Origin of the sequence: Ralstonia sp. 22086, assembly GCF_052045975.1 — a bacterium.
In the GTDB taxonomy this organism is placed as follows: Bacteria; Pseudomonadota; Gammaproteobacteria; order Burkholderiales; family Burkholderiaceae; genus Ralstonia; species Ralstonia wenshanensis.
Genome location: NZ_JBQEPZ010000001.1, coordinates 965,170 through 1,021,396, shown reverse-complemented (window position 1 = coordinate 1,021,396; position 56,227 = coordinate 965,170). Strand labels below are relative to the sequence as shown.

Below are 56,227 nucleotides of genomic sequence, written 5' to 3'. Positions count from 1 at the left end.
AACCGGAGCAGACGGATGAATCCCGCTTGATCGATGCTTCGCTCAAATTACGCGAGGCGGCGGTGTTGGTGCCGCTGGTGCAGCGCGAGGCAGGTCTGACGGTGCTGCTGACCCAACGCAATGCGTCGCTTAGCCAACATGCCGGCCAGGTCAGCTTTCCGGGCGGGGGGCGGGAAGACTTTGACCTCGACATGGTCGACACGGCGCTGCGCGAGACGATGGAAGAGGTCGGCATCAGTGCAAATTACATTGAGGTGATCGGTCGCCTGCCTGACTACATCACCGGGACGGGTTTCCACGTGAGCCCGATTGTCGGATTGCTGGCGCCCGATTTCACCCTCCAACCCGACCCCAGCGAAGTGGCCGAGGTGTTTGAGGTGCCGCTGGCCTTCTTGATGGACCCGGCCAACCACGAAGTGCGCGAGCTGCGGTGGGAAGACCGTGTGCGTCGTTTCTATGCGATGCCTTATCGACGATCTGGGCGATCTGACCAAGTGCCAGATGCTGGTTATCACTTCATCTGGGGTGCGACGGCCGGCATGCTGCGCAACCTGTATCACCTGCTGGCAGCGTAGCGTCGGCGCGAATATGGGCCCCGAGGTGCGCTGTTGCGCGCACGCTGTGTGCTATCGTCTTGCACATCGCATTCACGGCGTGATCCACGCCCTCGCAACGCCCTTCCAATGACTTTTTTCTCCGTACTCTGCGCGCTGATTCTTGAACAGTTCCGTGCGCTCAGCCGGGACAACCCGATCTACGACGTCGTGCGCGCACTGGCCGCGCGGGCAGAAGAATGGTTCGACACGGGCCATCGTCGCGATGCCGTGCTCGCCTGGTGCGTGGTTACGCTGCCGGCCGTGGTGGTCGTGGCGCTGGTGCACTACCTCCTGTCGTCGATCAGCCTTGGGCTGGCGTTCCTGTGGAATGTCCTGATGGTGTACCTGACGCTTGGCTTCCGCCAGTTCAGCCACTACTTCACCGATATCCACGAGGCGCTGCGCAGCGATGACGTTGTCACTGCGCGCCTGCTGCTCAACGAATGGTCGGGGCAGGACACGACCGACATGCCGGTCAACGAGATCGTCCGCCATACGCTCGAATGCGCGATCGTGGCGGCGCATCGCCACGTGTTTGGCGTGTTCTTCTGGTTCCTGGTTCCGATCGGTCCCGCCGGCGTAGTGTTGTACCGCGGCGCTGAATACCTCGCTCGCCACTGGAGCGATACGTCGATGGAGCGTAGCCCAGCGCTCGGTCTCTTTGCCCGTCAGGCATTCTTTGTCATCGATTACATCCCTGCGCGCCTGACTGCGATCGGCTTCTCCATCGTCGGCAACTTTGAAGATGCCGTGTACGCATGGCGCAACCGCGCTGCCAAGTGGAACGACGAAGTGAATGGCATCCTGCTGGCGGCCGGGGGCGGCGCACTCGGCGTGCGTCTTGGGACGCCCATTGCGCAACGTGATTCGGTCGACAGCATTGCCGACGAAGACGGCGCCTATCCGATGGAAGTGGGGCAGGAGCCGAATGTCCGCACGCTGCAGTCAGCTGTGGGATTGGTGTGGCGCGCGGTGGTGCTGTGGATGCTGCTGCTGGCGATGCTGTCGATTGCCGTCTGGCTGGGCTGATGCGGCACCACGATGCCTAGCCGCTGAACGATCAATCAGGCCGCATCCTCGCGGTCTTTGCCGCAGCGCCAGCACTGGGCGAACTGCGGCTCGTGACTTTCTGCGCAATGCGCGCAGCGCCAGGCTGGGCCGGTGGGCGGATGCCGTGCCTGATCGAGTAGCGCTTGCGCCTGCGCTTCCTGCGCCGGGTCCACCAGCCAGACTTGCGCCGCGCAATCCTGCGGCGGAATATCACCCGCCACGCTGCTCAGGTAGATGTTGCGCAGCTCGGTGCGGATGCCGGCGGCAGACAGCACGTTCTGCCAGTGTGCCGCCATGCCGAGCGATGAACTGCTGATCAGCAACTTCATCTCAGCCTCCCCGAACGTGTTACGAAGCCGTTACCAAGGCTTCTGTTGCTCCGATTCGTGCAACAGTTGCGCGTAAAGCTGGTGCCGCCGTGGATCGATCTTGCCTTCGGCCATCGCACCCAGAATGCCACAGCCAGGTTCCTGCAGGTGCCGGCAGTTATAAAAGCGGCACTCGGTCAGGCGCGAGCGGAATTCAGGGAAGGCGCGTTCCAGCATGCCCTCGCTCAGGTGATGCAGGCCGAATTCCTGGAAGCCCGGCGAGTCAATCAGCACGCCGCCCTTGCCCCATTCCGCGGGTAAGTGATAGAGCCGTGTGAACGTGGTTGTGTGCTTGCCGGAATCGAGCTTTTCGGAGATCTCGCGCGTTTGCGCATCCACGCCCGGAATCAGCAGATTCAGCAGTGACGACTTGCCCATGCCCGACTGCCCGATCAGGATCGAGGCGCGCCCAGCCACGTGAGGTTCAAGCGCTGCGTGCGCGGCGTCCGGTGCACCATGTACGGTCAGTTCGACGATGGCGTAACCCAGCTCCCGGTAGAGCGCCAGGCGTGAGCGAGCCGTCTCCAACCGGGCGGTCAAGTCGATCTTGTTGAGCAGGATCAGCGGGGTGATGCCGAGGGACTCTGCCGCGACAAGCGCGCGGCCAAGCAGGTCTTCCGAAAAGCTCGGCTCGGTGCCGAGCATGATGATGACCTGATCCAGGTTCGCGGCCAGCACCTTCGATTTGAACTGATCGGAGCGGTAGAGCAGGTTGCGGCGCTCGTCAACGCGTACGACGACGCCTTGGTCGACGGCAGTGGCTTCATAGACCACGCGATCGCCGACAGCGCATTCGCTGCGCTTGCCGCGCGGGAAACATTGCAGGAAGCCGCCGCCCTCGCGTTCTACCAGGTAATGTCGCCCGTGCGCGGCGATGACAAGCCCGTGTTCGCCGGTGGCTGTCTGCTTATGGGCGCGGCTCGGTTTGCCGCGCGTCATGCCGTGCGAGCCTGCACAAGGCGCTCCACGCGCTGCGATGCAGTCGGGTGCGAATAATAGAACGTTGAGTAGACCGGGTCCGGGGTGAGTGTCGATGCGTTGTCCTGGAACAGCTTGACCAGCGCCGAGACGAGTTGATTTGCGTCGGCGTGCTCGGCGGCAAAAGCATCCGCTTCGTACTCGTCCTTGCGCGACGACAGACTTGCCAGCGGCGAGACGAAGAACGTGAACACCGGCAACACCAGGAAAAACAGCATCAGCGCCAGCGCGTGGTTGTCGGAGAACAGGTTGGGCGCGACGCCAAGGCCCAGGTAGAACCATGTGCGCGTCATAAGCCAGCCAAGGAGCGCCAGCGCACCCAGGCTCAGCACGAACGTCACGGCAATGCGCTTGGTGATGTGATGGCGCTTGAAATGCCCAAGTTCATGGGCGAGCACGGCTTCCATCTCGGACGGATTAAGCCGGGCGAGCAGCGTGTCGAAGAAGACGATGCGCTTGGTTGCGCCAAAGCCGCTGAAGTAGGCGTTGCCGTGGGCGCTGCGTCGGCTGCCGTCCATCACGAACAGGCCCTTGCTGGCAAAGCCGCAGCGCTTGAGCAAGCTTTCGATGCGCGAGCGCATTTCCTCGTCCTGCAGCGGGGTGAACTTGTTGTAGAGCGGTGCGATGACGTTCGGGTAGATCGCCTGAACAAACAGCATGAACGCCATCCAGACGATCCAGGTGTAGAGCCACCAGTACGTGCCCATCTTGTCCATCAGCCAAAGCACCGCCAGTAGGAGCGGCAGACCCAGCACGGTGCCGATGGCCAAGCCCTTGAGGTTGTCGGCCAACCATAGCTTGAACGTCATGCGGTTGAAGCCGAATCGCTCTTCCACGACAAACTGCCCATACAGCGAAAACGGCAACTCGATCACGCTGCTGATCGCGATGACCGACGCGGTCAGCGCCACGCCATACGCATAACCGGGGCCGAACACGCCCAGCCATGCCTGGTTGATCCAGTTCAGTCCACCCAGCAGCGTCAACGCAATCAGAAGGGCCGCCTGAACCGGTACTTCGAGCATCGCCAGACGGGTTCGGGCGATGGTGTAGTCGGCGGCCTTGCGGTGCATGTCCAGCGTGATGGACTCGGCAAACTGCGCCGGCACGGCATCGCGGTGACGCGCCACGTGACGGACTTGCCGCGCGGCCAGCCACAGGCGCGTGGCGGACATCAATGCAAGGGCGACCAGGAAGACAGCAGTAAAGGCGGGCATGTGGGGAAACACCTATCAGATATGCGAAAATTATAGCCTTCAGTCATTTTCTCAAGGCCCTTGAGTGAGCACCCCAGTGAGTCCCCCCGTTTCCCCGTCCGCCACATCCACCTCGACCTCCAACCGCGTTGCCGCTAAAAGCGATAACAACCTCGTTTGGCTAGACATGGAGATGACCGGCCTGAGCCCCGAAAACGACCGCATCATCGAAGTGGCCGTGGTGGTGACGGATTCGGAGTTGAACATCCTCGCTGAAGGCCCTGTGCTGGTGATTCATCAGTCCGACGAGTTGCTCGACGGCATGGACGCCTGGAACAAGGGCACGCACGGCCGGTCGGGCCTGATCGACAAGGTCAAGGCGTCGACCACGACCGAAGCGGAAGCGGAAGCTGAACTGCTGGCCTTCCTCAAGAAGTGGGTGCCGAAGAGCAAGTCGCCGATGTGCGGCAACTCCATCTGCCAGGACCGCCGTTTCATGGCGCGCTACATGCCCAAGCTCGAGGAGTACTTCCATTACCGCAACCTGGACGTCTCGACGCTCAAGGAGCTTTGCAAGCGCTGGCAGCCGGCCATTGCCAAGGGCTTTACGAAGCACCAGCGGCACACGGCATTCGCAGACATCATCGAGTCGATCGAAGAGCTGCGCTATTACCGCGAGCACTTCATCCGCGATGTACCGCAAACGCCGGATGCTGAAGCGCTGGCGTCTTCGGTCGCCCCGTAAGCGTTAAGCCTGCAGCGGTTTTGCGCGCACAGCGTGCTTGGGTCGCCAGGCCTTGACCACGCTGTCGTGCGTGTCGATATACGGGCCGCCGATCAAATCGATGCAGTAGGGCACGGCCGCAAAGATGCCCGGGACCGTGGCGCGGCCCTCCACATCCTTCAAGCCCTCCAGCGTTTCCCTGATGGCACGCGGTTGACCGGGCAGGTTGATGATCAGCGTCGCGCGCGACGGCGTCTCGCGGATTACCGCCACCTGACGCGACAGAATGGCCGTCGGCACGAAATGCAGGCTGATCTGGCGCATCTGCTCGCCGAAACCTGGCATTTCCTTGGTGGCGACGGCCAGCGTGGCCTCGGGCGTTACATCGCGGCGCGTGGGGCCGGTGCCGCCCGTGGTGAGCACCAAATCGCACCCGGCATGGTCGACGAGGTCGATCAGCGTTTCGGCAATCGCCGCTTGATCGTCCGGAATCAGCCGCTCCACCCCTTGCCACGGCGATGAGAGCGCGGTGCCAAACCAGTCCCGCAGCGCGGGAATCCCTTCATCCTGATACGTGCCGGCCGATGCGCGATCCGAAATCGACACAAAACCGACGACCAGTTCGTCGGCGTGGCGACGGGTGATCGGCGCGGAGGGGGTAGGGGCTGTCATGCTTCGTCGTCTTCAGCTTCGGGTAGATCGGCGTCGTCTTCATCGCGGTCGTTGCCCGACAGGGCCTGCTTGACCATCTGGAACAGCTCGCGCGACGACTTGGGCGGCTTGGCCAACTGCGCCTCCTTGCGTGCATTGCGTACCAGCGTACGTAGCGCCTGCACGTCGGAATCGGGGTGCGCTGCAATGAACTCGGTGATGGCGTCGTCGCTGGCGATCAGGCGGTCGCGCCAACGCTCGATGGCATGCAGGCGCGCAGTTTCTGCCTTGGAGGCGCCTACGAAGGTGGCCAGGACGCGGCGGATGGCCTCCACTTCCTCGTCGGTCAGGGCGCGCATCAGCTTGCCGATGTACTGCATCTGGCGGCGCTTGCCTTCGTGGGCGGTGGTGCGTTTGGCCTCGCGCAGGGCGTCAACCAGCTTTTCGGGCAGCGGCACCTTGGCGAGTTTGTCCTTGGGCAGCGCTTCCAGGGCCGTGCCCAGGTCTTGCAAGGCGTTCACCTCGCGCTTGCGCTGCGATTTGCTCTTGGGCGTATCCGGATCGTCCTCGTCACCGATGTCGGTGCGCACGACGGGTTGGAGATACGTGGGGTTGTGTCGGGATGCTCGGCTCATGGCGCGCATTGTATCTTGCTATGATGGGCACTTTCGCCAGTTCTTGCCCGCTTTTGGCAAAATCGCGGCACCCGTTTCTCCCCTCCATTGCCTATGTCTCAAACGCTCGATTCCAAGACCGCCCCTGTGTTTGCCTACCGCCGCGAACAGCTCGAGGAGATGGCCACCGATGTGCTGCGCATTGCACGCGAACTCGGTGCTTCCGATGCCGCAACGGAAATCTCCGAAGGCCAGGGCCTGTCGGTCACGGTCCGCAAGGGCGAGATCGAGACCATCGAGCAGAACCGCGACAAGATTGTTGGCGTGACAGTCATGCTCGGCAAGAAGCGCGGCAACGCCAGCACGTCGGACTTTTCGCCGGCGGCACTGCGGTCCACCGTCGAGGCCGCCTACAACATTGCGCGCTTCACGGCCGACGATGATTGCGCCGGCTTGGCAGAAGAAGAACTGCTGGAGAAGCACCCGCAAGACCTGCAGCTCTATCACCCCTGGATGATCGACGCCGAAGCGGCCGTGGAGATCGCACGCGCCGCGGAAGCCGCTGCCTTTGCCGTGAGCCCGAAAATCCGCAACAGCGATGGCTCCAGCATCTCGGCACAGCATTCGCACTTCGTACTGGCCACGTCGCGCGGTTTCATGGGCGGCTACCCATATTCGCGTCACTTCATTTCGGCCGCGCCCATCGCTGGTTCGGGTGCGCACATGCAGCGTGACGATTGGTATTCGTCCAAGCGCTCGCCGGATGATCTGGCTGCGCCCGAAGCGATCGGCAAATACGCGGCGGAACGTGCGTTGGCGCGTCTAGGCGCGCGCCGCCTGACGACGCGCAAGTGCCCGGTGTTGTTCGAAGCGCCGCTCGCTGCGGGTTTGCTGGGCGCGTTCGTGCAGGCGGTATCGGGCGGCGCGTTGTATCGCAAGTCGACTTTCCTGCTCGATACGCTGGGCAAGGAAGTTTTCGCGCCGCACGTGCAGATCACGGAAGACCCGCACGTCCTCAACGGCATGGGCAGCGCGCCGTTCGACGAGGAAGGCGTGCGCACGCAGCGCCGCGATGTCGTAGAGAACGGCGTGGTGGAGGGCTACTTCCTGTCGACGTATTCCGCGCGCAAGCTCGGCATGCAAACCACAGGCAATGCCGGCGGCTCGCACAACCTGACGCTGTTCTCAGACAAGACCACGCCAGAGGACGACTTTGCTGGCATGCTGCGCCGCATGGGTACGGGCCTGCTGGTGACCGAACTGATGGGCCAGGGCGTGAACTACGTAACCGGGGACTACTCGCGCGGCGCATCGGGCTACTGGGTCGAGAACGGCGTGATCCAGTATCCGGTGGAAGAGATCACGATCGCCGGTAATCTGGGCGAGATGTTCCGCCAGATCGTCGCCATCGGTGCCGACGCGCTGGTGCGCGGTACGAAGGAAACCGGCTCCATTCTGATCGAACAGATGACGATTGCCGGCGAATAAATTGCCGTAGTCAAAATGAAAAACGCGCTCGAAACTGAGCGCGTTTTTTTTGCCTGCTGTGGTTACTGCTCGTTCGATGGCGGACGTTCGTATGTAACGAACGCGTAGTCGAAATCGTTGGGCGCGGCCGCGTGGTGCGTCTCGCGTGCAACCTCGTGCCAGAGCTTTGGGTCCGGCGCGGGAAAGTGTGCATCGCCTTCGAAATCGGCGTCGATCTCCGTGACGATCAAGCGGTCTGCGCTCGGGAGGGCATCCGCATACAGTTGCGCGCCGCCGATCAGGAAGATCTGCTCGGCGCCCACGCACAAGCGCTGGGCGTCTTCCATCGAATAGGCGATCTCACAGCCCGGCAGCTCAAGCTTGGCATTGCGCGTGACGACAATGTTGCGCCGGCCCGGCAGCGGGCGGCCGATCGAATCGTACGTCTTGCGGCCCATCACGATGGGCGCACCCATGGTCGTGCGCTTGAAGTGCGCGAGATCTTCCGGCAGGCGCCAGGGCAGGGTGTTGTTGCGTCCAATCACGCCATTGCGGGCGCGGGCGACGATGAGCGTCAGGATGGTCATACGGTTACACGGCCACCGGTGCTTTGATCGCAGGGTGGCTCTGGTACCCGACGATTTCAAAGTCTTCGTACTGGTAGTCGAAGATGCTGTCGGGCTTGCGCTTGATGACCAGTTTCGGCAACGGCAGCGGTTCACGCGCGAGTTGCGTCTCCACCTGTTCAAAGTGGTTGTTGTAGAGGTGGCAGTCGCCGCCGGTCCAGACGAAATCGCCCACATCGAGGCCGGTCTGTTGCGCAACCATGTGCACGAGCAGCGCGTAGCTCGCAATGTTGAACGGCACGCCGAGGAAGATGTCGGCGCTGCGCTGGTAGAGCTGGCATGACAGCTTGCCGTCGGCCACGTAGAACTGGAAGAACGCGTGGCAGGGCGGCAGCTTCATGCGCGGGATGTCCGCCACGTTCCAGGCCGAGACGATCAGCCGGCGCGAATCGGGGTTGCCCTTGATCTGTGCGATCAGCTCGGCGATCTGGTCAATGTGTTCGCCGTTAGGCGTCGGCCACGAACGCCATTGGGAGCCGTAGACGGGGCCCAGTTCGCCGTCGGCGTCGGCCCATTCGTCCCAGATCGTCACGCCGTTGTCTTGCAGCCACCGCACGTTAGTCGAGCCCTGGAGGAACCACAGCAGCTCATAGACGATGGATTTGATGTGGACCTTCTTGGTGGTCACCAGCGGAAAGCCGTCCTGCAGGTTGAAGCGCATCTGGTGGCCGAACACCGAGCGCGTGCCGGTGCCGGTGCGATCGGCTTTGTCGGTGCCATGTTCGTAGACATGGCGCATCAGGTCGAGATAAGGCTTCATGCGAGCGCGGGCGAAGAGGCGGGGCGTCGGGAAATCGAGTGAGCCGCATTGTAACGTGAGCGGCCCGGCGTCGACTGTACCGGCAGTGTCCGGAAACTGGCCCGTTCAGATGACCAGAACGGCTGGACCGGCAAAACGCAGGATTGTCGATGTTGTAAGGGGCGGCGGGGCTGGCAGGATGGCGCTATCGTTTCAACTGTCTGACGGAGAAAGATCATGTCGACCATTGTTACCTCCGCATCGCTGGACCGTGCCAATGAACTGCGCCATCTGCGCGCAGCGGCCAGCGTTGTCCATGCGGCGATTGCGCCGACCCCGGAATACTGCTGGCCGTTGCTCTCGCAAGCCATGGGTACCGAGGCGTGGGTAAAGCATGAGAACCACACCGAAGTGGGCGCGTTCAAGCTTCGGGGCGGGCTGACTTACCTGCATGCCTTGCGCCAGCGCGAGCCCCAGGTGCGCGGTGTGATCGCCGCCACGCGTGGCAATCATGGCCAGTCGATTGCATTGGCAGCGCGCCGCAACGGTATCGCCGTCACCATCGTCGTGCCACATGGCAATAGCGTGGAGAAAAATGCCGCCATGCGTGCACTTGGCGCAGAGCTTATTGAAGCGGGCGATGACTTCCAGGCAAGCCGCGAGTTCGCCGATCAACTGGCCGGTGAACGTGGCTTGCACTTTGTGCCCTCGTATCACGACGATCTGGTCGTCGGGGTGGCGAGCTACTGGCTGGAGTTTCTGGAGGCCACGCCTTTGGATGTGGTCTATGTGCCCATCGGCATGGGTTCCGGGATTTGCGCGGCTGTACGGGCGCGCGATGCGTTGGGACTGTCGACACGCATTGTCGGCGTGGTGTCGGCCCATGCTCGATGCTACGAGCAGTCGTTCGCAAGCGGTGCCGTGGTGTCGGCGCCGGTGTCGACGCTGCTGGCCGACGGGCTTGCGTGTCGCACACCTGACGCCAAGGCACTTGAGGTGATCCGCGCCGGCGTCGACGAGATCATTGCGGTGACGGATGACGAGGTGGCGGAGGCCATTCGTCTGTATTTCTCCACGACGCACAACGTGGCCGAGGGCGCTGCCGCTGCGGCCCTGGCGGGGGCGTGGCAGCAGCGCGAGCAGATTGCCGGCCAGCGCGTCGGCCTGCCGCTGACCGGCGGCAACATCGATCGCGCCAAGCTGGCGCGCGTGCTCGCCGGCCAGCCGATCCTGGCTTAGGCGAGTTGCTGGCGGCGGCGTTGCACCAGCCAACCGCCGCCCAGCACGACCACGAACACCACCACATACACTGCCCACTTGAGCGGCGGCTGCGCAGCAAAGAACGCCTTGAGAACCGGTTCGGCCACGATCATGTGGGCGGCCGTATAAGCCAGCACCGCGGCGCCGCCGTAGATGATGATCGGGAAGCGTTCGATCAGGCGCAGTACCACGCCGCTGCCCCACACGACGACCGGCACGCTGATCAGCAGGCCCAGCACCACCAGAAGGAAGCTGCCGTGCGATGCGCCGGCAATGGCGAGAACGTTGTCGATGCCCATCACCGCATCGGCGATGATGATGGTTTTCATGGCGCCCATCAGCGTGGTGCTGCCCGCGCCGTGTTCATCGCCGCCCTGGCCGTCGTCAGCCAGAAGCTTCCATGCGATCCACACCAGCGCCAGGCCGCCCACCAGCATCAGGCCCGGAATCTTCAGCAGCCACACCACCGCCAGCGTCATTAGCGCACGTACGACGATGGCGCCCGCGGCGCCCCACATGATCGCTTTCTTCTGTAGCTCGGGCGGCAGGTTGCGCGCAGCCAGCGCGATGAGGATGGCGTTATCGCCCGCAAGCACGAGGTCGATCACGATGATCGATGCCAGCGCGGCAGCAAACTGCATGGTGAAAATGTCAGACAACCATTCCATGGTGGCTCCAAGTCAAACAACAATAAAAATCGGTTGACCGGACTGCATGGAGTGCAGGGGCGAGACGCTTTGCAGACCATGAAATCCGGTTGCAAAGGTCTTGCTCGACACGAACAGGTTGGGAACCTGCTGGTGCCGGCACGACCGGAAGCGTGGGCTTCGTCATGACGATCGTGCCTGGGGCTGAAGAACCCCCGAGCTACTCCCCTTTGAGGAAGTCCGCATTATATCGCAGCAGGTCGATTGTGCGCTGCAAAAACGCAACATTGGCCTTGCAGCAAGGTGTGCGTGATTTTTTCAGCGGCGCAGGTGATTTTTACGATTGGCGCGATGCCTTGTTGTGACGGCCTCCGGCGAAAGAACGGTGGCGCTGTCACAAAGCGGCGTCTACGCTGCAATTTCATCCGCGCGCCACGGGCCTGCGGTGATGGCATGGGCGCGATGGCACATTTCTCGCTGTCGACAGCCCTCATGACCATGCAGCACCGTGCCGTTCCACCCACAACGGGAGACACCATGCAGGCCGCCAAGCCGTCCGCCGATGCCTATGCCCGCCGCGCGCTGGCTCGACTGATCCAGCCCCAGCCCACGGTCGACGCCGTTGGCGCAGGCCTGACTTTCTACCAGCTCTTTACGGAAGACGACGCTGCGCTGCGTGCCGAGGCCGAAGCCGGCCTACTCGCACCCGCAGCCAGCATCAGCCCGAAGTTCTTCTACGACGCCCTTGGTTCGCGCCTGTTCGAAGCGATTACCGATCTGCCCGAGTACTACCCGACGCGCACCGAAGCCGCCATCTTCAGTCTGCACGCCGCCGAGATCGCGATGCGCGTGGGGCGCGGCGCCACGTTGATCGACTTGGGGGCCGGCAACTGCGAAAAGGCCGCACGGCTGTTCCGCACGCTCGCGCCGTCGCGTTATGTGGCGATCGATATCTCGGCGGATTTTCTACGCGATACGCTCCGTGGGCTTGCGCGTCAGCATCCCCAATTGCCGATGGTCGGCATCGGCGCCGATCTATGTGCACCGCTGGTGTTGCCTGATGCCGTGGGCGATGGGCGCCGCGTGTGGTTCTATCCCGGTTCGAGCCTGGGCAACTTCACACCGGAAGAGGCGGGCGCATTTCTCTCGCGCCTGCGCGAAGCTTCCGCCCCGGGCGACAGCGTGCTGATCGGTATCGACCTCATCAAAGAGGCCGAACGCCTCGAGGCCGCTTACGACGATCCGCTCGGCGTGACGGCAGCGTTCAACCTGAACGTACTGCGCAACCTGAATCGCCTCTTGGGCGCAAATTTCGACGTGCGGGACTGGCGCCATGTCGCGTTGTACCGCTCAGAAGCCCATCGCGTTGAGATGCACCTAGAAGCTCGTCGCGACGTGACAGTGCGATGGGGCAAGCACGACCGCGCCTTTGCTGCCGGCGAACGCATGCACACCGAGAACTCCGTCAAATATGACCTGCCGAGCCTGCAAGCGATGTTTGCCGATGCCGGCTTCGAAGACCTGCATGCCTGGACCGACGCCAGCAGCGACTTTGCCGTCTGCCACGCGAGCGTAGGCCGTTAGGACGGGCGGCAGAACACCCGGCAGGCCGGTGCGATAATGGATCGATTCCCGCCCGAGGTTTGCCGCGATGGCTGAATTCTTCATGCTCCCCGATCCGACCTTCATCGGATCGCTTCCCGACTGGACCGACGGCCGTCGCCTGCCGCGCCAGGGCATCGCGCACAGCCTCGTCGATGCACGCAATCGCACGCTCGCGTTGTTGTCGGCGTTTGGCGATACGCAGCGCGGCTGGCAGATTGAACGCGTGGAGCATCACGCGCCGCCCCTCTGGACGCTGGGCCAATTGGCCTGGTTTGCCGAGTTCTGGTGCCTGCGCGAGCCGCGTCGCAACGGCAGCGACACCATCGAAGACGGCGCCGGCACGGAGTGGGACCTGGCGCGATGGCAAGCCACGCTGCCGGCCGCACTCGACGGCGCTGACACGTTCTTCGACATGGACCGCATGCCGCCAGAGGCATGCTGGGACCTGACGCTGCCCGGCATTGCCGCGATCAAGCACTACGCGCATGACGTGCTCGACCGCGTGCTGCGTAAGCTCGCCACGCTTGGTACCGACCACGATGCGGCGCTGGAGCCGTTTCGCTGGGCGGTATTCCACGAAGACCTGCGCGCCGAACATCTGCACGGCCTGCTGCAGGTACTGGGCCTGCAACCCGCTGGACAGCCTCCGCTGGCCGCCGTGGCCGTGCCGGCTGCCCAGACATTGGCGTTGTCCGGCGGCCGCTTCCAGATGGGCTGGCCCGATGCTGATGGCTTCTTCTTTGACAACGAGTGTCCGCCGTACCGCACGTATGTCCCCGCGTTTGAGATCGATGCGCAGCCGGTCACGAATGGCCAATACCTGGAGTTCATCGAAGACCGCGGCTACGACCATCCGCAGTGGTGGTCGCCGGCCGGCATGGAGTGGCTGATGATGCAGGAGCGTTCGGCGCCGTTGGGTTGGCAGCGCGATCCCGCCACGCGCACCTGGCAGGCACTGCGCTACGGTCAGGCGCGTACGATCAACCGGGATGAAGCCGTGCGTCATGTGAGCCTGTACGAAGCCCAGGCTTGGTGCCGCTGGGCCGGCCGTCGCCTACCGACCGAAGACGAATGGGAGATGGCCGCAGTGCAGGGCCGGGCCGGCTTTCATTGGGGGCAGGTGTGGGAGTGGACGTCGTCGCCGTTCGAGCCGTATCCGGATTTTGTGCCGGGCATGCCGCGGGGCCGTGTGGCGAGCCTCTCGGCGCCGCACTTCGTGACGATGCAGGCGGTGAGGGGCGCCGCTGCACATACGCCGCAACGCACCCGTCACCCGCGTTTCCGGGGCTTCCTGCTGCCGGAGCGCGACGACATCTTTGTCGGCTTCCGAACCTGTGCGCTTTGACGGAAGCCGGTCGGGACAGGACCGGCAAGTAGCAAAAAACCCCACGCTGTTAGACGTGGGGTTTTTTGTTGGCTGTCTGCTAAGGCCATCCGGAACAGATGGCCCCTCATCGATCAACGATCGAAGTCGCGCGAACGGCCCTTGCTGCCGTAGCTGTCGCGGTTGCCGTCGCGATTGCCATAGCTGCGACGCTGCGCGCCGTTGCCACCGTCGCCAAAGCGGCTACCGCCGTTGTTGTCGCCAAAGCGACGCGGGGCGCTCTCACGGTTGCCATAGCTCTCGCGATTGCCGTCACGATTGCCATAACCGCCACCGTTGCTGTTGCCGGCGCTGTTGCCATAGCCACGGTTGCCGTCTTGCGTGCCTTGCGTACGTGCCGGGCGTTGTTGCCAGTCGCCACGGTTTTGCTGGCCTTGGCCATACGACTGACGCGGGGCGCGGTCGTCGCGGTTCCATTCGCGTTGGGCGCCTTGGTAGCCGCCGCCGTTGCTGTTGCTATTGCCGTTGCGATCGTCGCGGCGCGGAGCAAAGCCGTCGCGGTCGCCGCCAAAGCTGCGTTGGAAGCGGCCTTCGCTGTTACCGCCATTGCCACCGTTGCTGCCTTGGCGTGCGCCGTAGCCTTCACGCTGGCCGCGATAACCGCCGCCATTGCCACCGTTTCCGCGGTAGCCGCCCCGGTCGCCGCCGGCACGCGGGCCACCAGTGCGGGGCTTGGCCGAGCGCTTCGGCTCAAGGCCCTCGACAACCGATGCGTCGATGCGGCGATCAACGAAGCGCTCGATACGGCGCCATTGGAACGTGTCGTTGTGGTTCACCAGGTTGATGGCGATCCCGCTGCGGCCGGCACGGCCCGTACGGCCGATGCGGTGCACGTAGTCTTCGGCCTGCTTGGGCAGGTCGAAGTTGACCACGTGCGTGATGTCCGGCACGTCAATGCCGCGGGCGGCCACGTCGGTGGCCACCAGCACGCGCAACTGACCGCGGCGCAGTGCCGTCAGCGTACGGTTACGCGCGCCCTGGTGCATGTCGCCATGCAAGGCGCCGGCGGAGAAACCGTGCTCGGTCAGGCGCTCGGCCAGCGAGTCGGCATCACGCTTGGTCGCCGTGAAGACGATGGCTTGCTTGAGCGACGCGTCGCGCAGCAGGTGATCCAGCAACTGCTGCTTGTGCGACATGTCGTCGGTGAAGTGCAGGCGCTCTTCGATGTTGCTTTGGTCGATCTTCGCGGCGGCGATTTCGATACGCTGCGGCTCGCGCATCATGCGCTCGGCCAGTTGTTCGATGCGGCGGTCCATGGTGGCCGAGAACATCAGCATCTGGCGCGTCGCCGGCGTGGCACCGACGATGGCTTCGATGTCATCCGAGAAGCCCATATCCAGCATGCGGTCTGCTTCGTCAAAGACGAGCATGTCGAGTGCCGACAGGTCGATGCGGCCCGAATCGATGTGGTCGAGCAGGCGGCCCGGCGTGGCGATGATGATGTCCGGCATGCGTGCCAGCATGTCGAGCTGCTTCGGGTAGGGCATGCCGCCCAGGATGCTCGCGCAGACGATGCGGCGCAGATGGCGGCCGTACTGTGCGGTAGCGGTGGTCACTTGCAGGGCCAGTTCACGCGTGGGCGTGAGCACCAGCAGCGACGGCTTGGCCGGTGCCGGGCGGGGGCGGCGCCCCTTCATGCGTTGCGGCGGGCCGTCCATGCGCGGGCGCTGCGGCTCGGGTTGCTCGCTGATGCGCTGGATGGCCGGCAGGATGAACGCGGCGGTCTTGCCCGAACCAGTCTGGCTCGTGACCAGCAGGTCGCGGCCCGACAGGCAAGCCGGAATGGCTTGCGCTTGAACCGGCGTCGGGGTGATGTAGTTCACTTCGCCCAGCGCACGGACGATGCGGTCGTCCAGGCCCAGCGCAGCAAAGGCGCTGGCACGGGTCGCGGCTTCGGCGATCAGGTTTTCGGTATTGGTGTTGCTGGCTTCAGCGTGCGCAATAGCGCCGCTGCCGTCTTGAGGCTGCGTCATGTCGAATAGGTAGTAAGGCTGCCGCGCCGCCGCATCAACGGATGCAGACGACGGAAATGGGATACGGCGACCGGTTAATCACGGGCGTCGGCGCCAATCGGATAAGGCCGGTTCGACAGACGGGCTGCAGAACGGACAGGCGGGGGAGTGGGCCGGCCTCAAGCTGAACAGGTCAGCGAGGTGGGGCGGCGGTCCCTTCGGCGTGATGCGGAATCCACGCGGGAGATCGGAGACGATGCCAAGCACAATGGCAATCGGCTGCGCATGCATGCAACGGACGGGGATTTAGGCGATGCGCGCCGGTTTGAACCGGCACATCGGCCAACCGCGGACCGAAAAATACGGCAGTAAGCAGCCAAGCCACGAACTATAGCATGAATTTTTGCACTGCGCAAAAATGCCAACGGTGCGGAGCAGTTGCCCGTGTCACCGCTTGCTGGATCGAACCTGCGGCCTATACTGAAAAAGGCCGGCTATGCTCACAGCCGGAAAGGGGCGGATGATGGAATTCCCGATGGCCTTCTCCAACCTGTATCTGTTGCTCGCCGTCTGTGTTGCGGGCGTGATCGGACTGGCCTCTGCGCCACTGGTGATCCGAGGTGCGCGGGTAGGGATCCGCGTGCTGCTGACGATTATCGGGGTGCTGATCGGGCTGCTCGTGCTCGAAGCGCTGCCGGTGCTGACCTAGATGGCCCGGGGCCATCCGCAGCCATAGGCCCGCCCACGTGTGGCGGGCCTCGTTGTTTTGTGCGGGCAAGAAAACAAAAGCCAGGCGTGTTGCCTGGCTTTGTTTATCTGCTGGTCCCGCCGACAGGAATCGAACCTGTATCTCACGCTTAGGAGGCGCGTGCACTATCCATTGTGCTACGGCGAGTGACCGACCCCCGGGTGACGCCAACGGCCGCCCGAGCGAGCCGCGATTCTACGCAATTTGCAGAGCCAAGACCAGTCAACCTCGGGGTCGCAGGCGGCGTCGACAGCGGCTACTGATGTCATATGAAACGATGATGACGCCACGGGTTTTGTAGGTTGCGGCCCACAGTCCAAGCGCACTTGTGATGAAGCAAACGCTAAAGCGAACGAACGATCGGTCAAAGAATCAGATTTAAGTATTACGAACTTTGCACGATTGTTCACGGAAGTTATGCTTCATCACCCCTTTCAGAAACCCCTAGGCGACCAACATGCTGACATCCGAAGAACGGGACGATCCGTGGACGGTGGAGCCGTCGCTGGAAAGTCTGCTTCCCAAGCATCGGCCCGGGACGATTGATCGACCGATCTATTTCCGTCACACCGATACCCCCGACGGCCACGTCATCAAGCAATTTCCTGACGGCTCACGCCAACTGGTGCGCTTCGTCGGCTTGGAAGAGCAGGTCGTCAAACACTTCCTCTAAATTCCGCCTCCCCCGTCGGCGAACACCTCGGCACATGTCTTGAGACATGATGCGTTGTGTTTCCTGACGATGCGCTGAGTTGGTAAGCGCTCTATCATTCGCAAATATTTACGTAAGCGATTGATAAGTTCATGGGAAGTATGCAAGGGTTTGTGCCCGCCACACCGCCGGCGCGCAACCATCATTCCGGACAGCGAGCCGTCGCTGCGCCGCCCGCCATCGACATGGTCGTGCCGTGGCCGGTGCGCGAATGGGCACCCGCCGTGACGTCTGATGAGGCGGCTGCCATGCGGTCTGCGCTGGAGCGCGGCAATGTGCTGCACTTCCCGGCGCTCGACTTCCCACTGGATGCCCGGGAGCAGCGCTTTCTCGATGCACGCTGGTCGGATGGCAAGACGAAGAACATCAACCTGCGCGCGAACGAATCCCGCGTGCGCGGTGCCGTCGGGCACCCTGCCGATCTGCGCGATCTCGCTACCCTGATCCGGCGTTACGCCGATGCTGCCGAGTGCCTCGTGCTGACGCTGTTTCCCGACTACGCCCCGTACTTGAGGCGGGCCGGCACGTCGTTGCGGCCGGCCGAGATTGCCGGGCGGCCGGTCAGTTGGCGCAAGGACGACACGCGCCTGCATGTCGACGCATTCCCGTCGAACCCTCTGCACGGCCGGCGTCTCTTGCGGGTGTTCCACAATGTCGATCCGGATGCCTCGCGCGTCTGGCGCATCGGCGAACCCTTTGCCGATTTCGCCCAGCGGTTTGTACCGAAAACGCGTGGGATGCTCCCAGGCCAATCGTGGCTGATGCACAAGCTGCACGTCACCAAACGCCCACGCTCTGAATACGACCACCGCATGCTGCAGCTGCACGATCTTGCGAAAGCGGATCTGGCCTATCAGCGTGAGGCACCGCAACAGACGTTCGAATTCGCTCCGGGTTCGACGTGGGTGGTCTTCAGCGATCAGGCATTGCATGCCGCAATGCGTGGCCGCGCGATGATGGAGCAGACTTTCTATCTTGACCCGGCGGCCATTGCCGACCGCACCCATTCGCCCGAAGCTGTCCTGTCGCGCCTGCTCAACAAGCCGATGCTGCCGGCCCAGCGCTGATTGCGCAACGCAAAACGCCGCCTGACTGGGCGGCGTTGCGCGATTACCCCGTTGCGCTCAATCGGCGACCTTGTCGCTCGGGTACTTGAACGAGTCGCGCAGCAGGAAGCTCATCGGGATATCCAGCTTTGCGCTGTGCGGCGGAATCGGTTGCTGGAACCACTTTTTGTAGAGCTTGTCGGCGTCGTAGTCGAGGATGATGTTGGTCATCGCGCGATCAACAAGGTGTTTGAACTCGGCGTCGTCCTTGCTGAGCATGATCGCGTAGGGCTCGACCGTCAGCATGTCGCCGACGACCGCGTAGTCGCTTGGCGTCTTGGTGTTGGCACGGAAGCCGTAGAGCAGCACGTCGTCCATCGCAAAGGCGTCAGCCTTGCCGGCTTCGACCATCGCAAACGATTCAGCGTGGTCCTTGGCTTCGAGAAACTTCATGTTCAGCACGCGCACGTCGTTCATCTTGCGCAATTCCGCGACGCTGGTGGTGCCCTTGGTGGTGACTACGGTCTTGCCGCGCAGGTCATCCCACCTGCGGATGCCCGACGACGTTTTGACAATCATGCGGATGCCCGCGATGTAATGCGGGATCGTGAATGCCACCTTCTCGCGGCGCTCGCGATTGTTGGTGGTCGAGCCGCATTCGAGGTCGGCTTTGCCTTCGATGATGGCCGGCATCCGTGTCGAAGGCGTGACCATCACGTATTGCACTTTCAGGTCGGGCCGCTTCAGGTCCGTGCGCAGCTTGTCGACCACGCGCAGGCACAGGTCGACGGCATAGCCGACGGGCTTTTTATCGGCGTCGTAGAACGAGAAGGGCACGGAGCTTTCGCGATAGGCGACACGGACGGTGCCCGTATCACGGATGCGGTCGAGCACCGGTGTGGAAGAGGCCAGGGCAGTGCCCGGTACAAAACTGGAAAGCGAAGCGAAGAGCTGCGCTGCAGCCGGCAGCGCGCGCGAGAAGAACGGCATGGTTGTATCCCCCGGAAAGAATCGGCGGCCCACGTTATCGTTATGCCCGGCTCGTGACCGGAGGGCCTGCCGCATGATACGGCGCGGCGATGCAACCTGCAGGCCTGTGCAATTGGGTGTTGTAAGCAGGCCGCACGACTGGATTCCGGCTTCTAAAAGTCGATGTATGGCGAGTGCCTTGCAGTGGTGCGTCGCGCACATGAGGCGTGCGTAATGCACCGTGCAGAGGGTTTGGCCGGCGCAATAGACTTGCTCCGGGTGCATGCTTGGCGCAGCGTGCGTTGCGGCAGTGCGAAGCCGCACCGGGCCTAGCGTTAGGCGTTTTTCCCTACCGGGTTTGTCCCGACTGCCCGAGACGGACCAGGGGCGCTATGCTCCGGCCATGTCTTGTTCGCAAGGCATCGAGGAGAGACTCTTCCGGCCCGCCGAAAGCGGGCCGTTTTCTTTGGCGCTTGCGCGTTCGAGCTCGCTTAGTTTTGATTCGGCAGCACGTTTCCCGGCTGGGACGACTGCCGCGGCCAGTTCGAGAACGCGAAAACCCACAGCGCCACCAGGTTCACCAGCGGCACCAGCACAAGCAGCGTCCACCACGGTGAAAAGCCAGTCCGCAGCAAAATCTGCCGCACCGGAATGCCTGCCACGATCAAGATGATCAACAGCCCGAAGAGTCCGCGCATCGTCATTTCCCCTTTGTAACGGTATGGATGGCGCGGCCGGAAAAAGCGAGTCCGGCGGCACAAGCGTTATAGCACCGGCATCTGCAAGCGCAATGCCGCCGATGGATGACGCGCAGGGCGACTACAATACGCGCCTTCCGGCCGCACGCGGCCTGCATCCTTTTCACTCCAGCATGGCCCTGTTTTCCATTACCGATGCGCAACTGGCGTTCGGCCACGTGGCGCTGCTCGACCACACCGATTTCTCGCTGGAGGCCGGCGAGCGCGTTGGCCTGATCGGCCGCAATGGCACCGGCAAGTCGTCGCTGCTCAAGATCGTGGCGGGTACGACTTCGCCGGATGACGGCCTGATCGCGCGCCAGAGCGGCGTGACGTCGGCTTATGTGCCGCAAGAGCCCGAATTCGATCCGGAACAGACCGTGGCCGAAGCCGTGGCGATGGGGGTGCCGCAGGCCGCCGGCCTGCTTGCCGAATACGAAGCGCTGATCACGTCGATGGGGGATTCCCACGATGAAGACGCGCTGCACAAGCTGCAGGCGTTGCAATCCCAACTGGAAGCGGCCGATGCGTGGCAACTGCGTACGCGCGTGGAGACGACGATCGCCCAGCTGGGCCTGCAGCCCGGCGCGCGCATCGGTTCGTTGTCGGGCGGCCTGACCAAGCGTGTGGCGCTTGCGCAGGCGCTGGTGGGCGCGCCCGACATCCTGCTGCTCGACGAGCCGACCAACCACCTCGACTACGACTCCATCCGCTGGCTCGAAGACTTGCTGTTGGCGTTCCGCGGCAGCGTGTTGTTCATCACGCACGATCGCGCGTTTCTCGACCGCGTGGCCACGCGCATCATCGAACTCGATCGCGGCAAGCTGCGCTCGTACCCCGGCAATTTCACGGCGTATCAGACGCGCAAGGTGCAGGAGCTGGAAGCTGAAGCGCTGGAAAATGCACGCTTCGACAAGCTGCTCGCGCAGGAAGAGGTGTGGATCCGCAAGGGCGTGGAAGCGCGCCGCACCCGCAGCGTGGGCCGAGTTGCGCGGCTGGAACAAATGCGTGTGGAGCGCCAGGCGCGCCGGGAGGTGCAGGGCAACGTCAAGCTCGAAGTCTCGCAGGGCGATCGCTCCGGCAAGATCGTCGCCGAGCTGATCGACGTGACCAAGCGCTACGGCGACAAAACCGTCGTCGACAATTTCACCGCCACCATCATGCGCGGCGACAAGGTCGGGATTCTCGGCGCCAACGGCGTCGGCAAGACCACACTGCTGAAGTTGATTCTCGGCGAATTGGCGCCCGATTCGGGCACGGTGCGCAACGGCACCAACCTCCAGGTGGCGTATTTCGACCAGATGCGCGCGCAGCTCGACCTCAACCGGTCGCTCGCCGACACCATCAGCCCGGGCAGCGACTGGATCGAAGTCAACGGCCAGCGCAAGCACGTGATGAGCTACCTGGGCGATTTCCTCTTCCCGCCCGAGCGTGCGCGCTCGCCGGTGGCTTCGCTGTCGGGCGGCGAGCGCAACCGCTTGCTGCTGGCTCGCCTGTTTGCCCGTCCGGCCAACGTGCTGGTGCTCGACGAGCCGACCAACGATCTGGACATCGACACGCTGGAACTGCTGGAAGAACTGCTGCAGGAATACAGCGGCACGGTATTCCTGGTCTCGCACGATCGCGCCTTCGTCGACAACGTCGTCACCTCGGTGATTGCGGCAGAGGGCGAGGGCCGTTGGCGCGAATACGTGGGCGGCTTCTCGGACTGGCAGACGCAATCGGCACGCGCGGCGCAGATGGCGCAAGCCGCCAAGCCCGTCGCCGAAGAGAAGAAACCTGAGGTGGCCAAGCCGCGCGAGCGCGCCACGGTCAAACTCAGCTACAAGGAGCAGCGCGAACTGGACGCGCTGCCCGCCACCATCGAAGCGCTGGAGGCGGAGCAGAAGCAGGTCGGCGGCGAACTGGAAGACGGCACGATCTACGGCCGCGACCCGGAGCGCGCGCAAAAGCTTGCCGAGCGCCACGAAGCCATCGAACTGGAGCTGCTGGAGGCGCTGGAGCGCTGGGAAGCCCTGGAGGCAAAGCGCGCCGGCACGGTGTGACGCCGCAGTAACCACGCAATATGTCAGCGGGATGTCGGGCGAATGTGAGTTCCGGGTCGCATTCCAACGCTGACGATCCCTCCGCATTGTTGAGGACGGCTTCCTTTACAATGCGCGCTGCATTCCCGGTGCTTGGGGACAGACCCAAGCCTGGTCAGTTTTTCCGCCTTCCATGAGCAAAACCTCCCAATACAGCGAATCGTCGATCAAGGTCCTCAAGGGCCTGGAACCGGTCAAGCAACGGCCGGGCATGTACACGCGTACCGACAATCCCCTGCACATCGTGCAGGAAGTCATCGACAACTCCGCTGACGAGGCGTTGGGCGGCTACGGCAAGCTGATTGCCGTGACGCTGCACAAGGACGGCAGCGTGAGTGTGGAAGATGACGCGCGCGGCATTCCCGTCGGCATTCACCCCGAAGAGGGCGTGCCGGTGGTCGAGATCGTCTACACGCGCCTGCATGCCGGTGGCAAGTTCGACAAGGGCCGCGGCGGCGCATATGCGTTCTCCGGCGGGCTGCACGGCGTGGGCGTGTCGGTCACGAACGCGCTGTCGACACGGCTGGAGGTGACCGTCTGGCGTGACGGCAATGTGTCGACGCTTGCGTTCTCCGGCGGCGACGTGATCGAGCCGCTCGCCACCCGCAAGGCCGAGCGCGGCGAGAAAAAGAGCGGCACACGCGTACGCGCGTGGCCGGACGCCAAGTATTTCGACTCCGAGAACATCCCCCAGGCCGAGCTGCAGCGCTTGCTGCGCAGCAAGGCCGTGCTGCTGCCGGGCGTGAAGGTCACGCTCACGCTGGAAAAAACCGGCGAGACGCTCGAATGGCAATACGACCAGGGCCTGCGCGGCTATCTGGTCGAATCGCTTGCGCAAGGCAGCGGCGCCGAGCCGGTGATTCCCCTGTTTGAAGGCGAACACTTTGCCGACCCCGACAAGCTCGGCGAAGAGGGTTTTGCATTCGGCGAGGGCGCTTCGTGGGTGGTGGCCTGGACGGAAGAGGGCTCGCCAGTGCGCGAGTCCTACGTCAACCTGATCCCGACACCCGCGGGAGGCACGCACGAATCCGGTTTGCGCGAAGGTCTGTTCCAGGCTGTGAAGAGCTTTGTCGAGATGCATGCGTTGCTGCCCAAGGGCGTCAAGCTGATGTCCGAAGACGTGTTTGCGCGCGCTTCGTTCGTGCTGTCGGCCAAGGTGCTCGACCCGCAGTTCCAGGGGCAGATCAAGGAGCGCCTGAACAGCCGCGATGCGGTGCGGCTGGTGTCGACCTTCAGCCGCCCGGCGTTGGAACTGTGGCTGAACCAGCACGTCGAGCACGGCAAGAAGCTCGCCGAACTCGTCATCAAGCAGGCGCAGGCGCGCACACGCGCCGCGCAGAAGGTCGAGAAGAAGAAGGGCTCCGGCGTGGCTGTGCTGCCCGGCAAGCTGACCGATTGCGAATCCGATGACGTCACCCGCAACGAACTCTTCCTGGTGGAAGGCGACTCCGCTGGTGGCTCGGCCAAGATGGGCCGCGACAAGGAATTCCAGGCGATCCTGCCGTTGCGCGGCAAGGTGCTGAACACCTGGGAAACCGAGCGCGACCGCCTGTTCGCCAATAACGAAGTGCACGACATTGCGGTCGCCATCGGCGTGGACCCCCACGGGCCGAACGATGCGGTCGACCTCTCCGGCCTGCGCTACGGCAAGATCTGCATCCTGTCCGATGCGGACGTGGATGGCGCGCACATTCAGGTGTTGCTGCTCACGTTGTTCTTCAAGCACTTCCCGCAGCTGATCGATCGCGGGAACGTGTGCGTGGCCCGCCCGCCGCTGTATCGTGTCGATGCCCCTGCGCGCGGCAAGAAGCCCGCGCAGAAGCTCTACGCACTGGACGACGGCGAGCTCGAAGCCATTGAAGACAAACTGCGCAAGGATGGCGTGAAGGAAGGCGCCTGGCAGATCTCCCGCTTCAAGGGCCTGGGCGAAATGAGCGCCGAGCAGCTCTGGGAAACCACCATGAACCCCGACACGCGCCGCCTGCTGCCAGTGGCGCTGGGCGAGTTGGGCCAAGACCAGACCATCAACATGATGAACATGCTGATGGGCAAGGGCGAAGCCGGCGCGCGCCGCACGTGGCTGGAAGCGCGCGGCAATGAAGTCGAAGCCGACATCTGATCGCTGACCGACAACGATGAAGCTTTCCGTACGTTTCGCATTCGCATTGACGGCGCTGGCCCTGGTGGCCAGCCAGCCGGCGCGCGCGGACGTCTACGGCTACATCGACGAAAACGGTCTCGCGCACTTTGCGGCGGAACGCTTGGACGATCGCTACGTGCTGTTCATGAAGGGCGCTGCGGTGGCGAGCAAGGGCGACGACAAGGCCAAGGACGACAGCGCCATCGCCCTGCCGGCAACCGAGCTGCCCGACGCCGATGCCTATCTCAACGCCAGCAAGCGCGATGCACTCGACAACGCCGCCGGCATGCGCCAGCGCCTGGTGCGCGCGGTGCTGCAGCATCCGAACGTACCGACGGTGGAGCCGCTGATCCGCCAGGCCGCCAGTAAGCACGGTATCGACCCCGCGCTGGTGAAGGCCGTGATTGCCGCCGAGTCCGGTTTCAACCCGCAGGCCGTGTCGCCCAAGGGCGCAATCGGGCTGATGCAGGTGATTCCGGACACCGGCGCGCGCTACGGCGTGACGGGCGACGCCCGCCGCACGGCCGCACAGAAGCTGGCCGACCCGAAAACGAACATCACCACCGGCGTGCGTTACCTGAGCGATCTGCTGCGCATGTTCTCGGGCAACCTTGAACTCGTATTGGCCGCCTACAACGCGGGCGAGGGCGCGGTGCAGAAGCACGGCAACGACATTCCGCCCTACGCCGAGACACAGAACTACGTGAAGACGGTGCTGCAGTTCTATCGCTACTACAACCCGGTCGCCGCCGTGCCTGGGCTGATGAACGTGAGTGCCAACGGCGTCATCGCCACGCGCAAGCCAGGCCGTACGGGACGGCCTGCACGCATCGAACTCGTCTTGGACCCGGCCACCGGCGTGGCCACGAACCTACCCCAACATTGATCCTGGCGGCGCCGCAACGTTGAAGCGCGCCGCTTTCGCTTGAGCCTCCATGGAACAACAAGACATCCTCTTCGACCCCAGCGAGCCGGCCGAAGCGCTCACGCTTGGCGCCTATGCCGAGCGCGCTTACCTCGACTACGCCATCAGCGTGGTCAAGGGCCGCGCGCTGCCCGAGGTGGCCGACGGCCAGAAGCCGGTGCAGCGCCGCATCCTGTTTGCGATGCACGAGATGGGCCTGCGCTCCGATGCCAAGCCGGTCAAATCGGCGCGCGTGGTGGGCGACGTGCTGGGTAAATACCACCCGCACGGCGATCAATCCGCCTACGACGCGCTGGTGCGCCTGGCGCAGGATTTTTCGTTGCGTTATCCGCTGATCGACGGGCAGGGCAACTTCGGCTCGCGCGATGGCGACGGCGCGGCGGCGATGCGCTACACCGAAGCGCGCCTCACGCCCATCTCGCGTCTGCTGCTCGAAGAGCTGGATCAGGGCACGGTCGACTTCATCCCGAACTACGACGGTTCGATGGATGAGCCCAAGCTGCTGCCGGCGCGCCTGCCGTTCGTGCTGCTCAACGGCGCATCGGGCATTGCGGTGGGGATGGCCACGGAGATCCCGTCGCACAACCTGCGCGAAGTGGCGAATGCCACCGTGGCGCTCATTCGCGACGACAAGCTCACCAGCACCGACCTGATGCAGTACATGCCGGGTCCTGACTTTCCGGGCGGCGGCCAGATCATCTCGTCTGCAGCCGACATTGCGCAGGTATATGAGAGCGGTCGCGGCAGCCTGAAGGTGCGTGCGCGCTGGAAGATCGAAGAACTCGCGCGCGGCCAGTGGCAGCTCGTGGTGAACGAACTGCCGCCCAACACCTCGTCGCAAAAGGTGCTGGAAGAGATTGAAGAGCTGACGAACCCGAAGGTGCGCGCGGGCAAGAAGTCGCTGTCGCCGGATCAGCTCACCATGAAGCAGACCATGCTGGGGTTGCTCGACGCCGTGCGCGACGAGTCCGGCAAGGATGCCCCGGTGCGCCTCGTGTTCGAGCCCAAGAGCAAGAACATCGACCAGCAGGAATTTGCCAACACGCTGCTGGCGCATACGTCGCTGGAGTCGGGTGCGGCCATCAACCTGGTGATGATCGGCACCGATGGCCGGCCGCGCCAGAAGGGCCTGGCCGAGATCCTGCGCGAGTGGATTGCCTACCGCTTTGCCACGGTCACGCGCCGCACGCGCCATCGTCTGGGCAAGGTGGAAGACCGCATCCACATCCTCGAAGGCCGGCAACTGGTGCTGCTGCGCATCGAGGACGTGATCCGCATCATCCGCGAGAGCGAGGAACCCAAGGCGGCGCTGATCCAGGTCTTCAACCTGAGCGACCGCCAGGCCGAAGACATCCTGGAAATCCGCCTGCGCCAGCTCGCACGCCTGGAGGCCATCAAGATCGAGCAGGAGCTGAAGAACCTGCGCGAAGAGCAGGGCGAGCTGGACGTGCTGCTGAAGTCCGAGACCATGATGCGCCGTCGCATCATCAAGGAGATCGAGACCGACGCGAAGCAATATGGCGACGACCGCCGCACCTTCATCCAGGAAGAGCGCCGTGCCGCTGCCGAAGTGAAGGTCGTGGACGAACCCGTCACGGTGATCGTCTCGCAGAAGGGTTGGGTGCGTACGCGCCAGGGCCATGGCCACGATGCCACGCAGTTCGCCTTCAAGGCGGGCGATACGCTGTACGACACGTTTGAATGCCGCACCACTGATGCGCTGCTGATCTTCGGCACGCGCGACGACAAGGGCACGGGCCGCGTCTATTCCGTGGCCGTGGCCAACCTGCCGGGCGGCCGTGGCGATGGTGTGCCGCTGACGACGCTGATCGAACTCGCGCCCGGCACGCACATCGCCCACACGTTCGCGGGCCACGCCGAACAGAATCTGGTGATCTCCACGCGCGGCGGCAACGGCTTCCTGGCCAAGGTTGGCGACATGGTCGGCCGCCAGAAGGCCGGCAAGGCGTTCCTGACGCTGGACGAGGGCGACCAGCCCAACAAACCGGCGCCGGTGCCGGCTGACGCTTATGGCGTGGCGTGCCTGTCCGAAGGCGGCCGCATGCTGCTGTTCCAGATCAGCGAGTTGAAGACGCTCGCCAGCGGTGGCCGCGGCGTGATCCTGATGGAGCTGGAGAAGAACGAAACGCTGCTCCAGGCGCTGGCCTTCGGTGCAGCAGGCTTCGTGCTCTCGGGCAACGGCCCGCGCGGCGGCAAGGCGGTCGAACAGACCCTGACGACACGCGCGCAAGAGCCGTACGCCGGCAAGCGCGCACGCAAGGGCAAGACGCTGGAGCCCAAGCTGCGCGATCCGAAGCTTTCCCTGCCGAAACCGGCACCGGCAGCCGCCTGATCCGATGAGCGATCCGCACGCCCCGCCTGACGCGGTTTCGGCGACAGACGCAAACGTTCCCTCGTGCCGCAAGCTCTTCACAGAGTTTGCGCGCATGGGGCTGTCGGGCTTTGGCGGCGTGCTGCCCTTTGCGCGCGCCGGCATTGTGGATCGCAACCGCTGGCTCTCCAACACCGAGTTCGCCGAGCTGCTGAGTCTCGGGCAGGTGTTGCCCGGTCCGAATGTGGTCAACCTGTCGGTGATGCTGGGCTATCGGTATCACGGCGTACGTGGCGCCGCGGCAGCAATGGGCGGCCTTGTGCTCACGCCTGCCGTGCTGCTGCTGTTGATCGTCATGCTGTACGACCAATTCAGCGCGCTGCCTTTGGTGCAGAACCTGCTTAAGGGCATGGCAGCGGTGGCGGCGGGGCTGGTGCTCTCAACGGCGGTCAAGCTGGCGCAAGGCCAGTCGCGCACCTGGCGTGCCGTCGGCATCGGTCTGGCGGTCGTCCTCACCATCGGCGTGCTGCAGTGGCCGCTGCTTCCCGTGATGCTGGTGCTGATACCGCTTGCCCTCCTGCTCGAATGGAGGGCGATGCGATGACCTACCTCACCACCGTCTTCGACCTGTTCTGGCACTTTCTCGTGCTGTCGTTTCTCTCCATTGGCGGGGCCAGCTCGACGCTGCCCGACATGCACCGTTTCCTGGTCGACACGCGGCACTACATGACGAGTGAGCAGTTGAGCGCCATGTATGCCATTTCCCAGGCGGCACCCGGGCCCAACGTGTTGTTCGTGGAATTGTTCGGCTGGCAGGCGGCGGGTCTGGGCGGTGCAATCGCCTCGATGGTTGGCATCTGCGGGCCGTCGTGCGTGATCGCCGCCGTCATCGCGCGCGTCATGGACCGCAAGCCCGACGCGCGCTGGATTGCACTGGTCCGCCGCGGCCTTGCACCGCTGACGATCGGCCTGCTGTTCTCCACCGGCTGGGTGCTCGCGCGCGGCGCAGACAGCAGCTTCAGCACCGTCGCGCTGACCGTGGCGACGGTCGTGGTGTGTTCCTTCACCCGCGTCCACCCGCTGGTGCTGGTGGGGCTGGGCGCTTTGGTCGGGGGCATGGGCTGGGTGTAGCGCCCCGTATCACCAGGCTCCAGCGAACGCGAGGCGGACGAATGTCCGCCTTTTTCTTTGGGCGCCTCTCGGCACACATGGGGCACTGTTCCTCGGGAATACCCCAATGCCATCGATAATGTATATACAACAACATATGCGGATACGTGATGTTGTCTGTATATGGCTCCGCATCCGACCGAGCCATGCGTCGAGCCTGGACTGGCCCCGCAGGCAACCTCGCCGACATAAAGAGGAGACAGTTTGGAACACCTTCAACGCAACCTGCGCGCGCGGCATATCCGCTTTCTCGCGCTCGGTTCGGCCATCGGCACGGGCCTTTTCTATGGCTCCGCTTCGGCCATCCAGCTGGCCGGACCGGCCGTGATCCTCGCGTACATCATCGGCGGCGCGGCCGTCTACATGGTCATGCGCGCGCTCGGCGAGATGGCGGTGCGCCAGCCGGTTTCCGGCTCGTTCGGGCGCTATGCGCGCGACAACCTCGGCCCGCTCGCCGGCTTTCTCACCGGCTGGACGTACATCCTCGAAATGGTGATCGTCTGCCTGGCTGACGTGACCGCCTTCGGCATCTACATGGGCTTCTGGTTTCCGGAGGTGCCGCAATGGATCTGGGTGCTCGGCATCGTCATGCTCATCTGCGGCCTGAACCTCTGCAACGTCAAGGTGTTCGGCGAGATGGAATTCTGGCTCGCGCTCATCAAGATCGTGGCGATCGGCGCCATGATCGTCGGCGGCACCGTCATCCTGTTCCTTGGTGTGAAGATGAACGGCGAGCACGCGTCGGGTTTGAGCAATCTCTGGTCGCACGGCGGTTTCCTGCCGCACGGCGTGGGCGGCCTCGTGGCGTCGTTTGCCGTGGTGATGTTCGCGTATGGCGGCGTCGAGATCATCGGCATCACCGGCGGCGAGGCGCAGAACCCCGACAAGGTCATCCCCAAGGCCATCAACGCGGTGCCGGCGCGCATCCTGTTGTTCTACGTGCTGACCATGTGCGTGCTGATGGCGATCTTCCCGTGGACGGGCATCGATGGCCAGGGCAGCCCCTTCGTGCAGATATTCTCCGGACTGGGCATCCGGTCTGCGGCGGCCATCCTCAACCTCATCGTCATCTCGGCCGCCATCTCGGCCATCAACAGCAACATCTTCGGCGCGGGCCGGATGATGTACGGCATGGCGGAGCAGGGTCAGGCGCCGCGCATCTTTGCGGCCACGTCGCGTCACGGTGTGCCCTGGGTGACGGTGCTGTTCATGGCCGGCGCACTGCTGTGCGGCGTGGTGCTGAACTACCTCATCCCGGAGAACGTCTTCGTGGTCATTGCGTCGATCGCCACGTTCGCCACCGTGTGGGTCTGGCTCATGATCCTGCTCTCGCAGGTGGCGATGCGCCGTCGCCTGTCGGCAGAAGAAGTGCGTGCGCTCAAGTTCAAGGTGCCGCTGTGGCCAGTCGGGCCGGCACTCGCCATCGCGTTCATGCTGTTCGTGATCGGTGTGCTGGGCACCATGGAAGACACGCGCGTGGCGCTGTACGTGGGCGCTGGCTGGGTGTTGCTCATGTCGGCAGCGTGGTATCTGTGCGTAAAACCCAACGCCACAGCCGTTCTGGCGGAAGAGGCCAGCGGGGCGTGAGCCCGGCCCGCCCCCGCAAATAAAAAGACGAGTTTCGGAGACAACCCATGTCGAACCATACCTCTGCGCCGTCGTACGCCGGCCGTGCCGGCGCGCAGGCGACCGTCCACGCGCAACCGCTGTCACGCACGCGCGCCATTGCCGCCATCACCATCGGCAACGGCCTGGAGTTCTATGACTTCGTGGTCTACAGCTTCTTCGCCACGCTGATCGGCCGGCTGTACTTTCCCGTCGGCAATGCGACCGGCCAGTTGCTGATGTCGTTCGCCACGTTTGGCGTGGGTTTCCTGATGCGTCCGCTCGGCGGTCTGCTGATCGGCATGTACGCCGACCGCGCGGGCCGCAAGCCGGCCGTGGCGCTCACGTTGTGGCTGATGGGTTTGTCGTCGCTCGTCTTCGTCGTCACGCCCACCTACGCCCAGATCGGCATCCTCGCGCCCATGCTCGTCGTGCTGGCGCGGCTGGTGCAGGGCTTTGCCATCGGCGGCGAGATGGGCGCTTCGACTGCGCTGCTGCTGGAATACGCCGACGACCGCTCGCGCGGCTTCTATACGAGCTGGCAACCGTTCAGCCAGGGGCTGGCCGCGCTGTTCGGTGCGCTGGTCGGCCTGCTGCTGAGCAACGTGCTGGCGCCTGCGGCGCTGGAGTCGTGGGGCTGGCGCCTGGCGTTCGTGATCGGCATTCTCGTCATCCCGGTCGGCCTGATCATCCGCCGCCGTCTGGAGGAAACTGCCGCACCGCCCAGCACGCGCGAAGCCGACGCCACGCTGCCGTTGCTGCGCGAACATCGTCGCGCGCTCGTCGCCAGCATCCTGCTGATGATCGGCGTGGCCTCGTCCACGTACATCATCGTCTACTACCTCAGCAACTACGCCGTGAGCGTGCTGCACATGCCCCTGTCGCTGGGGATCTGGGCGGCGTGCATTGCGGCACTGGTGCAGGTGGTGCTGTCGCCGTTCGCCGGCCGGCTGGCCGACCGCGTCGGGCGCCGCAAGGTCGTGCTGTGGTCGCGCATTGCACTGCTGGCGATGATCTATCCGGCCTTCGCACTCATCAACGCAGACCCTTCGCTCGCCCGCTTGCTGATCGTGGTCGGCTGCCTGTCGGTGCCGATGTCGATGACCTCGCCGGCCTCGATGGTGCTGGTGAGCGAGGTGCTCCCGCAGCGGCTGCGCGCCACGGGGCTGTCGATTGCCTACTGCGTGGCCATTGCCATCTTCGGCGGCTTTGCGCAGTTCTTCTCGACCGAGCTGATCCACCTCACGGGCAACGCCAACGCGCCGGCGTTCTACGTGATCGGCTGCGGCCTCGTCTCGCTGATCGGGCTGGCGATGGTGCCCGAGACGCTCGGCCGCCGCCTGTCGTAACGCTCAATCCACCCCAACGAAACCGCCGGTCTGATGCGCCCACAGCCGCGCATACAGGCCGCCGTGTTCCAGCAGTTCCGCATGCGTGCCGCTCTCGACGATGCGCCCGCCATCAAGCACAACCAGGCGGTCCATGCGCGCGATGGTCGAGAGCCGGTGCGCGATGGCAATCACGGTCTTGCCCTGCATCAGCGTTTCCAGGCTTTCCTGGATGGCGGCTTCCACTTCCGAATCCAGCGCGGACGTGGCTTCGTCCAGGATCAGGATCGGCGCGTCCTTGAGCAGCACGCGCGCAATCGCGATGCGCTGCCGTTGACCGCCCGAGAGCTTCACCCCGCGTTCACCCACCAGCGCATCAAAGCCGCGTCGCCCTTGCACATCGGATAGCTGCGGGATGAACTCGTCGGCGCGGGCCCGACGCACCGCTTGCATCAACTCGGCCTCGGTGCTGTCGGGTTTGCCGTAGCGCAGGTTGTCGCGAATGGACCGGTGCAGCAGCGACGTGTCCTGCGTGACCATGCCGATCTGCTCGCGCAGGCTCTCTTGCGTCACGGCCGCAATGTCCTGACCGTCGACCAGAATGCGGCCGCGCTCCACGTCGTACAGGCGCAGCAGCAGATTCACCAGCGTCGATTTGCCCGCACCCGACGGGCCGACCAGGCCGATCCGTTCACCCGGGCGCACCACCAAGTCAAGCCCTTCGATCACGCCGCTGCCCTTGCCGTAGTGAAAGCCGACGTGCTCGAAGCGGACTTCGCCCCGCGTCACGTCCAGCGGCTTGGCATCGGGCTGGTCGATCACGGCGCGCGGCAGCGCGATGGTCTGCATGCCGTCCTGCACCTGCCCGACGTTTTCAAAGATGCCGTTGACCACCCACATGATCCAGCCCGACATGTTGTTGATGCGGATCACCAGCCCCGTGGTCAGCGCGATGGTGCCCGCGCTCACCCGGCCCTCGCTCCATAGCCACAGCGCGAGCGCCGACGTGCCAACGATCAGCAGGCCGTTCATCGCCGTAATGGTGAAATCCATGCCGCTGATCATGCGGCCGGACAGCCGGGTCTTGTCCGTCTGCTCGGCCATGGCGTCGCGCGCGTAGCTTTCTTCGTGCTGCGTATGCGCGAACAGCTTGAGCGTGGTGATGTTGGTGTAGCCGTCAACGATGCGGCCCATCAGCTTGGAGCGCGACTCCGTGGCGATGACCGATCGCGCCTTCACGCGCGGCACGAAGTAGCTCAGCGCCGCAATGTAGCAGCCGATCCACACCAGCAGCGGCACCACGAGCCACCAGTCGGCCCGGGCGAACAGCACCATCGCACTGATCGCGTAGATCACCACATGCCAGAGCGCATCCACGGACTGCACGGCGGAATCGCGCAGCGAGAAACCGGTCTGCATGATCCGTTGCGCAATGCGGCCGGCAAAGTCGTTCTGGAAAAACGTCAGGCTCTGCTTGAGCACGTAGCGGTGGTTCTGCCAGCGGATCAGGTTCGACAGGTTCGGGTTGATGACCTGATGCACGAGCACGTCGTGCAGCCCGAAGATGACCGGCCGCGCGATCAGCGCCACAAAGGCCATCCACAGCAGCTCGTTGCGGTGGCGGCCGAAGAACGCCGGGCCAGGTGTCGCCTGGATCATGTCGACGATGCGGCCCAGGAAGTCGAACAGCGCGACTTCAATCAGCGCGCCCAGCAACCCCACGACCAGCAAGAACGCGAACACGCCGCGCACTTCGCGCAGGAAGTAGGCGTAGAAGCGCCAGACATTGGCCGGAGGCTGGGTGTCAGGCAGCGGGCGAAACGGATCGATGAGCTTTTCCAGGCGGCGCAGCAGCATGTCGGGTCGGGGGGGGGGAAGAGGTGACCGACGCCCCAGGGCGGGACGTGCGCGGAAGAGCCGCCCATGATACGCGCGTGAAAGCGCCCTTGTTGGTGGGGTGGCTTACGGAGTCCAGGGCTCGGCGAGTGGAGCTTTTTGCTCGACAGGTCGAGCTCAGAGCTCGGCGCGTGAGGCTTTTTGCTCGGCGGTTGGAGCTCAGAGCTCGGCGCGCGAGGCTTTTTGCTCGGCGATTGGAGCTCAGAGCTCGGCGCGCGAGGCTTTTTGCTCGGCGGGTGGAGTTCAGAGCTCGACGCGCGAGGCTTTTTGCTCGGCGGGTGGAGTTCAGAGCTCGGCGCGCGAGGCTTTTTGCTCGACAGGTGGAGTTCAGAGCTCGGCGTGAGAGGCTATTTGCTCGCCGATTGGGGTTCAGAGCCTCAACCGTCATCGGTGGGAGGCGCCAAGCGCCCCGTGAGACGCATCGCGCCATGAAAAAAGCCGCTCGGTTGAGCGGCTTTCTTGTTTATCCGGGAGAGGGCGCTCAGTGCACCACAATCCGCGTGAACGGCTCCACGTAAGCCTGCAGGGTGATCATCAGGCCCACCAGGAAGGCCAGCGCCAGCGAGTGGAAGAACACGTAGCGCAGGATGTCGCCCTCGTGGCCGTACCACTTGGTGGCGGTGGAGGCCACGACGATGGACTGCGCATCGATCATCTTGCCCATCACGCCGCCCGAGCTGTTGGCTGCCGCCATGAGGATTGGCGACAAGCCGAGTTGCGTGGCCGTGGTCTTCTGCAGGCCGCCGAACAGCACGTTCGAGGCCGTGTCCGACCCCGTGAGCGCCACGCCCAGCCAGCCCAGCATCGTGCCGAACAGCGGGTACAGCACGCCGGTGTGGGCGAAGGCCAGGCCCAGCGTTGCGTCCAGACCCGAATAGCGGGTGAGATAGCCGATGCCGAACATCGCGCAGATGGTCAGCAGCGAATAGCGCGTGAGCTTGATGGTGTTCCAGTATTCCTTGACCATGCGCGGCACCGAGTAGCCCATCAGCAGGCCGCCCACGATGGCCGAGACCAGGATGCCCGTGCCCGCCATCGACAGCACATTGAAGAGGAACACCGCGCCTTCGGCGGTCTCCTTCGCGACCACCGGCGGGCCCTTGAGCACCATCTTGTCCAGACCGGGGATCGGGAACTTGAACTGCCACAGACCGTCGGCAAACGCCTTGAACTGCGGAATGCCCCAGATGAACACAAACACGGTCAGGATCACCCACGGCAGCCAGGCCTGCACGCGCGTGATCTTGGTATTGGCCTCAGCGCTGGTAGCGGCACGCGCCTCGGCGGCCGCTTCGGGATCGACGCTGGAGTTGTCCTCGCGGTTGCGCAGGGCGGTCGAGGTCCAGATCGTCTTGGGCTTCCATACCTTCAGGAACAGCGTGAGCGTGCCCATCGACACCAGCGCCGCAATCACGTCCACCAGCCACGGGCCGTGGAAGTTCGACACCAGGAACTGCGGAATGGCAAACGACACGCCCGCCACCAGGATCGCCGGCCAGATCTGCAGCATGCCGCGGAAGCCCGCGAACGCCCAGATCAGCCAGAACGGCACCAGCACCGAGAAGAACGGCAACTGGCGGCCAACCATGGCCGACAGCTTCAGCAAGTCCAGCCCCGTGACCGAGGCCAGCCCGATGAGCGGCGCGCCCAGTGCACCGTAGGCCACCGGGGCGGTGTTGGCGATCAGGGCCAGGCCAGAGGCGGCCAGCGGCGAGAAGCCCAGGCCGATCAGGATGGCACCCGTGACAGCCACCGGCGTGCCGAAGCCCGCTGCGCCCTCAAAGAAGGCACCAAAGCTGAACGCCACCAGCAGCAGTTGCAGGCGGCGGTCTTCGGTAATGCCGGAAATCGAGCTCTGTAAGACCTTGAACGACCCGTTCAAGGTGGTGAGCCGGTGCAGGAAGATGATGTTCAGGACGATCCAGCCAATCGGGAACAGGCCTGAAATGATGCCCAGGCCTGCTGCCTTGCCGGCCATTGCGGTCGGCATGCCGAACACGAACGAGGCGATCCCCACCCCGACAATCAGCGCCAACCCGGCCGCCAGATGGGCCTGCATGTGGAAGAACGCCAGCGAGCACAGCAGCACGGCAACCGGTATCCCGGCCGCTAAGGTTGACCACACGGCGCTGCCGAGCGGGTCATAGACTTGATTCCACATCTTGATCTCCTCCTGTTTGGGCGTTTCGGTTCTTCTCGATACCGAACGTCTTCTGCTGCCCCTTTTTCGCAGGGGCGAACGCGGATTGTAGGAACAAGCGTGTCCGGGCCACCGCAATATTCTGTCACTTTCGCCCTGAAAAGTATTCATCGGCTGCGGGGCGAGGGTTGACGCGGCGCACGCAATCGCACCGGGTAAATCCGGGTTGTGGAATCATTGCGCCTGCAACGCAGACCACCACCCCATTTCGCCCCCTATCCATGGCTTCTCTGACGGCCTTTCCGATTCGCCGACGCGGCTCCCGATGGGCTGCCGCCGTGCTCGCTGCAGGTGTGGCACTGGCGACGCTGTCGCCCGCCGTGCATGGCCAGACCGCGGCAGCGCCCGCGCAGGCGAACACCGAATCGACGCGGCCGCGTATCGGCCTGGTGCTCTCGGGCGGCGGGGCGCGCGGCTATGCGCATATTGGCGTGCTCAAGATGCTGGAGCGCATGCGCATTCCCGTGGATGTGATTGCCGCGACGAGCATGGGCGCCGTGGTGGGCGGGCTGTACGCCAGCGGCATGCGTGCGGATGCGCTGGAGCAGAAGCTCTCGCAGGTCGACCTGAGCGACATCGCCTTCGACCGCAACGATCGCGCCAAGCTGCCGCAGTCGCTGCGCGAGGATGATTTCCAGTATCCGATCGGCTTGTCCGCCGGCTATGGCGACGGCAAGCTCAAGCTGCCCGCCGGGCTGGTGCAGGGCAACCGCCTGCTCGCGCTGCTCAAGAACTGGACAGCGGAGTGGCCAGACAACATCGCGTTCTCGCGCCTGCCGATTCCGTTCAAGGCCATGGCGACGGATCTGGCCACGGGCGACGGGGTGATTCTCGACCACGGCTCGCTGCCGCTGGCCATGCGGGCCAGCATGGCGGTGCCGGGTCTGTTCGCACCCATCGAAGTGGGCGGCCGCACGCTGGTGGATGGCGGCCTGGTGAGCAACCTGCCCGTGCAGCTCGCGCGCGACATGGGCGCTGACATCATCATCGCCGTCAACATCGGGTCGGACTTGCAGCGGCCGGAAGACCTCGCCTCGCCAGCGGCGGTGACGCAGCAGATGATCACCATCCTCGTCGGCCAGAACGTGCGTGCGCAAAAGGCGCTGCTGCGCGGCAAGGATGTGTTGATCGAGCCGCAGCTCTCGGAGCTTTCGTTTACTGATTTCGCCAAGGGCCCGCAGGGCGTGCGGCAGGGCGAGCGCGCGGCGCAGGCCGTTGAGACCAAGCTCGCGGCGTTGTCGCTGTCGCCGCAGGCGTATGCCGCGTACCGCGCTGCCCATGAGCCGCAAGGCACGCTGGTGGCAGGCGCACGCATCGACGCTATTGATGTGACCACCAGCGGCCGGGTGCCGCCGGCACGTGTGCGCCAGTTGATCAAGGTGCGCGAAGGCGATGCGTATGACGCCGAGGCGCTCAACCGCGAGCTATCAGCGCTGGCCACCACGGGCGACTTCGAAACCGTCACGCAGCAGTTGGTGGAGGAGAACGGCGTGCATACGCTGAAGATCGACGCGCATGAAAAGTCGTGGGGCAACCAGTTCTTCCTGTTCGGGCTGGGCATGTCGACCAACTTCGACGGGCGTGGCGCGTTCAACGTCAACCTCGGCCATCGGTATCCGTGGCTCACGCAGAGCGGGCTGGAGTGGCGCAATGACATCGTGCTCGGCAGCAACCGGGCGAGCATCCATACCGAGTTGCGACAGCCGCTGTGGCAGGCGCGCGGGTTCTACGTGGCGCCGTATGCCGAGTACTCGCGCCGCAGATCGGATCTCTACTTTGACGATCAGCCGCCTACCCGGGACGCCAAGCCGTTCAACAACCTGACCATCGAGACGGCGCGCGCCGGCGTTGACCTGGGCATCCCGTTGGGCCGCAAGGGTGAACTGCGCCTGGGCGTGAACTACGTCAGGAAGGCAGCGACGTTCAATTACCTGGAGCTGATCGCGGACGAGTCCGGGAATATCGTGGATGCGACGGCCTTAGACACCTTGCGCGCCCAGCAGCCGGCCTTTCGCGCCCAGCTCACGCTGGACCAGCTCGACGATCCGCTGTTTCCGCGCAGCGGCTATTACTTTTACAGCAGCGTGGAGGCGGGCTTCGGTTCGCTCGACAAGAAGTTCAACACCGCCCAGGCCAAGAGCCTATGGGCGACGAGCCACGGCCGCCACACGTTCAATGTGGCGTTGGAAGGGGCGGGCCTGTTCGGCGTCAACAGCCCGACGCGCGAGAACGGCGGCAACACGGGCAACGGCGCCAACGAGGGCTTCTTCCTGGGTGGCTTCCAGCATCTCTCGGCCTATGCGCAGGATCAGTTCAACGGCCAGTACATGCTGTACGGGCGCCTGACCTATCTGTACGACCTTCGTATCGACGATCTGCTCGGCCTGCGCGCGCCGGTGTTCGGCGCCAGCGCGGAAGCCGGCAACGTCTGGCAGTTGCGCAACAACTTCGGGCGGGGTCCTTACCTGAAGAGCGGCAGCGTATTCGTTGGCGGCAACAGCCCGATCGGGCCGCTGTATTTCGGTTTTGCGGTGGCGCCGCAGGGCGTGTGGAACGTGTACCTGCAGCTCGGCCGCGTCTTCTGAAACAGCATCAAAGGGGAACCGCGTGCCTGCCCGCGCAGGCAGTGCTTGCTTCGTAAGGTCTTGATCAGATTGAAAAATCAATCGATCAGCTTGCGGCGGATGTGCGTGCTAGCCTTCCGCTTCGCTTTTTCAAGACCTCGGGCGCGGTCGCGCCCAGCCCCCTTTCTCATGATGTTCTGCGTGTTGTTCTGTCGTTTCCGTTCGTCCCGGTGGTTGCTGTGCGCGTGCGCGTTGGCTGTGTTGCAGGCGTGCGGCAAGCATGCTGATGAAGCCGCGAGGCCTGCTGGTCCGCCGGAGGTCGAGTTTGCCGTTGCACAACGCTCCGATGCGCCGCTGGTGACCGAACTGCCCGGCCGCCTGGAGCCGTATCGCACGGCGGAAGTGCGTGCGCGCGTCGACGGCATCGTCCTCAAGCGCGCCTACGAAGAAGGGCAGGTGGTCAAGGCCGGACAGGTGCTGTTCCGCATCGACCCGGCACCGCTCAAGGCGCAGGTGGACGCCGCACAAGGTGCGCTCGCCCGTGCGCAGGCGCAACTCGCCATCGCCCATGACAAGGCTGCGCGTTACAAGGGGCTGGCCGCCACGCGCGCCGTGAGCGAGCTGGAATACGCTGAAGCGCAAGCCGCCGAACGTCAGGCCGCAGCGGACGTGGTGTCCGGCCGCGCTGCGCTGGAAACCGCGCAACTGCGCCTGGGCTATGCCACCGTCTCCGCCCCGATTGGTGGCCGCTCGCGCCGCGCACAGGTGACCGAAGGCGCGCTGGTCAAGGAGGACGCTGCCACGCCGCTCACCACGGTCGAGCAGATCGACCCGATCTATGTCGACTTTGCGCAGCCCGCTGCCGAGGTCCTGGCCTTGCAGCGCGCGCTCAAGACGGGCCAGGCCGCTGCATTGAGCGGTCAGGATATCGGCGTGCAAGTCATCCTGAGCGATGGCGTGGCGTACGAGCGCCCGGGCAAGCTGCTGTTCTCGGATCTGGCGGTGGATCGTGCGACAGATAACGTCTCAATGCGCGCCGTGCTGCCCAACCCCGATGGCCTGCTGCTGCCCGGCATGTACGTGCGCGTGAAGCTCTCGCACGCCGTGCAGCAGGGCGCTGTGACCATTCCGAAGGGCGCGTTGCACCGTGATCGTCATGGCGCGACGGTGTTTGTGGTGCAGGCAGACAACACGCTGGCGGCTCGATCCGTTGCTGCGCAAACGTTGGCTGGCGATCAATGGCTGGTGACGAGCGGCCTGTCCGGTGGAGAGCGCCTCGCCATTCCAGGCATGCAGACGTTGGAAGCCGGCATGGCGGTCAAGCCTGTGCCTGCTGCACCGCCCGCCGACACGAAGCTGAAGAAGGGCTGACCATGGCGCGCTTCTTTATCGACCGCCCGGTCTTTGCCTGGGTGATTGCGCTGGCCATCATCCTGGCCGGCGTGCTCGCGTTGCCCAAGCTGCCGGTGGCGCAGTATCCGAACATCGCGCCGCCCAACGTGAGCATCTCTGCCACCTACCCGGGCGCGTCCGCGCGCACGGTGGAGAGTGCCGTCACCGCCATCATCGAGCGCGAGATGAACGGTGCGCCGGGGCTGCTGTACATGTCGTCGTCGTCTGATGCGGCGGGCAATGTGTCGATCAACCTCTCGTTCACGCAGGGCACGAGCCCCGATCTTGCGGCGGTGGAGGTGCAGAACCGGCTGAAGATCGTCGAAGAACGCCTGCCCGAGGTCGTGCGCCGCAACGGCATCCGCATCGAGAAGGCGGCCGAGAACTACATGATGTATCTGTCGCTGACGGCCGAGCGCGGGCGCTTCGACGGCATCGACCTGGGCGACCTCGCTTCGTCTGATTTGATTCCGCAGTTGCGCCGCGTGCCGGGCGTGGGCACCGCGCAGTTGTTCGATGCGGAATACGCCATGCGCATCTGGCCCGATGCCGACAAGCTGACCGCACTGGGCCTCACCGCCGGCGACCTGAGCGATGCCGTGCGCCGCTACAACGCGCGCATCACCGTGGGTGAAATCGGGAGTGGGGCCGTGCCGGGCAGCGCGCCCATCAACGCGAGCGTGACCGGCGACGATGGGCTGACCACGCCGGACGCATTCGGCCAGATTCCCCTGCGTGCGGATGCGCAGGGCCGCATGGTGCTGCTGCGCGATGTGGCGCGCGTGGAGCTGGGCGGCAGCGATTACCTGTACCTCTCGCGCATGAACGGCAAGCCCGCCACGACCATCGGCATCAAGCTCGCCCCCGGCGCCAATGCCGTGGGCGTGGCCAAGCGCGTGCGTGCGGTGCTGGACGAAGCGCAGGCGCATTTCCCGCCCGGCGTGCGCTACGAGGTGGCGTACGACAGCTCGCGCTTTGTCGGCATCGCCATCGAGCAGGTGGTCAAGACGCTGCTCGAAGCCGTGGTGCTCGTGTTCCTGGTGATGATGCTGTTCATGCAGAACCTGCGCGCGACGCTCATCCCGACATTGGTCGTGCCGATTGCGTTGCTGGGCACGTTTGCGGTGATGCTGCCGATGGGTTTTTCCATCAACGTGCTGACGCTGTTCGGCCTGGTGCTGGCCATCGGCATCCTGGTCGACGATGCCATCGTGGTGGTGGAAAACGTCGAACGCGTGATGCATGAAGACGGGCTCTCGCCGCGCGAGGCGACGGCCAAGGCGATGCGCCAGATCAGCGGGGCCATCGTCGGCATCTCGCTGGTGCTGACGGCGGTGTTCGTGCCGATGGCGTTCTTTGGCGGCGCGGTCGGCAATATCTACCGGCAGTTTTCGCTGTCGCTGGCGGTGTCGATGGTGTTCTCGGCATTCCTGGCATTGACGCTCACGCCCGCGCTTTGCGCAACGCTGCTCAAGCCGGTGCGGGCCGGCCACGGTGCCGAGCGCAAGGGCTTCTTCGGCGCATTCAATCGGGGTTTTGCGCGGTTGACGACGCGCTACCAAGGCGGCGTTGCCAGGCTGCTGAACCGCACGGGCCGCGCGCTGGTGGCTTACGGCGCCGTCATCGGCGTGGTGGTGCTGCTGTTCACGCAACTGCCGACGGCCTTCCTGCCCGAAGAAGACACCGGCGAATTCATGACCGTCGTCATGCTGCCGACCGGCGCCACGCAGGCACAGACACTCGACGTCGTGCGGCAGGCGGAGCAGCACTTCATGACGCAGGAGCCGGCGGTGGCGTCCACGCTGGCCATCACGGGCTTCAGCCTGTACGGCAACGGCCAGAACGCGGCCATGCTGTTCCTGACGCTCAAGGACTGGAAGCAACGCAAGGGCGCTGACCAGCACGTCGATGCCGTGGTCGGGCGAGCCAATGCGGCGTTCGGCAAGATCAAGGGCGCGATGGTCATGGCGATGAACTCGCCCGCGCTGCCGGAGCTGGGCAGCAAGCCCGGCTTCGACCTGCGTCTGCAAGACCGCGGCGGTGCTGGTTACGAACGCCTGGCGCAAGCGCGCGACCACATGCTGGCCGAAGCCGCGAAGCATCCGGCGCTGTCGGAAGTCACGTTTGCGGGCCAGGGCGATGCGCCGCAGGTGCTGATCGATGTGGACCGCAAGAAGGCGCTGTCGATGGGCGTGTCGATTGAGGACATCAACCGCACGCTGGCCGTGATGTTCGGCTCCGACTACGCGGGTGATTTCGTCTACCGCAACCAGGTGCGTCGTGTGATCGTGCAGGCCGACGGCAAGCAGCGCGTCTCGGTCGAGCAGCTTGGCCGCATGCATGTGCGCAATGCGGCGGGGGCGATGGTGCCGCTCTCCGCGTTCACCACCACGAAGTGGATCGTCGGGCCGCTCAAGCTCGACCGCTACAACGGCTTTCCGGCCATGACGATCACCGGCTCGCCCGCGCCGGGTCATAGCTCCGGCGAGGCGATGGCGGCGATGGAGTCGATTGCGCGCGGCCTGCCCGAAGGTTTCGGCTACGAGTGGACAGGGCAGTCGTTCGAGGAGCGCCTGTCGGGCGCGCAGGCGCCGGCGCTGTTTGCGTTGTCGATCCTCGTCGTGTTTCTGTGCCTCGCGGCGTTGTACGAAAGCTGGTCGATTCCGCTGGCGGTCATGCTGGTGGTGCCGCTGGGGGTGCTGGGCGCGCTGCTGGGTGCCACGCTGCGTTTCCTGCCCAACGACATCTATTTCAAGGTCGGGCTCATTGCCACCATCGGCCTGTCGGCCAAGAACGCGATCCTGATCATCGAAGTGGCCAAGGACTTGGTGGCGCAAGGCATGGGGCTGATAGAAGCCACGCTGGAGGCCGCGCGTCTGCGCTTCCGGCCGATCGTGATGACGTCGCTGGCGTTTGCGTTTGGCGTCGTGCCGCTGGCAATTGCGACCGGCGCGGCATCGGCCAGCCAGTGTGCCATCGGCACGGGCGTGCTGGGTGGGATCATCACGGCGACGGTGCTGGCGGTGTTCCTGGTGCCGGTGTTCTTTGTGGTGGTGCGGGGCGTGTTCAAGGGCAGCGAGCGGCAGCGCCGGCTGGACGCGGCGCACGAGCACGAGACTGCTGGGCCAGCCGCCTGATCGGCGGCATCGTCAATCTGCGGCGGCTGGGCCTTTGCGCCTGGCCGCTGTCGGGTCGAAACCGAAGAAGCCGAGGACCTCTGCGGCGACCTGATCGCGGTCGTTGTCTACGCAGATCATGTGGTAGCTGTTCTCCAGCACCACGCTGCGCGCATGGGGCAGGGTGGCCTGCAGCGTTTCGGCGGAGCGCAGGCTGGTGAGCTCGTCTTCGCGCGAATGGATCACCAGCGTCTGGCATTGCGTGTCGGGCGCCCCCGCCACTGCCCAGCGTCGCAGCCGGTCCACCTGCCGAATGCATGCCAGCGGCACCCACGGGTAGTGGAAGCTGTCGCCGCGTGCGAGCTTGGCTTTAATGATCCGCCGCAATAGCGGATTCTTGATGCCGAACGGCTCGTCCTCTTCCACGCGCATGCGCGCCGCCATGCCCGGGATGCGATAGACCACGTAGCGCAGATCCCGATACCACGGCGTCGACCAGCCATCGATATGGATCGGCGTGGCGAGTAGCGCCAGCCTGTCCTCCGGGCGCGCAATGCCATGCCGGACCCGGTGCGCCAGCACGAGCGCCAGCAATGCGCCCATGCACATTCCGGCGATATGCACGGTGTCGTGCTCGGCGACGAGCTGCTCATACGTTTGCGTGAGCGTTTCAAGCCACGCCTCGGCGGGCATGTGAATCAGGTCTTCGGGGCGCGTGCCGTGGCCGGGCAAGGTTGGCACGTGCGTGACCGCGCCGGCATTGCGCAGCGCTTTCTGCAGCACGCCCACGTCGTAGGCCGTACCGCCCAGACCATGGATCAGCAGCACAGCCGTGCTGCCGGACGCGGATGCCGTCACAGTGCCGTCTCGACCGACCAGGTACCGGTGACGAGCGCCATGTTGCCCACGGCGTCCATCAGCGGGCCACCGGTATCCACCACGGTGTGCAGCGTGCCGTCGCGTGCTGTGATGCGCAGCGTCTGGCGGCGCGCGGGCATGGCGGCCTCGTCACCCTGCGCGGCTTCTCCCAGCCAACGTGCACGCAGCGCGTCGCGGTCATCCGGGTGCACCAGTTGCAGTACGGTGGAGATCGACGCCATGCTTGCGGGTTCGTGTCCGAACACGAGCACAATGTCGCCGCCCCAGTCGATGCGGCCGCTCGCCGGGTCGATGGTGTAGACGAGCTGGCCCGACGTCGCCAACGCCAGCTCCACGCGGTTCTGCCACTGCGCGCTTTGCTCGTGCAGTTGTTCGCGCGTGGTTTTGAGCGCGCTCACCAGGAGCACCAGCAGCGCGGCAATGCCCAGGTACAGTTGCGCTTCCAGCAGCGACTGGCCATAGTGGTGGTCCAGCACGGCGAACGGGCCGTCGCCCTCGGCGGTTTGCGTGAGCGCCACCAGCGTGAGCAGCAGCACGGCCATCGAGCCGCCGCGGCCGCCCCACAGCAGGGCCACCACCACGGCAAAGAACAGCGGGACGTACGTCAGTGCAAAGCCGATGCCGTCGCCAAACTTGGCATCGCTGTTGCCGTCGAAGATGACGTACGCCGACAGCGCCAGCGCAATCGCGGCCGCCAGACCGAGCAGGAAATCCGTGCGGTCCGTGCCACCCGAGCGGAACGCGCGAAAGCGGGACCATGCCGCGAGCACCGGCGTGACGATCAGCACGCCCAGGAAATCCGATGCCGCCCAGATGCGCAGGACGTGCCCGAACGCGCCGCCTTGCGACCACGCAAACCATGCCGCCCCGAACAGCGCTCCGAGCAGTGCACTGACCGCGCCGGCCACCAGCATCGCGCGCACGAAATAGAGCCCCTCAAGCGGCACGCGCGCCAGCCGCACCAGCGCCACGGCCAGCGCTGCGCTGCCCGCTTCGTCGAGCACAAAGAGCATCGCGTGGGCCGGGTTGGTGTGTTCAATGGCGGCCAGCGCCAGTTGCGCCACGGCAAACGCTGCCCCCAGCCCCGGCCATTCGCGGTAAGGCCGCAGCATGAATGCAGCCATGGTCACGCCCGCCGGCAGCCATATGTAGCCCGTCATGTCGACCGGCCCATTCAGCCGGTGCGACACGATGGCGGCAACCAGGTAAAGCGCGCCCCAGAGGATCGTGGCGACGGTGGTGGAAGGTCGGTTCAATGGCATCCGGGTTTCCCTCGGTGAAAACAAAAAACCGCGCCGGCTTGGGTGCCGTGCGCGGTTGGTGATGCTACCGCAATCGGTTTCGGGCGGGCTTAGACCACGGGCAGCGCCAGGACTTCGCGCGCGGCGCGCCGGTCGCGCAGTTCGGCCATCCAGCGCTCGAGGTTCGGTCGCGCGGGGCGGTCCATCGGCAAGCCGAGCCAGCGGTGCGTGGCGCAGCCGCAGACGATGTCGGCCATGGTGAAGCGGCGGCCGGCCACGTAGGGCTGCTTGGCCAGCACGGCTTCAAGAATGGCGGTACTGCGCTCGGCCGCCTGGCGCGAGCGTTCAATGCGTGCGGCGTCGCGCTGGTCTTCTGGCGTGCGCACGAGCTGCATGAACGCATCCACCATCGACGGGCTGTATGACGTGGTCTGCCAATCCATCCAGCGGTCGGCATCGGCGCGCTCGTGAAGTTCGAGCGGGTAGAGATTGCCCGGGCCGTAGCGCGCCGAAAGATAGCGCACGATGGCGTTGGATTCCCACAGCACGAAGCGCGTATCGCCGGAATCGTTCAGGCCGTCTTCGATGACGGGGATCATGCCGTTCGGGTTCATCGCCTTGAATTCCGGCGTGTCGACGCCGCCGAAGGCGCCACCGACGTCGATGCGCTCATGGTCCAGCGATAGCTCATGCGCGCACCAGACGACCTTCTGAACGTTGACCGAAGAGAGTCTTCCCCAGATCCGCAGCATCGACGACGGCTCCTTTCTTGAATGAAATGGATGGAATGGATCGTTAGGTAATTTAGGCGGCCTTGGGCGTGAGCGCAGCGATTTCTGCGCGGATCAACTCGCCCAGCACGGCAATGCCTTGCTCGATGCGCTCCGGCGCCACCGTCACGAACGCCAGCCGCAAGGTATTGCGACGCGGCGCATTGGCATAGAACGGCGCGCCCGGCACGAACGCCACATTGCGCGCGACGGCCTTTTCCAGCAGCGCCATCGTGTCGATGCCTTCCGGCACTTCCACCCAGATGAACATGCCGCCTTCCGGGCGGTTCCAGTGCACGCCGGCCGGCATGTGACGCGTGAGCGAATCGAGCATCGCTTCGCATTGCTTGCCGTAGAGGGTTCGGATGCTCGGGATGTGCGTGTCGAGCAGCCCGGTCTTCAGCACCTCGTACGCCACGCGCTGCGTGAAGCTGGGCGTGTGCAGATCCGATGCCTGCTTGGCCTGCACGAGTTTGAAGTGGATGTGTTCGGGCGCAATGATGTAGCCCAGGCGCATGCCCGGTGCCAGGATCTTCGAGAACGAGCCCATGTAGATCACGCCGTCCGGATTGAGCGAGCGCAGCGAGGGCAAGGCGTCGCCGGTGTAGCTGAGTTCGCCGTACGGGTCGTCTTCAACGAGCAGCACGCCGAGTTCCTTCGCGCGGGCCACCAAGGCTTGGCGGCGGTCCAGCGGCAGGCGGCGGCCGGTCGGGTTCTGGAAGTTCGGGATCGTGTAGAAGAAGCGCGCGCCGGCTGCCAGTTCCGGCGTGAGCGCGTCGGGCAGCAGGCCTTTGTCATCGGTGGCGATGGACGTATAGGTCGGCTCGAACAGCGAGAACGCCTGCAGCGCGCCCAGGTACGTCGGCGTTTCGACTAGCACCTTGCTTTGCGGGTCGATGAAGATCTTGCCGAGCAGGTCCAGCCCCTGCTGCGAGCCCGTGGTGATCAGCACGCGCGAGGCGGTGGTGCCATGACGCTGGGCAATCCATTCGCGCAGCACCGACAGGCCTTCGGTGGGCGTGTACTGCAGCGAGGCCTGCGGGTTGTCGGCAAACATGCGGGCGCACGCCGCCTGAATCGCTTCGACCGGGAAGGTGAGCGGGGCGGGCAGGCCGCCGGCAAACGAAATGACCTCAGGACGTTCGGTGATCTTGAGGATTTCCCGGATCGCCGAGCTGGTCAGTTTCTGAGCGCGGCTGGAGAAGGTGCAGGCAGTGTGGTCCATGGTGTGGTCCTAGTGTTGCGGCGCCCACCTCGTGAGCGGGCGCCGTGGGTGGGCAAAGCGAAAAGAATAGCAGGCAACCAGCCCATCCAACATTGGGCCGTCACCTTAGAGACTGCGGGAAAAAGCGTCGCTCAGATCGCTCAGATCGCTCAGGCGACTTCGGCAATCAGCTCGATCTCGACGCATGCGCCGAACGGAATCTGCGCGACACCGAAGGCGCTGCGGGCGTGCTTGCCGGCGTCGCCAAACACGTCGGCGAACAGTTCCGATGCACCGTTGGTCACCAGGTGCTGCTCGGTGAACTCCTGCGTGGAGTTGACCAGGCTCATGACCTTGACGATGCGCTTGACGCGGCTGAGGTCACCGCCCAGGTGCGTGTTCAGCGTGGCGATCAGGTCGATGGCGATGGCGCGTGCGGCGGCCTTGCCTTGCTCGGTGGTCATGTCGGCGCCCAGCTTGCCAACCCACGGCTTACCGTCTTTCTTGGCGATGTGGCCGGACAGGAAGACCTGGTTGCCGGTTTGCGCGGCCATGACGTAGGCGGCGGCGGGGGCGCCGGCGGCGGGCAGTTCGATGCCGAGTTGCTTGAGCTTGGCCTGGGCGTCGTGCGAGGCGGTCATGAAGACTCCTTGGTAGGTGCGGTCAACAAAAGAGGGAAGACGTTGCTATCGGCGTACCGACGTGCGCCGGCCGATGCCGACCACGGCAATCACGGCCAGCGCAAACAGCACGGTGGGCGTGTCGAGCGATTCGCCCAGCAGCAGCCAGCCGCCAATCAACGTCATGAAAGGTTGCAGCAATTGTATCTGGCCGACCCGCGCAACACCGCCTGCTGCCAGGCCGGAGTACCAGAACAGGAAGCCGATGAACATGGAGAAGGCCGACACGTAAGCCAGCCCCATCCAGGCGCGGGACGACGCATGCGCCAGTGCCTCGGCCTGATGTGTGGACGGCAACCATGCCAGCGCCCCAACCAGCGGCAGCAGCACGGGCAGGGAGACGACCAGCGCCCAGGCAATCGTCTGCGTGCCGCCCAGATCGCGCGCGAGCCTGCCGCCGGTCGCATAGCCGAGGGCGCCCGTCACCATGGCGGCGAAGAGGAGCCAATCGGCGCGGTGCAGGGCGCCCGCACCTTGCAGCAGCGCAAATGAAACAACGAGCACGCTACCAATGACCGCGCACAGCCAGAACCCACTGGACGGCCGCTCGCGCCCGAACCACGCGGCAAAGATGGCCGTCGCAAGCGGCAGCAGGCCGGTAATGATGGCGCCATGGGCGGCCGGCACATCGCGCATCGCCAGCGACGAGAACAGCGGAAAGCCCACCACTACACCCATCGCCGTCACTGCCAGTTGCCACCATTGATTGCCGCGCGGGCGCTTGCCGGCCGAGAACGCGCCCGTGGCGGCGAGGAGCACCAACGCCAGCACGCTCGCCAGCACCGCCCGCGCCAGCGCCACGAAGGTGGCATCCAGCTCGGCGACTGCCATGCGCGTGAACGGCAGCGTCTGGCTGAAGATGGCCACGCCGATGAAGCCGAGCAGCAGGCCGCGGCGTTCGGCGTGGTCAAGGGGTGCCATGGGCAGGGCGGCGGACTTGTTCATGGGGGGCTCAATCTGCGAACGCCACGGCGACGCGTCGGTTCTGGCGGCTTTTCTTTTCGATCTTGGTGACGACCACGCGGCCGATTTCACCGGTGGCCCGTACATGGGTGCCGCCGCACGGTTGGCGGTCGATGCCATCGATGTGGATGATGCGGATGGCCGAGGCGCCTGCCGGCGGCGCCGCGCCGATGGTGCGCACGAGTTCGGGCTGGGCGGCCAGTTCTTCTGGCGTGATCAGGTCGATGCGCACCGGCGTGTTGCGGCCGATGAGTTCATTCAGCTGCGTGGTGAGCGTGTCGCGGTCGAGCGTCGATTCCGGCAGGTCGAAATCGATGCGGCCGGCGTCTGGCGAGATGCCGCAGCCCGTGACGGGCACGGGAATCAGCGAACCCAGCAGGTGCAGGCACGTATGCAGCCGCATCAGGCGATGGCGGCGGTCCCAATCGATGGTGGCCGTGACCGGTGTGCCGGGCGTGAGCAGCGAGAGGTCTGCGTTGTCGGCAGGCACGTGCAGAACGGTTTGGCGATCGGCGCTGTAGACGGTGTCGGCAATCGCAATGGTTTGCCCATCTGCCCGGACCAGCGTGCCGGTGTCGCCGGCCTGGCCGCCGCTGCGGGCATAGAACACCGTGGCGTCCAGTTCAATCCCTTCCGGATGCACGGCGACGACGGTGGCGTCGCAAGCGGTGCGGTAGGCGTCTTCGTCAAAGCGTTTCAACGTTGGCATGGCGGCAGTCTCCGATTCGCTGGGGGCGGAATTCTGACCTTGATCCTACCGAACTGCCTCTGTACAGTACCTGTACACTTTGTCGTGGCGCTTTCTGTACAGTTTTCGGCGCGCTTGAGCCTACCCCGTCATGAATCCCACCTCCCACATCATCAGCCTGGATGCCCGCCGCGCGGCCGCCCGCCCGGCGGCGGAGCAATTGCCCGACCCGATTCCTTCGGCGCAGATGACGCTGGTGGATCAACTCACCGAATGGGCGCGGATGCGCATTGATGAGCGCGTGTTTCGGGCGGGCATGCGCATGCCGTCGATCCGGCAGCTGGCCCAGGAGAAGAGCATTTCGCGGTTCACCGTGGTGGAGGCGTACGAGCGGCTGGTGGCGCAGGGGTATCTGGAGTCGCGCCGCGGTTCGGGCTTCTACGTGAAAGAGCGTCAAGCGCTGCTGCCCGAGGAGCCGGTCGCGCCGCCGCCGACCGCCGCACGCAAGATCGACGTGACCTGGCTGCTGCGGAACATGTTCCATTCGGCCGAGCCACGCAAGGCGCCGGGTGTGGGCTTCTTGCCCAACGGGTGGCTGGACGGCGAGCTGATCGCCAACGCGCTGCGCTCGCTGGGGCGACTGAACGGCAACCAATTTCTGTCGCTGGGCACGCCGCAGGGCTTCTTGCCGCTGCGCCAGCAACTGCAAACGCGGCTGGCCGAGCTGGAAATTGGTGCGCGACCCGAGCAGATCGTGGTGACCTCGGGGATCACAGCCTCACTCGACCTGATTGCGCGTCAGTATGTGCAGCCGGGCGACACGGTGCTCGTGGGCGATCCGGCGTGGTTTCTGATGTTCGGGCGCTTTGCCGCCCAGGGTGCGCAGGTGATTGGTGTGCCCTATACCACTGAGGGGCCGGACCTGGTCGCGCTGGAAGGGTTGGTGCAGGCGCGTCGCCCCAAGCTGCTGGTCATCAACTCGATCCTGCACAACCCGACCGGTACGTCGCTCTCGGCTGCCAAGGCATTCCAGCTGTTGCGGTTGGCTGAGCAGTACGGCTTTCTGATCGTTGAAGACGACATTTATGGCGATCTTGCACCGCCCGGTTATCAGGCGACGCGGCTTGCAAGCCTGGATCAGTTGCGCCGGGTGATTTACCTGAACAGCTTTTCGAAAACGCTGGCGGTGAACTTGCGCGTGGGTTTCATTGCCTGCCATCCGGAACTGGCCAAGAACCTGACCGATGCCAAGCTGCTGACAGGGTTTGCCACGCCCGAGATCAACGAACGCGTGCTCTACAAGATCCTCACCGAAGGCCAATATCGCAAGCACGTTGAACGCGTGCGCGGCCGCCTGGACCGTGCGCGCGATGCCGTGCAGCGGAACCTCGAGCGCATGGGCCTGAAGCTGTTTGCGCAGCAGGGCGCGGGCATGTTCCTCTGGGCCGATACCGGGCAGGACACCAACGCCATTGCCCGGGCGGGGCACGAGCAGGGCTATGTGTTTGCGCCGGGGAGCTTGTTCTCGCCGTCGCAGATGCCGTCGACGTGGATGCGCTTCAATATCGCGACCAGCGCGGATCCGGACATGCTGCGGTTCCTGGCGGAGCAGCTCGATCGCGGGTCTTGAAAACTACGCGCCACGCCCTATCTAGCCTCACAAATTCATGCGGGCGCACGCGCTAGGTGTAGCCCGCTTCTCTTTCCACTTTCCAGACTTTTTATGCACACCATGAGCGCACCGCACGAGAAGATGGCTTTCCAGGCAGAAGTGAAGCAGCTTCTGCATCTGATGATCCACTCGCTGTACAGCAACAAGGAAATCTTCCTGCGGGAGCTGGTTTCCAATGCGTCGGATGCGGTGGACAAGCTGCGCTTTGAGGGCATCGCCAATCCGTCGCTGCTGGAGGGCGGCGGCGAGCTTGGCATCCGCATCGGCTTCGATGCCGCCGCGCGCACCATCACCATTGCCGACAACGGTATCGGCATGAGCCGCGATGAAGCCATCCGCAACCTCGGCACCATCGCCCGCTCGGGCACGCGCGAGTTCTTCAGCCAACTGTCAGGCGACCAGCAGAAGGATGCCGCGCTGATCGGTCAGTTTGGCGTGGGCTTCTACTCGGCGTTTATCGTGGCCGACCGTGTGACGGTGGAATCGCGCCGCGCCGGCGTGGCCGCCGACGAAGGCGTGCGCTGGGAAAGCACCGGCGACGGCGAATTCACCGTCGACACCATCGAACGCGCCGAGCGCGGCACCACCATCACGCTGCACCTGCGCGAGGGCGAGGACGATTTCCTCTCCGCCTGGCGCATCAAGTCGGTCGTGCAGAAGTACTCGGACCATATCTCCCTGCCGATCCAGATGCGCAAGGAAACGTGGGACGAAGAGGAAAAAGCGATGGTCGCCCAGGACGAGTGGGAAACCATCAACCAGGGCAGCGCGCTGTGGGCCCGCCCGCGCGCTGACGTGACGGACGATCAGTACATCGCCTTCTACCAGCACATCGCGCACGAAAACGGCAAGCCGCTCGCTTGGACGCACAACCGCGTGGAGGGCCGCAGCGAATACACGCAACTGTTGTACATCCCGACCAACGCGCCGTTCGACCTGTGGGACCGCGAGCGCCGCAGCGGCCTGAAGCTTTACGTCAAGCGCGTCTTCATCATGGACGACGCCGAGCAACTGCTGCCCGGCTACCAGCGCTTCGTGAAGGGCGTGATCGATTCGGCTGACTTGCCGCTGAATGTCTCGCGCGAAATCCTGCAGGAAAGCCGCGACGTAAAAGCAATTCGCGAGGGCTCGACCAAGCGCGTGCTGGGCATGCTCGAATCGATGGCCGAGTCGGATGACGCGGCCGAGAAGGAAAAGTACGCCACGTTCTGGCAGAACTTCGGCCAGGTGCTCAAGGAAGGTATCGGCGAAGACCACGCCAACAAGGATCGCATTGCCAAGCTGCTGCGCTTTGCTTCCACACACAACGAAGACAGCGCCCAGACCGTCTCGCTGGCGGATTACATCGGCCGCATGAAGGAAGGCCAGGACAAGATCTACTACGTGACCGCGGAAAACTGGACGGCCGCCAAGTCGAGCCCGCATCTGGAAATCTTCCGCAAGAAGGGCGTGGAAGTGTTGCTGCTGACCGACCGCGTGGACGAGTGGATGCTGTCGTTCCTGCACGAGTTCGAAGAGAAGGAACTGGTGTCGGTGGCGCGCGGCGATCTCGACCTGGGCGCCTTGGAAGACGAGGCCGAGAAGGCCGAGCATGCCAAGGTGGAAGGCGAATTCAAGCCGCTGGTCGAGCGCGCCAAGGCGGTGCTGGGCGACAAGGCCAAGGACGTGCGGATCACGCATCGCCTGACCGATTCGCCGTCGTGCCTGGTGGCCGATGAAGGCGACATCAGCGGTACGCTGGCGCGTCTGCTCAAGCAGGCCGGCCAACAAGCGCCCGACAGCAAGCCCGTGCTGGAGCTGAACCCGACGCACCCGCTCGTGCGCAAGCTCGCGCTGCTGGAAACCGTGACCGGCAACGAAGCCGACCGCGCGGCGTTCGAGGATCGCATTCACGTGTTGTTCGATCAGGCACTGCTGGCTGAAGGTGGCGCGCTGACCGACCCGGCGGCTTACGTGCAACGCGTGAACCGTCTGCTGGCCTGACGACGAGCGTGACGCTCAAGCGGTGCTTTCCGCCTGTGGTCGACGCGCACACGCGCGTGCTGATCCTCGGCAGCCTCCCCGGCGAAGCATCGCTTGCGCAATCACAGTACTACGCTTACAAGCACAACCAGTTCTGGCGCCTCGCCGGTGAGGTGATCGGCGAGGACTTGCCAGGCATGGAATACACCGCGCGCCTGCAAGCGCTGCTCGCGCATCGCATTGGCCTCTGGGATGTGGTGGCCGAAGCCAAGCGCGAGGGCAGCCTCGACAGCAAGATCCGCGACCATGCCGGCAACGACCTTGCCGGTCTGATTGCTTCATTACCCGAGCTGAAAGTGATCGCCTTCAACGGCGGCACCGCCGCGCGCATCGGCATGAAGGCGTTGGGCGAGATCGGCGACCACCACACCATTCTCAAGCTCCCTTCCAGCAGCCCGGCTTATGCGGCTGTGCCGTACGCCCAAAAGTTGTCCGCGTGGCATGCGCTGCGTGAGTGGCTGTCGTAGCGCTCTGCTATCTGGGCAGCCCCTCGTACAGGCCCGTTACGTCATCCATCACCTCAAGAATGCGCTCGCTGGTTGTCGCAACGTTGCGCAGCTGTTCTGCGCGCGTGCCTTCTGTCTGCTTGAGCGCCTCGGCAAAGAACAGCCATTGCGTGCTGGCCAGCTGCAACTCACTGCTGATTGCTGCGGAGTTCTGCGGCGCAGACGTCAGGAATGCTTGAGCCGCCGTAAATTCCTTCATTGCTGAATCGAGATCCTGTGTCATCTGCGCAGAGGTAATGTCCCACGCGCGGAACATGCTCAGCTTGGCAATGCGCTGCGAGAACATCCGCTGACGGCCGGCTACGTTGATCAGCTTGCCCGTTGGCGTGCCCGATTGTTTCTCCAGCAGCGCTGTGCCCTGTTGCGCGAGCTTCAGCACGTCGTCGCTGGCTTGGGCGATCTTCTTCGCGTTATTGATGTTGGGCTCGCTGCCTGTCAGCAACTGCCTGTAGACGAGCCACGTCTGTTCAAGTTTGGCGTAGGTGTCCTTAATCTCGGGCGTGGGTGCGAATGCCTTCAATTCCGTGAGTTGCCGATCGAAGAGCGCGATGGACTGCTCGAGAATCTTCTTCGATCGTTCGACCTCCACGCCCAGGCCGATCTGGCAATACGCCTTGGCCATGCGCTGCGACAGCATGCGCTGGCGGCCCGCCTTGTTGATGGCCGCGTTGATCGTCAGCGGTTGCGCGCACGCGTTCCCGACCAGGCCTGACAGCAGGGCGGAGCACACAAGCAAGCGGATGAATTGCAGGTAGGGTTTCAAGCGGTTCTCCGTCTCATGATCAACGCAGTGACATGTGCCCGAACGTGCGCGATGCCGGGGTCGATGGCCGGCGTGCGCCCGCACCGGGCTGCGAGGCATCGTCGGTTCCGACGACATTGCGGATCAACTGGTCCATCTCCTGAATGATGTCTGCGAGCACCGTCGTAATGACGGAGAATTCACGCCCGTACGGCCCCGCACGCGCCGCCGAGACGCGCGCGTTCATGGCGACGATGTTGGCCTGCATCGAGATGCGTCCGAGGTGCGCGGCGATTTCTGCCTGGCGTTTGCGCAGTGCGACTTCGCACAGGTGCATCTCTTCTTGATAGGCCTGCGTGATGGTCTGCAGCAGTTCCAGCATGGGCGTGGCTTGCGCCACGAGCGCATCAAGAGACGGGTTGCGTTGGGCCGTGCTGGTCGACAAGGTGTCGATAGCGCTTTTGACCAGAACGATGAACTCGCGGACGCGCGCGTCACCACGCAGCTTGCCGAAGTACAGCTGACGCAGCGCTTCCGAGAATGCCCCGGGCAGGCGCGCATTGCCCTCGACAAGATCGGTGTGTGCCGACGCGAATGTCGCCAGGCATGACCGCGCGATGTCGAGCGCAGCGGCGTGGCCCTGCGCGGCCAACACCATTTGCAGCACGATCCGCTGCGACAGCATGCGTTGCCGTCCGGACAGGTTGATCAGCTCGCCAATGGTCTCGACGGACACATCGGCCGTGGGGGCCGGGGTGGTGGAAGCGTTCATGTCGTGCCTTGCTCGTGGTGTTGAGGTTGACGCAGCCGCGAAGGCAAAAAAAAGCGCTCCGAAGCGAGCTGGCGACGCACCGGTTGCCCGGGTTGTGCCGTGTCGCCTCGGAGCGCCGTTGCCCCGAACGCTCCCTGCGGAGCGTGCCATCGCGATGTGCCAAGTTGGATCGAGGCCGCCGTTGGCCCTGTCCTTGCCAATGCAATAGCCATGCCACGCGAGAGACGCAGGCGGCACCGTCGATCGGCCCACGTCAGGAAGATCCGCCGCACTAATCTCGTGCCAAATGCCTCATGACGAAGCGTGCGGGTGCGTTATGCAGCGGCCGAATCGCTGGCCTACACTGTGCCCTGCGCAAGAAAGCGCGGCGCCGACGGATCGTGCAAAAGATCGTCGGGGGGCACAACGATGGATACCGAGGAAATCACTTCCATGACCACACCTTCGATGTACGAGTTTCTGGTTCCAACCGTGAACCGCATGCTGGGTAACCTGTCGGCCCTGCTCGACAAGGCGGCTGCGTACGCAGAAGCGAAGAAGTTCGACCCAGCCAACCTGATGAGCGCGCGTCTGGCGCCGGACATGCATCCGTTCACGCGGCAGGTGCAGATTGCCTGTGACCAGGCCAAGGGCGGTGCGGCCCGACTGTCGGGCAATGAGGTGCCGTCGTACCCGGATGTGGAGACGACCATTCCAGAGCTGAAGGCGCGCATTGCCAAGACCCTGGAGTTCGTCAACAGCATCGACCCTGCGGCATTTGCCGGCAGCGAAGATCGCCAGATCACGCTCAAGAGCCCGACGCGCGAGCTGCAGTTCACGGGCATCGATTACCTGCGCGGCTTCGTGCTGCCGAACCTGTATTTCCACATCACCACCGCTTATGCGTTGCTACGCCATAACGGCGTGGAGATCGGCAAGCTGGATTTCCTCGGTCGCCCCTAAGAGGCGCCTTGTTTCAAAGACAACGCCGGCTGCCTGACGACAGGCGCCGGCGTTTGTTGATGGGTCGGCTCCATGCGCGTTCGGGGGGTGTCAATGCGCAAACGTTAAGGGTGCGTCACACCGGTGCCGCAGCGCATCTGTCACAATCGCGCCCGTGGCCGACGCGGGGGGTGTCGGTGCATTTCACTATCGGGCCTTCACATGCCGTTTTTCGGAATCGGGTTTCACGTCATCGTTGCGCTGTTTTTTGCGGTGCACGTGGTGCGCAACAACCAGAACATGTACTGGTTGTTCATCCTCTTTGCGTTTCCATTGCTGGGCAGCG

At 64.4% G+C, this 56,227-nt stretch carries 48 protein-coding genes, 1 tRNA gene and 2 pseudogenes (2 of these 51 running past the window's edge); 28 read left to right on the top strand and 23 right to left on the bottom strand.

All coding sequences use genetic code 11. From position 1 onward, the window contains the following. Positions 1 to 575: the 3' portion of a CoA pyrophosphatase gene (locus tag ACTJK6_RS04770; RefSeq protein ID WP_440838439.1), read on the top strand. It extends 130 nt beyond the left edge of the window; only the last 575 of its 705 coding nucleotides appear in the window; its start codon lies off the left edge, out of view; its stop codon occupies positions 573 to 575. Positions 576 to 683: 108 nt separating this feature from the next. After that, positions 684 to 1,625 (top strand): CobD/CbiB family protein, encoded by a 942-nt coding sequence (locus ACTJK6_RS04765; RefSeq protein WP_232042315.1) that lies wholly within the window; start codon positions 684 to 686, stop codon positions 1,623 to 1,625. Between the two features lie 35 nt (positions 1,626 to 1,660). On the opposite strand, the gene ACTJK6_RS04760 is transcribed toward ACTJK6_RS04765, so the two are convergent. From ACTJK6_RS04760 to ACTJK6_RS04750, 3 genes are read right to left on the bottom strand one after another with little or no spacing between them, the layout of a single operon-like run. Then, positions 1,661 to 1,975, bottom strand: coding sequence for a DUF2007 domain-containing protein (locus ACTJK6_RS04760; RefSeq protein ID WP_232042316.1), 315 nt, complete (start codon positions 1,973 to 1,975; stop codon positions 1,661 to 1,663). Positions 1,976 to 2,005: 30 nt separating this feature from the next. Then, positions 2,006 to 2,953, bottom strand: coding sequence for a ribosome small subunit-dependent GTPase A (gene rsgA / locus ACTJK6_RS04755; protein ID WP_440838438.1), 948 nt, complete (start codon positions 2,951 to 2,953; stop codon positions 2,006 to 2,008). Further along, positions 2,950 to 4,209 (bottom strand): M48 family metallopeptidase, encoded by a 1,260-nt coding sequence (locus ACTJK6_RS04750; protein ID WP_440838437.1) that lies wholly within the window; start codon positions 4,207 to 4,209, stop codon positions 2,950 to 2,952. The genes rsgA and ACTJK6_RS04750 overlap by 4 nt, the downstream gene beginning before the upstream one ends. Positions 4,210 to 4,285: 76 nt before the next feature. Between ACTJK6_RS04750 and orn the strand changes: the two genes are divergently transcribed. After that, entirely contained in the window at positions 4,286 to 4,933 is a 648-nt protein-coding gene (gene orn / locus ACTJK6_RS04745) for an oligoribonuclease (RefSeq protein ID WP_373407656.1), read from the top strand. A 3-nt stretch (positions 4,934 to 4,936) separates the two neighbouring features. Here orn and mog read toward each other — a convergent pair whose 3' ends face one another. Both mog and yjgA read right to left on the bottom strand, forming a co-directional pair. Further along, positions 4,937 to 5,584, bottom strand: coding sequence for a molybdopterin adenylyltransferase (mog, locus tag ACTJK6_RS04740; protein WP_440838436.1), 648 nt, complete (start codon positions 5,582 to 5,584; stop codon positions 4,937 to 4,939). Then, on the bottom strand, positions 5,581 to 6,198 hold the full coding sequence (yjgA, locus tag ACTJK6_RS04735) for a ribosome biogenesis factor YjgA (RefSeq protein WP_280928274.1): 618 nt from the start codon (positions 6,196 to 6,198) through the stop codon (positions 5,581 to 5,583). The genes mog and yjgA overlap by 4 nt, the downstream gene beginning before the upstream one ends. Positions 6,199 to 6,291: 93 nt before the next feature. Here yjgA and pmbA point away from each other — a divergent pair, with 93 nt between their 5' ends. After that, complete coding sequence (gene pmbA, locus ACTJK6_RS04730) at positions 6,292 to 7,665, top strand: metalloprotease PmbA (RefSeq protein ID WP_440838435.1); 1,374 nt, start codon at positions 6,292 to 6,294, stop codon at positions 7,663 to 7,665. Between the two features lie 62 nt (positions 7,666 to 7,727). Here pmbA and ACTJK6_RS04725 read toward each other — a convergent pair whose 3' ends face one another. Both ACTJK6_RS04725 and ACTJK6_RS04720 read right to left on the bottom strand, forming a co-directional pair. Further along, positions 7,728 to 8,231, bottom strand: a complete 504-nt coding sequence (locus ACTJK6_RS04725; protein WP_260802787.1) for a dihydrofolate reductase — start codon at positions 8,229 to 8,231, stop codon at positions 7,728 to 7,730. Between the two features lie 4 nt (positions 8,232 to 8,235). Continuing rightward, positions 8,236 to 9,030 carry a thymidylate synthase gene (locus tag ACTJK6_RS04720; RefSeq protein WP_316868640.1) on the bottom strand — a complete coding sequence of 265 codons (795 nt, stop codon included), beginning with the start codon at positions 9,028 to 9,030 and terminating at the stop codon, positions 8,236 to 8,238. Positions 9,031 to 9,246: 216 nt separating this feature from the next. Here ACTJK6_RS04720 and ACTJK6_RS04715 point away from each other — a divergent pair, with 216 nt between their 5' ends. Next, positions 9,247 to 10,248, top strand: coding sequence for a threonine dehydratase (locus tag ACTJK6_RS04715; protein WP_440838434.1), 1,002 nt, complete (start codon positions 9,247 to 9,249; stop codon positions 10,246 to 10,248). On the opposite strand, the gene ACTJK6_RS04710 is transcribed toward ACTJK6_RS04715, so the two are convergent. Continuing rightward, positions 10,245 to 10,937 (bottom strand): TerC family protein, encoded by a 693-nt coding sequence (locus tag ACTJK6_RS04710; RefSeq protein ID WP_316868643.1) that lies wholly within the window; start codon positions 10,935 to 10,937, stop codon positions 10,245 to 10,247. The genes ACTJK6_RS04715 and ACTJK6_RS04710 overlap by 4 nt on opposite strands. Positions 10,938 to 11,453: 516 nt before the next feature. Between ACTJK6_RS04710 and egtD the strand changes: the two genes are divergently transcribed. Beyond that, positions 11,454 to 12,500 (top strand): L-histidine N(alpha)-methyltransferase, encoded by a 1,047-nt coding sequence (gene egtD / locus ACTJK6_RS04705; protein WP_440838783.1) that lies wholly within the window; start codon positions 11,454 to 11,456, stop codon positions 12,498 to 12,500. A gap of 67 nt (positions 12,501 to 12,567) precedes the next feature. Beyond that, entirely contained in the window at positions 12,568 to 13,866 is a 1,299-nt protein-coding gene (locus ACTJK6_RS04700) for an SUMF1/EgtB/PvdO family nonheme iron enzyme (protein ID WP_440838433.1), read from the top strand. Positions 13,867 to 13,979: 113 nt separating this feature from the next. On the opposite strand, the gene ACTJK6_RS04695 is transcribed toward ACTJK6_RS04700, so the two are convergent. Beyond that, on the bottom strand, positions 13,980 to 15,878 hold the full coding sequence (locus tag ACTJK6_RS04695; RefSeq protein WP_440476160.1) for a DEAD/DEAH box helicase: 1,899 nt from the start codon (positions 15,876 to 15,878) through the stop codon (positions 13,980 to 13,982). Between the two features lie 499 nt (positions 15,879 to 16,377). On the opposite strand from ACTJK6_RS04695, the gene ACTJK6_RS04690 reads away from it, so the two are divergent. Beyond that, positions 16,378 to 16,566, top strand: coding sequence for a hypothetical protein (locus tag ACTJK6_RS04690; RefSeq protein WP_012435166.1), 189 nt, complete (start codon positions 16,378 to 16,380; stop codon positions 16,564 to 16,566). Between the two features lie 111 nt (positions 16,567 to 16,677). Here the strand turns inward: ACTJK6_RS04690 and ACTJK6_RS04685 are convergent. Beyond that, positions 16,678 to 16,752, bottom strand: a tRNA-Arg gene (locus ACTJK6_RS04685). Positions 16,753 to 17,062: 310 nt separating this feature from the next. Between ACTJK6_RS04685 and ACTJK6_RS04680 the strand changes: the two genes are divergently transcribed. Then, the gene (locus ACTJK6_RS04680; protein WP_024976225.1) at positions 17,063 to 17,278 is read left to right on the top strand and encodes a hypothetical protein; all 216 of its coding nucleotides are present in this window, start codon (positions 17,063 to 17,065) and stop codon (positions 17,276 to 17,278) included. 131 nt (positions 17,279 to 17,409) lie between these two features. After that, positions 17,410 to 18,384, top strand: a complete 975-nt coding sequence (locus tag ACTJK6_RS04675; RefSeq protein WP_440838432.1) for a Kdo hydroxylase family protein — start codon at positions 17,410 to 17,412, stop codon at positions 18,382 to 18,384. 57 nt (positions 18,385 to 18,441) lie between these two features. Here the strand turns inward: ACTJK6_RS04675 and ACTJK6_RS04670 are convergent, their stop codons facing one another. Together ACTJK6_RS04670 and ACTJK6_RS04665 are read right to left on the bottom strand one after the other, a co-directional pair. Further along, positions 18,442 to 19,353, bottom strand: a complete 912-nt coding sequence (locus ACTJK6_RS04670) for an amino acid ABC transporter substrate-binding protein (protein ID WP_440838431.1) — start codon at positions 19,351 to 19,353, stop codon at positions 18,442 to 18,444. 470 nt (positions 19,354 to 19,823) lie between these two features. Then, entirely contained in the window at positions 19,824 to 20,030 is a 207-nt protein-coding gene (locus tag ACTJK6_RS04665; protein ID WP_147214153.1) for a hypothetical protein, read from the bottom strand. Positions 20,031 to 20,053: 23 nt separating this feature from the next. Here ACTJK6_RS04665 and ACTJK6_RS04660 point away from each other — a divergent pair. The 10 genes and pseudogenes from ACTJK6_RS04660 to ACTJK6_RS04615 all read left to right on the top strand — a co-directional run. Beyond that, a pseudogene (locus tag ACTJK6_RS04660) lies at positions 20,054 to 21,037 on the top strand (ABC-F family ATP-binding cassette domain-containing protein); the annotation flags it as partial. A 201-nt stretch (positions 21,038 to 21,238) separates the two neighbouring features. Next, positions 21,239 to 21,550, top strand: a pseudogene (locus tag ACTJK6_RS04655) (ATP-binding cassette domain-containing protein); the annotation flags it as partial. 258 nt (positions 21,551 to 21,808) lie between these two features. Continuing rightward, the gene (locus tag ACTJK6_RS04650; RefSeq protein WP_420803921.1) at positions 21,809 to 22,114 is read left to right on the top strand and encodes a hypothetical protein; all 306 of its coding nucleotides are present in this window, start codon (positions 21,809 to 21,811) and stop codon (positions 22,112 to 22,114) included. Positions 22,115 to 22,286: 172 nt separating this feature from the next. Next, positions 22,287 to 24,272: a DNA topoisomerase IV subunit B gene (locus ACTJK6_RS04645; RefSeq protein ID WP_232042333.1), complete on the top strand. Its 1,986-nt coding sequence runs from the start codon at positions 22,287 to 22,289 to the stop codon at positions 24,270 to 24,272. Positions 24,273 to 24,288: 16 nt separating this feature from the next. Continuing rightward, positions 24,289 to 25,179, top strand: a complete 891-nt coding sequence (locus ACTJK6_RS04640; protein WP_440838430.1) for a lytic transglycosylase domain-containing protein — start codon at positions 24,289 to 24,291, stop codon at positions 25,177 to 25,179. Between the two features lie 49 nt (positions 25,180 to 25,228). Beyond that, positions 25,229 to 27,571 carry a DNA topoisomerase IV subunit A gene (gene parC / locus ACTJK6_RS04635; protein ID WP_440838429.1) on the top strand — a complete coding sequence of 781 codons (2,343 nt, stop codon included), beginning with the start codon at positions 25,229 to 25,231 and terminating at the stop codon, positions 27,569 to 27,571. Positions 27,572 to 27,575: 4 nt separating this feature from the next. Continuing rightward, positions 27,576 to 28,154: a chromate transporter gene (locus ACTJK6_RS04630; protein WP_045204464.1), complete on the top strand. Its 579-nt coding sequence runs from the start codon at positions 27,576 to 27,578 to the stop codon at positions 28,152 to 28,154. After that, entirely contained in the window at positions 28,136 to 28,681 is a 546-nt protein-coding gene (locus ACTJK6_RS04625; protein ID WP_260802754.1) for a chromate transporter, read from the top strand. Before ACTJK6_RS04630 ends, ACTJK6_RS04625 begins: the two co-directional genes overlap by 19 nt. A 243-nt stretch (positions 28,682 to 28,924) precedes the next feature. After that, positions 28,925 to 30,307, top strand: coding sequence for an amino acid permease (locus tag ACTJK6_RS04620; RefSeq protein WP_440838428.1), 1,383 nt, complete (start codon positions 28,925 to 28,927; stop codon positions 30,305 to 30,307). Between the two features lie 47 nt (positions 30,308 to 30,354). Next, positions 30,355 to 31,674 (top strand): MFS transporter, encoded by a 1,320-nt coding sequence (locus tag ACTJK6_RS04615; RefSeq protein WP_440838427.1) that lies wholly within the window; start codon positions 30,355 to 30,357, stop codon positions 31,672 to 31,674. 3 nt (positions 31,675 to 31,677) lie between these two features. Here the strand turns inward: ACTJK6_RS04615 and ACTJK6_RS04610 are convergent, their stop codons facing one another. Beyond that, positions 31,678 to 33,510 (bottom strand): ABC transporter ATP-binding protein, encoded by a 1,833-nt coding sequence (locus ACTJK6_RS04610; RefSeq protein WP_440838426.1) that lies wholly within the window; start codon positions 33,508 to 33,510, stop codon positions 31,678 to 31,680. Positions 33,511 to 34,030: 520 nt separating this feature from the next. After that, entirely contained in the window at positions 34,031 to 35,710 is a 1,680-nt protein-coding gene (locus ACTJK6_RS04605) for an L-lactate permease (RefSeq protein ID WP_232042341.1), read from the bottom strand. Between the two features lie 260 nt (positions 35,711 to 35,970). On the opposite strand from ACTJK6_RS04605, the gene ACTJK6_RS04600 reads away from it, so the two are divergent. From ACTJK6_RS04600 to ACTJK6_RS04590, 3 genes are all read left to right on the top strand, one after another. Further along, on the top strand, positions 35,971 to 38,334 hold the full coding sequence (locus ACTJK6_RS04600) for a patatin-like phospholipase family protein (RefSeq protein ID WP_433866712.1): 2,364 nt from the start codon (positions 35,971 to 35,973) through the stop codon (positions 38,332 to 38,334). A 168-nt stretch (positions 38,335 to 38,502) separates the two neighbouring features. Next, the gene (locus ACTJK6_RS04595) at positions 38,503 to 39,684 is read left to right on the top strand and encodes an efflux RND transporter periplasmic adaptor subunit (protein ID WP_440838425.1); all 1,182 of its coding nucleotides are present in this window, start codon (positions 38,503 to 38,505) and stop codon (positions 39,682 to 39,684) included. A gap of 2 nt (positions 39,685 to 39,686) precedes the next feature. Continuing rightward, positions 39,687 to 42,842 (top strand): multidrug efflux RND transporter permease subunit, encoded by a 3,156-nt coding sequence (locus ACTJK6_RS04590; protein WP_440838424.1) that lies wholly within the window; start codon positions 39,687 to 39,689, stop codon positions 42,840 to 42,842. Between the two features lie 12 nt (positions 42,843 to 42,854). Here ACTJK6_RS04590 and ACTJK6_RS04585 read toward each other — a convergent pair whose 3' ends face one another. The 7 genes from ACTJK6_RS04585 to ACTJK6_RS04555 form a co-directional block, all read right to left on the bottom strand. Further along, positions 42,855 to 43,679: an alpha/beta hydrolase gene (locus ACTJK6_RS04585; protein ID WP_440838423.1), complete on the bottom strand. Its 825-nt coding sequence runs from the start codon at positions 43,677 to 43,679 to the stop codon at positions 42,855 to 42,857. After that, the gene (locus tag ACTJK6_RS04580; protein WP_440838422.1) at positions 43,676 to 44,962 is read right to left on the bottom strand and encodes an MASE1 domain-containing protein; all 1,287 of its coding nucleotides are present in this window, start codon (positions 44,960 to 44,962) and stop codon (positions 43,676 to 43,678) included. Before ACTJK6_RS04580 ends, ACTJK6_RS04585 begins: the two co-directional genes overlap by 4 nt. 89 nt (positions 44,963 to 45,051) lie before the next feature. Beyond that, positions 45,052 to 45,693, bottom strand: a complete 642-nt coding sequence (locus ACTJK6_RS04575) for a glutathione S-transferase family protein (RefSeq protein ID WP_440838421.1) — start codon at positions 45,691 to 45,693, stop codon at positions 45,052 to 45,054. Between the two features lie 52 nt (positions 45,694 to 45,745). Further along, on the bottom strand, positions 45,746 to 46,936 hold the full coding sequence (locus ACTJK6_RS04570; protein WP_440838420.1) for a PLP-dependent aminotransferase family protein: 1,191 nt from the start codon (positions 46,934 to 46,936) through the stop codon (positions 45,746 to 45,748). A 149-nt stretch (positions 46,937 to 47,085) separates the two neighbouring features. After that, positions 47,086 to 47,556 (bottom strand): RidA family protein, encoded by a 471-nt coding sequence (locus ACTJK6_RS04565; protein ID WP_004629056.1) that lies wholly within the window; start codon positions 47,554 to 47,556, stop codon positions 47,086 to 47,088. A 45-nt stretch (positions 47,557 to 47,601) separates the two neighbouring features. Further along, positions 47,602 to 48,540: a DMT family transporter gene (locus tag ACTJK6_RS04560; protein WP_440838419.1), complete on the bottom strand. Its 939-nt coding sequence runs from the start codon at positions 48,538 to 48,540 to the stop codon at positions 47,602 to 47,604. A gap of 7 nt (positions 48,541 to 48,547) precedes the next feature. Next, positions 48,548 to 49,267, bottom strand: coding sequence for an alanyl-tRNA editing protein (locus ACTJK6_RS04555; protein ID WP_440838418.1), 720 nt, complete (start codon positions 49,265 to 49,267; stop codon positions 48,548 to 48,550). A gap of 130 nt (positions 49,268 to 49,397) precedes the next feature. On the opposite strand from ACTJK6_RS04555, the gene ACTJK6_RS04550 reads away from it, so the two are divergent. The 3 genes from ACTJK6_RS04550 (at position 49,398) to ACTJK6_RS04540 (ending at position 53,407) form a co-directional block, all read left to right on the top strand. After that, positions 49,398 to 50,876: an aminotransferase-like domain-containing protein gene (locus ACTJK6_RS04550; protein WP_232042350.1), complete on the top strand. Its 1,479-nt coding sequence runs from the start codon at positions 49,398 to 49,400 to the stop codon at positions 50,874 to 50,876. A gap of 102 nt (positions 50,877 to 50,978) precedes the next feature. Continuing rightward, complete coding sequence (gene htpG, locus ACTJK6_RS04545; RefSeq protein WP_433866726.1) at positions 50,979 to 52,901, top strand: molecular chaperone HtpG; 1,923 nt, start codon at positions 50,979 to 50,981, stop codon at positions 52,899 to 52,901. 8 nt (positions 52,902 to 52,909) lie between these two features. Beyond that, a complete protein-coding gene (locus ACTJK6_RS04540; RefSeq protein WP_440838417.1) occupies positions 52,910 to 53,407 on the top strand; it encodes a DNA-deoxyinosine glycosylase in 498 nt (165 codons plus the stop codon). A gap of 7 nt (positions 53,408 to 53,414) precedes the next feature. On the opposite strand, the gene ACTJK6_RS04535 is transcribed toward ACTJK6_RS04540, so the two are convergent. Together ACTJK6_RS04535 and ACTJK6_RS04530 are read right to left on the bottom strand one after the other, a co-directional pair. Beyond that, positions 53,415 to 54,209, bottom strand: a complete 795-nt coding sequence (locus ACTJK6_RS04535) for a type IV pili methyl-accepting chemotaxis transducer N-terminal domain-containing protein (RefSeq protein ID WP_440838416.1) — start codon at positions 54,207 to 54,209, stop codon at positions 53,415 to 53,417. A gap of 19 nt (positions 54,210 to 54,228) precedes the next feature. Next, on the bottom strand, positions 54,229 to 54,960 hold the full coding sequence (locus tag ACTJK6_RS04530) for a type IV pili methyl-accepting chemotaxis transducer N-terminal domain-containing protein (protein WP_260802740.1): 732 nt from the start codon (positions 54,958 to 54,960) through the stop codon (positions 54,229 to 54,231). A 432-nt stretch (positions 54,961 to 55,392) separates the two neighbouring features. Here ACTJK6_RS04530 and ACTJK6_RS04525 point away from each other — a divergent pair, with 432 nt between their 5' ends. Both ACTJK6_RS04525 and ACTJK6_RS04520 read left to right on the top strand, forming a co-directional pair. Beyond that, on the top strand, positions 55,393 to 55,902 hold the full coding sequence (locus ACTJK6_RS04525; RefSeq protein ID WP_232042355.1) for a DUF1993 domain-containing protein: 510 nt from the start codon (positions 55,393 to 55,395) through the stop codon (positions 55,900 to 55,902). 201 nt (positions 55,903 to 56,103) lie between these two features. After that, positions 56,104 to 56,227 carry the beginning of a tetratricopeptide repeat protein gene (locus tag ACTJK6_RS04520; RefSeq protein WP_260802739.1) on the top strand. The gene runs 635 nt beyond the window's last position, so the window shows 124 of its 759 coding nt (coding positions 1-124); its start codon is at positions 56,104 to 56,106; the stop codon falls past the right edge of the window.

Excerpts from the sequence above, each read along its gene's own strand:
- ACTJK6_RS04670 (WP_440838431.1), bottom strand. The coding sequence starts at position 19,353 with ATGCCGTTCTTCTCGCGCGCGCTGCCGGCTGCAGCGCAGCTCTTCGCT.
- ACTJK6_RS04580 (WP_440838422.1), bottom strand. The coding sequence starts at position 44,962 with ATGCCATTGAACCGACCTTCCACCACCGTCGCCACGATCCTCTGGGGC.
- ACTJK6_RS04590 (WP_440838424.1), top strand. The coding sequence starts at position 39,687 with ATGGCGCGCTTCTTTATCGACCGCCCGGTCTTTGCCTGGGTGATTGCG.
- ACTJK6_RS04625 (WP_260802754.1), top strand. The coding sequence starts at position 28,136 with ATGGAGGGCGATGCGATGACCTACCTCACCACCGTCTTCGACCTGTTC.
- ACTJK6_RS04565 (WP_004629056.1), bottom strand. The coding sequence starts at position 47,556 with ATGACCGCCTCGCACGACGCCCAGGCCAAGCTCAAGCAACTCGGCATC.
- parC (WP_440838429.1), top strand. The coding sequence starts at position 25,229 with ATGGAACAACAAGACATCCTCTTCGACCCCAGCGAGCCGGCCGAAGCG.
- ACTJK6_RS04605 (WP_232042341.1), bottom strand. The coding sequence starts at position 35,710 with ATGTGGAATCAAGTCTATGACCCGCTCGGCAGCGCCGTGTGGTCAACC.
- ACTJK6_RS04570 (WP_440838420.1), bottom strand. The coding sequence starts at position 46,936 with ATGGACCACACTGCCTGCACCTTCTCCAGCCGCGCTCAGAAACTGACC.
- rsgA (WP_440838438.1), bottom strand. The coding sequence starts at position 2,953 with ATGACGCGCGGCAAACCGAGCCGCGCCCATAAGCAGACAGCCACCGGC.
- ACTJK6_RS04595 (WP_440838425.1), top strand. The coding sequence starts at position 38,503 with ATGATGTTCTGCGTGTTGTTCTGTCGTTTCCGTTCGTCCCGGTGGTTG.
- ACTJK6_RS04525 (WP_232042355.1), top strand. The coding sequence starts at position 55,393 with ATGACCACACCTTCGATGTACGAGTTTCTGGTTCCAACCGTGAACCGC.
- ACTJK6_RS04665 (WP_147214153.1), bottom strand. The coding sequence starts at position 20,030 with ATGCGCGGACTCTTCGGGCTGTTGATCATCTTGATCGTGGCAGGCATT.
- yjgA (WP_280928274.1), bottom strand. The coding sequence starts at position 6,198 with ATGAGCCGAGCATCCCGACACAACCCCACGTATCTCCAACCCGTCGTG.
- ACTJK6_RS04750 (WP_440838437.1), bottom strand. The coding sequence starts at position 4,209 with ATGCCCGCCTTTACTGCTGTCTTCCTGGTCGCCCTTGCATTGATGTCC.
- ACTJK6_RS04640 (WP_440838430.1), top strand. The coding sequence starts at position 24,289 with ATGAAGCTTTCCGTACGTTTCGCATTCGCATTGACGGCGCTGGCCCTG.
- htpG (WP_433866726.1), top strand. The coding sequence starts at position 50,979 with ATGAGCGCACCGCACGAGAAGATGGCTTTCCAGGCAGAAGTGAAGCAG.
- ACTJK6_RS04615 (WP_440838427.1), top strand. The coding sequence starts at position 30,355 with ATGTCGAACCATACCTCTGCGCCGTCGTACGCCGGCCGTGCCGGCGCG.
- ACTJK6_RS04720 (WP_316868640.1), bottom strand. The coding sequence starts at position 9,030 with ATGAAGCCTTATCTCGACCTGATGCGCCATGTCTACGAACATGGCACC.
- ACTJK6_RS04575 (WP_440838421.1), bottom strand. The coding sequence starts at position 45,693 with ATGCTGCGGATCTGGGGAAGACTCTCTTCGGTCAACGTTCAGAAGGTC.
- egtD (WP_440838783.1), top strand. The coding sequence starts at position 11,454 with ATGCAGGCCGCCAAGCCGTCCGCCGATGCCTATGCCCGCCGCGCGCTG.
- ACTJK6_RS04610 (WP_440838426.1), bottom strand. The coding sequence starts at position 33,510 with ATGCTGCTGCGCCGCCTGGAAAAGCTCATCGATCCGTTTCGCCCGCTG.
- ACTJK6_RS04710 (WP_316868643.1), bottom strand. The coding sequence starts at position 10,937 with ATGGAATGGTTGTCTGACATTTTCACCATGCAGTTTGCTGCCGCGCTG.
- ACTJK6_RS04760 (WP_232042316.1), bottom strand. The coding sequence starts at position 1,975 with ATGAAGTTGCTGATCAGCAGTTCATCGCTCGGCATGGCGGCACACTGG.
- ACTJK6_RS04645 (WP_232042333.1), top strand. The coding sequence starts at position 22,287 with ATGAGCAAAACCTCCCAATACAGCGAATCGTCGATCAAGGTCCTCAAG.
- ACTJK6_RS04765 (WP_232042315.1), top strand. The coding sequence starts at position 684 with ATGACTTTTTTCTCCGTACTCTGCGCGCTGATTCTTGAACAGTTCCGT.
- pmbA (WP_440838435.1), top strand. The coding sequence starts at position 6,292 with ATGTCTCAAACGCTCGATTCCAAGACCGCCCCTGTGTTTGCCTACCGC.
- ACTJK6_RS04555 (WP_440838418.1), bottom strand. The coding sequence starts at position 49,267 with ATGCCAACGTTGAAACGCTTTGACGAAGACGCCTACCGCACCGCTTGC.
- ACTJK6_RS04675 (WP_440838432.1), top strand. The coding sequence starts at position 17,410 with ATGGGAAGTATGCAAGGGTTTGTGCCCGCCACACCGCCGGCGCGCAAC.
- mog (WP_440838436.1), bottom strand. The coding sequence starts at position 5,584 with ATGACAGCCCCTACCCCCTCCGCGCCGATCACCCGTCGCCACGCCGAC.
- ACTJK6_RS04700 (WP_440838433.1), top strand. The coding sequence starts at position 12,568 with ATGGCTGAATTCTTCATGCTCCCCGATCCGACCTTCATCGGATCGCTT.
- ACTJK6_RS04550 (WP_232042350.1), top strand. The coding sequence starts at position 49,398 with ATGAATCCCACCTCCCACATCATCAGCCTGGATGCCCGCCGCGCGGCC.
- ACTJK6_RS04530 (WP_260802740.1), bottom strand. The coding sequence starts at position 54,960 with ATGAACGCTTCCACCACCCCGGCCCCCACGGCCGATGTGTCCGTCGAG.
- ACTJK6_RS04680 (WP_024976225.1), top strand. The coding sequence starts at position 17,063 with ATGCTGACATCCGAAGAACGGGACGATCCGTGGACGGTGGAGCCGTCG.
- ACTJK6_RS04715 (WP_440838434.1), top strand. The coding sequence starts at position 9,247 with ATGTCGACCATTGTTACCTCCGCATCGCTGGACCGTGCCAATGAACTG.
- ACTJK6_RS04600 (WP_433866712.1), top strand. The coding sequence starts at position 35,971 with ATGGCTTCTCTGACGGCCTTTCCGATTCGCCGACGCGGCTCCCGATGG.
- ACTJK6_RS04725 (WP_260802787.1), bottom strand. The coding sequence starts at position 8,231 with ATGACCATCCTGACGCTCATCGTCGCCCGCGCCCGCAATGGCGTGATT.
- ACTJK6_RS04690 (WP_012435166.1), top strand. The coding sequence starts at position 16,378 with ATGATGGAATTCCCGATGGCCTTCTCCAACCTGTATCTGTTGCTCGCC.
- ACTJK6_RS04630 (WP_045204464.1), top strand. The coding sequence starts at position 27,576 with ATGAGCGATCCGCACGCCCCGCCTGACGCGGTTTCGGCGACAGACGCA.
- ACTJK6_RS04695 (WP_440476160.1), bottom strand. The coding sequence starts at position 15,878 with ATGACGCAGCCTCAAGACGGCAGCGGCGCTATTGCGCACGCTGAAGCC.
- ACTJK6_RS04560 (WP_440838419.1), bottom strand. The coding sequence starts at position 48,540 with ATGAACAAGTCCGCCGCCCTGCCCATGGCACCCCTTGACCACGCCGAA.
- ACTJK6_RS04650 (WP_420803921.1), top strand. The coding sequence starts at position 21,809 with ATGGCGCAAGCCGCCAAGCCCGTCGCCGAAGAGAAGAAACCTGAGGTG.